This window comes from Irregularibacter muris (assembly GCF_024622505.1).
Taxonomy (GTDB): domain Bacteria; phylum Bacillota; class Clostridia; order Eubacteriales; family Garciellaceae; genus Irregularibacter; species Irregularibacter muris.
On record NZ_JANKAS010000013.1, the window covers coordinates 1 to 57,671 of the forward strand.

The 57,671-nt window shown below is 36.8% G+C and carries 46 protein-coding genes, 6 tRNA genes and 2 riboswitches (1 of these 54 running past the window's edge); of the genes, 13 read left to right on the forward strand and 39 right to left on the reverse strand.

Annotated features, from left to right (window positions below):
- Positions 1 to 156: 156 nt before the first annotated feature.
- Complete coding sequence (locus NSA47_RS12260; RefSeq protein WP_257532416.1) at positions 157 to 3,102, reverse strand: vitamin B12-dependent ribonucleotide reductase; 2,946 nt, start codon at positions 3,100 to 3,102, stop codon at positions 157 to 159.
- A 482-nt stretch (positions 3,103 to 3,584) separates the two neighbouring features.
- On the opposite strand from NSA47_RS12260, the gene NSA47_RS12265 reads away from it, so the two are divergent.
- Positions 3,585 to 4,067, forward strand: coding sequence for a GNAT family N-acetyltransferase (locus NSA47_RS12265; RefSeq protein ID WP_257532417.1), 483 nt, complete (start codon positions 3,585 to 3,587; stop codon positions 4,065 to 4,067).
- A 66-nt stretch (positions 4,068 to 4,133) separates the two neighbouring features.
- On the opposite strand, the gene NSA47_RS12270 is transcribed toward NSA47_RS12265, so the two are convergent.
- The 7 genes from NSA47_RS12270 to trkA all read right to left on the reverse strand — a co-directional run bounded on the left by NSA47_RS12270 (position 4,134) and on the right by trkA (position 23,078).
- A complete protein-coding gene (locus tag NSA47_RS12270) occupies positions 4,134 to 12,779 on the reverse strand; it encodes a glycoside hydrolase family 94 protein (RefSeq protein WP_257532419.1) in 8,646 nt (2,881 codons plus the stop codon).
- Between the two features lie 21 nt (positions 12,780 to 12,800).
- Positions 12,801 to 15,257: a sugar phosphate nucleotidyltransferase gene (locus NSA47_RS12275; protein WP_257532421.1), complete on the reverse strand. Its 2,457-nt coding sequence runs from the start codon at positions 15,255 to 15,257 to the stop codon at positions 12,801 to 12,803.
- 128 nt (positions 15,258 to 15,385) lie between these two features.
- On the reverse strand, positions 15,386 to 15,973 hold the full coding sequence (locus NSA47_RS12280) for a DNA-3-methyladenine glycosylase (RefSeq protein ID WP_257532424.1): 588 nt from the start codon (positions 15,971 to 15,973) through the stop codon (positions 15,386 to 15,388).
- Positions 15,974 to 16,140: 167 nt separating this feature from the next.
- Positions 16,141 to 18,240 (reverse strand): methyl-accepting chemotaxis protein, encoded by a 2,100-nt coding sequence (locus NSA47_RS12285; RefSeq protein ID WP_373370327.1) that lies wholly within the window; start codon positions 18,238 to 18,240, stop codon positions 16,141 to 16,143.
- A 73-nt stretch (positions 18,241 to 18,313) separates the two neighbouring features.
- On the reverse strand, positions 18,314 to 19,708 hold the full coding sequence (locus tag NSA47_RS12290; RefSeq protein WP_257532425.1) for a putative bifunctional diguanylate cyclase/phosphodiesterase: 1,395 nt from the start codon (positions 19,706 to 19,708) through the stop codon (positions 18,314 to 18,316).
- Positions 19,709 to 19,894: 186 nt separating this feature from the next.
- Positions 19,895 to 19,981: riboswitch (cyclic di-GMP riboswitch) on the reverse strand.
- A 279-nt stretch (positions 19,982 to 20,260) separates the two neighbouring features.
- Complete coding sequence (locus NSA47_RS12295; protein ID WP_257532427.1) at positions 20,261 to 21,709, reverse strand: TrkH family potassium uptake protein; 1,449 nt, start codon at positions 21,707 to 21,709, stop codon at positions 20,261 to 20,263.
- On the reverse strand, positions 21,660 to 23,078 hold the full coding sequence (trkA, locus tag NSA47_RS12300; protein ID WP_257532429.1) for a Trk system potassium transporter TrkA: 1,419 nt from the start codon (positions 23,076 to 23,078) through the stop codon (positions 21,660 to 21,662). Before trkA ends, NSA47_RS12295 begins: the two co-directional genes overlap by 50 nt.
- Before the next feature lie 256 nt (positions 23,079 to 23,334).
- Positions 23,335 to 23,497: riboswitch (M-box (ykoK) riboswitch) on the forward strand.
- A 178-nt stretch (positions 23,498 to 23,675) separates the two neighbouring features.
- On the opposite strand from trkA, the gene mgtE reads away from it, so the two are divergent.
- Positions 23,676 to 25,010, forward strand: a complete 1,335-nt coding sequence (mgtE, locus tag NSA47_RS12305) for a magnesium transporter (RefSeq protein ID WP_257532431.1) — start codon at positions 23,676 to 23,678, stop codon at positions 25,008 to 25,010.
- A 33-nt stretch (positions 25,011 to 25,043) separates the two neighbouring features.
- On the opposite strand, the gene NSA47_RS12310 is transcribed toward mgtE, so the two are convergent.
- From NSA47_RS12310 to rluF, 9 genes are all read right to left on the reverse strand, one after another.
- Positions 25,044 to 26,123: a GerAB/ArcD/ProY family transporter gene (locus NSA47_RS12310; RefSeq protein WP_257532433.1), complete on the reverse strand. Its 1,080-nt coding sequence runs from the start codon at positions 26,121 to 26,123 to the stop codon at positions 25,044 to 25,046.
- A gap of 9 nt (positions 26,124 to 26,132) precedes the next feature.
- Positions 26,133 to 26,336, reverse strand: coding sequence for a hypothetical protein (locus NSA47_RS12315; protein WP_257532435.1), 204 nt, complete (start codon positions 26,334 to 26,336; stop codon positions 26,133 to 26,135).
- 11 nt (positions 26,337 to 26,347) lie between these two features.
- Positions 26,348 to 27,526 (reverse strand): Ger(x)C family spore germination protein, encoded by a 1,179-nt coding sequence (locus NSA47_RS12320; RefSeq protein WP_257532437.1) that lies wholly within the window; start codon positions 27,524 to 27,526, stop codon positions 26,348 to 26,350.
- A 25-nt stretch (positions 27,527 to 27,551) separates the two neighbouring features.
- Positions 27,552 to 29,150: a spore germination protein gene (locus NSA47_RS12325; RefSeq protein ID WP_257532439.1), complete on the reverse strand. Its 1,599-nt coding sequence runs from the start codon at positions 29,148 to 29,150 to the stop codon at positions 27,552 to 27,554.
- Positions 29,151 to 29,292: 142 nt separating this feature from the next.
- Positions 29,293 to 29,697: a Ger(x)C family spore germination C-terminal domain-containing protein gene (locus NSA47_RS12330; protein WP_257532441.1), complete on the reverse strand. Its 405-nt coding sequence runs from the start codon at positions 29,695 to 29,697 to the stop codon at positions 29,293 to 29,295.
- Positions 29,698 to 29,699: 2 nt separating this feature from the next.
- Entirely contained in the window at positions 29,700 to 30,404 is a 705-nt protein-coding gene (locus tag NSA47_RS12335) for a Ger(x)C family spore germination protein (protein WP_257532443.1), read from the reverse strand.
- A complete protein-coding gene (locus NSA47_RS12340; RefSeq protein ID WP_257532445.1) occupies positions 30,401 to 31,486 on the reverse strand; it encodes a GerAB/ArcD/ProY family transporter in 1,086 nt (361 codons plus the stop codon). Before NSA47_RS12340 ends, NSA47_RS12335 begins: the two co-directional genes overlap by 4 nt.
- Positions 31,487 to 31,515: 29 nt before the next feature.
- Entirely contained in the window at positions 31,516 to 33,024 is a 1,509-nt protein-coding gene (locus NSA47_RS12345) for a spore germination protein (RefSeq protein WP_257532447.1), read from the reverse strand.
- Between the two features lie 101 nt (positions 33,025 to 33,125).
- Entirely contained in the window at positions 33,126 to 33,857 is a 732-nt protein-coding gene (rluF, locus tag NSA47_RS12350) for a 23S rRNA pseudouridine(2604) synthase RluF (RefSeq protein ID WP_257532449.1), read from the reverse strand.
- 416 nt (positions 33,858 to 34,273) lie between these two features.
- Between rluF and NSA47_RS12355 the strand changes: the two genes are divergently transcribed.
- From NSA47_RS12355 to NSA47_RS12370, 4 genes are all read left to right on the forward strand, one after another.
- Complete coding sequence (locus NSA47_RS12355) at positions 34,274 to 35,560, forward strand: DUF1576 domain-containing protein (RefSeq protein ID WP_257532452.1); 1,287 nt, start codon at positions 34,274 to 34,276, stop codon at positions 35,558 to 35,560.
- Positions 35,557 to 35,898, forward strand: a complete 342-nt coding sequence (locus NSA47_RS12360; protein ID WP_257532454.1) for a hypothetical protein — start codon at positions 35,557 to 35,559, stop codon at positions 35,896 to 35,898. The genes NSA47_RS12355 and NSA47_RS12360 overlap by 4 nt, the downstream gene beginning before the upstream one ends.
- Before the next feature lie 160 nt (positions 35,899 to 36,058).
- The gene (locus NSA47_RS12365) at positions 36,059 to 37,252 is read left to right on the forward strand and encodes an anaerobic nitric oxide reductase flavorubredoxin (RefSeq protein WP_257532456.1); all 1,194 of its coding nucleotides are present in this window, start codon (positions 36,059 to 36,061) and stop codon (positions 37,250 to 37,252) included.
- A 244-nt stretch (positions 37,253 to 37,496) separates the two neighbouring features.
- Positions 37,497 to 38,573, forward strand: a complete 1,077-nt coding sequence (locus NSA47_RS12370) for an NAD(P)H-dependent flavin oxidoreductase (RefSeq protein ID WP_257532457.1) — start codon at positions 37,497 to 37,499, stop codon at positions 38,571 to 38,573.
- 181 nt (positions 38,574 to 38,754) lie between these two features.
- Here NSA47_RS12370 and NSA47_RS12375 read toward each other — a convergent pair whose 3' ends face one another.
- The gene (locus NSA47_RS12375; protein ID WP_257532459.1) at positions 38,755 to 39,144 is read right to left on the reverse strand and encodes a CoA-binding protein; all 390 of its coding nucleotides are present in this window, start codon (positions 39,142 to 39,144) and stop codon (positions 38,755 to 38,757) included.
- Positions 39,145 to 39,339: 195 nt separating this feature from the next.
- On the opposite strand from NSA47_RS12375, the gene NSA47_RS12380 reads away from it, so the two are divergent.
- Positions 39,340 to 40,401: a YkvI family membrane protein gene (locus tag NSA47_RS12380; protein WP_257532461.1), complete on the forward strand. Its 1,062-nt coding sequence runs from the start codon at positions 39,340 to 39,342 to the stop codon at positions 40,399 to 40,401.
- A gap of 217 nt (positions 40,402 to 40,618) precedes the next feature.
- Here the strand turns inward: NSA47_RS12380 and plsY are convergent, their stop codons facing one another.
- Positions 40,619 to 41,215 (reverse strand): glycerol-3-phosphate 1-O-acyltransferase PlsY, encoded by a 597-nt coding sequence (gene plsY / locus NSA47_RS12385; protein WP_257532464.1) that lies wholly within the window; start codon positions 41,213 to 41,215, stop codon positions 40,619 to 40,621.
- 271 nt (positions 41,216 to 41,486) lie between these two features.
- Here plsY and NSA47_RS12390 point away from each other — a divergent pair, with 271 nt between their 5' ends.
- Positions 41,487 to 41,825, forward strand: coding sequence for a cytochrome b5 domain-containing protein (locus NSA47_RS12390; protein ID WP_257532466.1), 339 nt, complete (start codon positions 41,487 to 41,489; stop codon positions 41,823 to 41,825).
- Positions 41,826 to 41,865: 40 nt separating this feature from the next.
- Here NSA47_RS12390 and NSA47_RS12395 read toward each other — a convergent pair.
- The 13 genes from NSA47_RS12395 to NSA47_RS12455 all read right to left on the reverse strand — a co-directional run bounded on the left by NSA47_RS12395 (position 41,866) and on the right by NSA47_RS12455 (position 47,817).
- Positions 41,866 to 41,953, reverse strand: a tRNA-Leu gene (locus NSA47_RS12395).
- 23 nt (positions 41,954 to 41,976) lie between these two features.
- Positions 41,977 to 42,051: transfer RNA gene (locus NSA47_RS12400), tRNA-Cys, on the reverse strand.
- 1 nt (position 42,052) lies between these two features.
- Positions 42,053 to 42,127: transfer RNA gene (locus NSA47_RS12405), tRNA-Gly, on the reverse strand.
- Positions 42,128 to 42,134: 7 nt separating this feature from the next.
- Positions 42,135 to 42,210 (reverse strand) — tRNA-Phe (locus tag NSA47_RS12410).
- 5 nt (positions 42,211 to 42,215) lie between these two features.
- Positions 42,216 to 42,292, reverse strand: a tRNA-Asp gene (locus NSA47_RS12415).
- Positions 42,293 to 42,295: 3 nt separating this feature from the next.
- Positions 42,296 to 42,371: transfer RNA gene (locus NSA47_RS12420), tRNA-Val, on the reverse strand.
- 132 nt (positions 42,372 to 42,503) lie between these two features.
- Complete coding sequence (locus NSA47_RS12425) at positions 42,504 to 42,671, reverse strand: hypothetical protein (protein WP_257532468.1); 168 nt, start codon at positions 42,669 to 42,671, stop codon at positions 42,504 to 42,506.
- The gene (gene hslO / locus NSA47_RS12430) at positions 42,661 to 43,539 is read right to left on the reverse strand and encodes an Hsp33 family molecular chaperone HslO (RefSeq protein WP_257532469.1); all 879 of its coding nucleotides are present in this window, start codon (positions 43,537 to 43,539) and stop codon (positions 42,661 to 42,663) included. The genes NSA47_RS12425 and hslO overlap by 11 nt, the downstream gene beginning before the upstream one ends.
- A gap of 188 nt (positions 43,540 to 43,727) precedes the next feature.
- Entirely contained in the window at positions 43,728 to 43,928 is a 201-nt protein-coding gene (locus NSA47_RS12435; protein WP_257532472.1) for a cold shock domain-containing protein, read from the reverse strand.
- Between the two features lie 232 nt (positions 43,929 to 44,160).
- On the reverse strand, positions 44,161 to 44,895 hold the full coding sequence (locus NSA47_RS12440) for a class I SAM-dependent DNA methyltransferase (protein WP_257532474.1): 735 nt from the start codon (positions 44,893 to 44,895) through the stop codon (positions 44,161 to 44,163).
- Between the two features lie 19 nt (positions 44,896 to 44,914).
- Positions 44,915 to 45,127, reverse strand: coding sequence for an alpha/beta-type small acid-soluble spore protein (locus NSA47_RS12445; protein ID WP_257532476.1), 213 nt, complete (start codon positions 45,125 to 45,127; stop codon positions 44,915 to 44,917).
- A gap of 72 nt (positions 45,128 to 45,199) precedes the next feature.
- Positions 45,200 to 46,489, reverse strand: coding sequence for a tetratricopeptide repeat protein (locus NSA47_RS12450; protein WP_257532477.1), 1,290 nt, complete (start codon positions 46,487 to 46,489; stop codon positions 45,200 to 45,202).
- Between the two features lie 158 nt (positions 46,490 to 46,647).
- Entirely contained in the window at positions 46,648 to 47,817 is a 1,170-nt protein-coding gene (locus NSA47_RS12455) for a M20 metallopeptidase family protein (protein WP_257532479.1), read from the reverse strand.
- A gap of 177 nt (positions 47,818 to 47,994) precedes the next feature.
- Here NSA47_RS12455 and NSA47_RS12460 point away from each other — a divergent pair, with 177 nt between their 5' ends.
- From NSA47_RS12460 to dapD, 5 genes are all read left to right on the forward strand, one after another.
- Positions 47,995 to 48,189: a hypothetical protein gene (locus NSA47_RS12460; RefSeq protein WP_257532481.1), complete on the forward strand. Its 195-nt coding sequence runs from the start codon at positions 47,995 to 47,997 to the stop codon at positions 48,187 to 48,189.
- 108 nt (positions 48,190 to 48,297) lie between these two features.
- Positions 48,298 to 49,305 (forward strand): aspartate-semialdehyde dehydrogenase, encoded by a 1,008-nt coding sequence (locus tag NSA47_RS12465; RefSeq protein WP_257532483.1) that lies wholly within the window; start codon positions 48,298 to 48,300, stop codon positions 49,303 to 49,305.
- Between the two features lie 43 nt (positions 49,306 to 49,348).
- Positions 49,349 to 50,233: a 4-hydroxy-tetrahydrodipicolinate synthase gene (gene dapA, locus NSA47_RS12470; RefSeq protein ID WP_257532485.1), complete on the forward strand. Its 885-nt coding sequence runs from the start codon at positions 49,349 to 49,351 to the stop codon at positions 50,231 to 50,233.
- A 139-nt stretch (positions 50,234 to 50,372) separates the two neighbouring features.
- On the forward strand, positions 50,373 to 51,137 hold the full coding sequence (gene dapB / locus NSA47_RS12475) for a 4-hydroxy-tetrahydrodipicolinate reductase (RefSeq protein ID WP_257532487.1): 765 nt from the start codon (positions 50,373 to 50,375) through the stop codon (positions 51,135 to 51,137).
- A gap of 71 nt (positions 51,138 to 51,208) precedes the next feature.
- Complete coding sequence (gene dapD / locus NSA47_RS12480) at positions 51,209 to 51,940, forward strand: 2,3,4,5-tetrahydropyridine-2,6-dicarboxylate N-acetyltransferase (protein WP_257532489.1); 732 nt, start codon at positions 51,209 to 51,211, stop codon at positions 51,938 to 51,940.
- 196 nt (positions 51,941 to 52,136) lie between these two features.
- Here dapD and NSA47_RS12485 read toward each other — a convergent pair whose 3' ends face one another.
- From NSA47_RS12485 to prdA, 7 genes are all read right to left on the reverse strand, one after another.
- On the reverse strand, positions 52,137 to 53,027 hold the full coding sequence (locus tag NSA47_RS12485; RefSeq protein ID WP_257532491.1) for a TSUP family transporter: 891 nt from the start codon (positions 53,025 to 53,027) through the stop codon (positions 52,137 to 52,139).
- 169 nt (positions 53,028 to 53,196) lie between these two features.
- Positions 53,197 to 54,204, reverse strand: a complete 1,008-nt coding sequence (locus NSA47_RS12490; RefSeq protein WP_257532493.1) for a proline racemase — start codon at positions 54,202 to 54,204, stop codon at positions 53,197 to 53,199.
- Between the two features lies 1 nt (position 54,205).
- A complete protein-coding gene (locus NSA47_RS12495; RefSeq protein WP_257532495.1) occupies positions 54,206 to 54,673 on the reverse strand; it encodes a glycine/sarcosine/betaine reductase component B subunit in 468 nt (155 codons plus the stop codon).
- Positions 54,674 to 54,686: 13 nt separating this feature from the next.
- Entirely contained in the window at positions 54,687 to 55,448 is a 762-nt protein-coding gene (gene prdD / locus NSA47_RS12500; RefSeq protein WP_373370329.1) for a proline reductase cluster protein PrdD, read from the reverse strand.
- 72 nt (positions 55,449 to 55,520) lie between these two features.
- Positions 55,521 to 56,246 carry a D-proline reductase (dithiol) protein PrdB gene (gene prdB, locus NSA47_RS12505; protein WP_257532498.1) on the reverse strand — a complete coding sequence of 242 codons (726 nt, stop codon included), beginning with the start codon at positions 56,244 to 56,246 and terminating at the stop codon, positions 55,521 to 55,523.
- An 11-nt stretch (positions 56,247 to 56,257) separates the two neighbouring features.
- Positions 56,258 to 56,506, reverse strand: coding sequence for a CBO2463/CBO2479 domain-containing protein (locus NSA47_RS12510; protein WP_257532500.1), 249 nt, complete (start codon positions 56,504 to 56,506; stop codon positions 56,258 to 56,260).
- Positions 56,507 to 56,515: 9 nt separating this feature from the next.
- Positions 56,516 to 57,671 carry the 3' portion of a D-proline reductase (dithiol) proprotein PrdA gene (gene prdA / locus NSA47_RS12515; RefSeq protein ID WP_257532502.1) on the reverse strand. Its footprint extends 731 nt past the window's final position, so only the last 1,156 of its 1,887 coding nucleotides appear in the window; its start codon lies beyond the right edge, outside the window; its stop codon occupies positions 56,516 to 56,518.

Consider the following 57,671-nt stretch of genomic DNA (forward strand, 5'->3'; position numbering starts at 1 on the left):
AGAATTAAAGAGAAACTTGGATGGCTAAGTCCAGTGCAATACAGACTTAGTCTTCAGGCTGCATAAAAATAGCGAGGCAGCCGAAACTGTCTCGCTAATAAAGTCTAACTTTAAGGGGTCACCTCAACTTCTCGGAAAAGTGCTTTTTCTCCTATCTTAACTGCATCCCGTAGTGGTGCCACATTCTTTACATACCTTGCAGGTGCCATTTCTTACTAACTGGCTACTTCCACAAGTGCTGCAGGTCTCTCCATATATTCTTTCTCCCTCTATATCTTTAGGGTCAGGTTGAGAATTGTCGGTGGTAGCTACCACTTCGCTGACATTATTTTTGTTAATGTAATGAAAGGTGTCCGGCTTTACTTGGCATCGGGTAAAATCCCCCAATTCTATGTCTATGATGCGACTTACTAAGTCGGAAATTGAAGATGCAAATTTGATATAGGGATGTCTTCCTACAAATCCTGAGGGCTCATATTGTTGTCCTCGGAGTAGTCTTGATATCTCCTTTGGCGGAATGTTATATTGGAGCATATTGGAGATGGATTTAGATAGGGAGGCCAGTAAGCCTTTTACTACTGTTCCCTCTTTATCGGTGGAAACGAAGATCTCTGCAATATCTCCACTCTCATAAAAACCAACGGTGACGTAAAGCTCTATATCTCCAATTTTTGCTGCATGGGTTCTTCCTGCCCTCATGCCTCCTGGCTTTCTTCTATTGGGTACATCCTTATTACAGTTTTTAGCATAATCTAGTAATTCCTTATAGTTCATATCTTCTAAGGTTTCTTCCCGGTCTATTTTCAAACCTGATGATAAGGGTTGACTAGCCTTACAACCATCCCTGTATAGGGCGATTGCCTTAATCCCCTTTTGCCAAGCCAGCAAATGAATTCTTTCAATATCCTTTATGGTAGCATGATGGGGTAGATTTACCGTCTTGGAAATAGAACCACAAATTAAAGGTGTAGTCGCTGCTACCATCATCACGTGACCCTCTGGGGAAATGGTGTTAGCAGTATCAAATATAGGGTAATGCTCTGATTTTAAATAGGGTGCACCCTCTATGCTATGATTCATCAGCATACCCTGTTCGTCTTTTTCCATCATAAAATCCACAATTTCTTTGATTTCCTCTGGGGTATAGCCTAGGTTCTTTAGAGCTACTCCCAATATGGGATTGACAATTTCCATAGAACCTCCCCCTACAAGCTGCTTATACACCACATGGCTATAAAAAGGTTCAATAGAAGTAGCTCCGCAGTCCATAGCAAAGGAAATAGTCCCTGTTGGAGCAATAACACTAACCTGGGCATTTCGATATCCATATTCCTCTCCTGCTTCTAAAGCCTTGCTCCATACCTTTACTAAGGAATTTTTCAGGTTACAAAGATTCTCTTTTTCCAAGACTTCATGATTAACTTCTATAGGTTGATAGGATAATTCTTCATAGGGACTATCTAGAGCTCCTGCCACCCTTGCATGGTTTCTGATTACTCTAAGCATATGTTCTTTATTATACTCATATTTAGAAAACGCCCCTACTTTTTCTGCCATTAAGGAAGAAACATAGTAGGAATATCCTGTTAAAATACCTGCCAATGCAGCGTTTAAGTTTCTACTTTCCTCAGAATCATAGGGATAACCCATAGCAAGGAAAAGAGAGGCGGTATTGGCTAACCCACCACCAGTAGTCCTAAACATATAGCTCTTTCTCGCAATATCCTCTGTAGGAAAATGTCCCCAGTGAATAGAGGCCTCTAGAGCCATTTGCATAAGGCCGATTAAATGAATATAGGAATCTACATCAAAGATATTTTCTTCTTCATTATAAAAGCGATAAACGTTAATGGAGGCTAAGTTACAAGCTGTATCATCCAAAAATGCATATTCTGAACAAGGGTTTGTAGCATTAATGCGATTGTGCTTTGCCCATAATTCCCCGTCTTCTCCGGCTGGACAAGTATGCCATTGATTAAAAATATCATCAAATTGAAGACCTGGATCAGCGCAATCCCAAGAGGACTGGTTAATTAATCTCCATAAATGTTTGACTTGTAAGTTTTTATTAATTTTGTCATCAATTCTACCCTTTAATTCTATTTCAGCTTGGGGGTCTTTTTCTAAATTGGCAACTTTTTGCATAAAGTCCCCATTCACTCTAACGGAATTATTGCTATTTTGACCTCCAACGGTGTAATAGGCCTCTCCATCCATGGAGGTATCATAGCCCATTTTCCCTAAATCCCTGACTTTTTGCTCTTCTTTAGATTTCCAGGTGATAAACTCCTCTATTTCAGGGTGATCGATATCGGCAATAACCATTTTGGCTGCCCTACGGGTAGTTCCCCCTGATTTTATGGCACCAGCATTTTTATCTAGCCCCTGTAAAAAACTCATCATCCCAGAGGAAACTCCACCACTGGATAGTTTTTCATTTTTTCCCCTAAGGTTGGAGAAGTTTGTACCCACCCCTGATCCACCCTTAAAAAGTTTTGTTTCGGTAACATATTGCTCAGATATAGAATGGTCACCCATTAGTTGATCCGCTATAGACACAATAAAACAAGCAGAGGCTTGAGTTCTTGTATATCTATCCTGACTTTCTACTACCTTCCCTTGCTCCTCATCATAGTAAAAATGCCCATCAGAAGTACCAACTATATCGTAGTTTCTTTTTAGTCCTGTATTAAACCATTGGGGAGAGTTTGGGGCCCACATTTGGCTTAAGAATGCATAGGCAAGTTCATCGTAAAAAATTTGCCATTGTTCCTGGCTTTCAATCAATCCCTCGTCCTTTAGAGCATCTGTCCAAAAGCCCACTAATCTATCAGTCACTTCCCTCATACTTCTTTCATAACCAAATTCATTGGGGATGCCGGCCTTTCTAAAATATTTGCTGGCAATAATGTTACAGGCATTTTGACTATAATTTACTGGAAATTCTAGATCCTTCATGTCTACAATTGTTTTACCTGTCTTCCAATTTTTCATAAAAACGTCCACTGTTTTCCACTGAAAAAGGTCATAAACTGTTTTTCCGGTCTGATCACCTAATTCCTTTGTAAAATGTCTCGTGAATAAATCCCTAAGAGTTTTCACCCCTATTCCTCCCTTGTGTATAAATTCCTTTAAAGGTATATGTTTATTTATACTCTATATAATAAAGTACAAACATAATTAATACTAAATATATGTATATTGCTTTAAGATTATACCATATATGGTATGTTTTGAAAACCAAAAAGAAAACCCACAGAAAGAAATGGGTTTTCCACTACATCATTTCTTGTGACTTTTTTCTATAAGCTTACCTCCATATTATATCAAAGAATCTCCATGATGCCATAAAGAAAATCTGTCCTTGAGGATGAATTTTCTACTCTTTTGTAGAATAGTATTCTTTTTCTTTTACATACTTGATTTTTCTACTAATTGTAGTAAAATTATTTCAAAGTTTATTGAGTGTAGAGATAATTGGAAAGTTTAAAGCGTCTACTCCGAAAGCAGTCTCTTGGTATTTTTTATTAAGTTATGACGTTATTTCTCTATATAACATTATTAGAATTGAGAGGAGAATAAAAATGGCAGGACAAGGTTTAGCAATTAAGTGGATATTATTCCCAGAGGATTTATCCCAGGCTTATGAGGTAAGAAGAAAGGTTTTTGTAGAGGAACAAAACTGTCCTCCTGAGGATGAGTTTGATGTAATTGATAAAATTTCAGAACATGCTGTCTTGATGGACTCAGATGATAATGCTCTAGCTACAGCTAGGATATTTGAAAGATCTCCTGAACAAGCTTCCCTAGGTCGACTGGCTGTCTTGAAGGAACATAGGGGAAAGGGCTATGGTTTTACTATAGTGGATCACTGTCTGCAAAGATTGAAGAAGCAAGGCTATCCCGATGTACTTATTCATGCCCAAACCCATGCTATTCCCTTTTATGAAAATTTAGGTTTTGAGGTAATAGGCGATGAGTTTATGGAAGACAATATTCCCCATGTGGAAATGCTTCATAAGTTTGATGATCATTCGGCAATCTTTTTTGAAAATACTCAGATTTAACCCTATAAGTCTAAAACAAAGTGCAAAAAGACCGAGACAGTCTTAACTATCTCGGTCTTTTTCACTTCAACCTAATTTTACTTCTACTTTATAGACTTTTTGATCATTTTTTAATTCAATATATTCTTCTTTTATAATATTTCCATCTATTTTTATTTCCTTGATACCGGTATTTACACCTTGGGGGTTATATACTTTTATCTCATACAAGGTATCTTGATATCTATATTGCATATCATATTCTTTCCAATCCTTTGGTATACAGGGATTGATTAGCAGTTTATCTCCTTGAATATCTAATCCTAGGATGTATTTTAATCCTACGGTATACATCCAGCCTGCAGCTCCTGTATACCAAGTCCATCCTCCTCGACCTACATGGGGAGAAATAGCATAGACGTCTGCTGCCATGACATAAGGTTCTACCTTGTAGGTGGCACACTCTATTGGAGTTCGGCTATGATTTATGGGATTAATCAAGTGAAAATATTCCCAAGCCTTGTCTCCTTCTCCCATCATGGCCATGGCATTGATTACCCAGGTGGCTCCATGGGTATATTGTCCACCATTTTCCCTTACTCCAGGCACATAGCCCTTGATATACCCTGGGTGTAAATCTCCCTCATCAAAAGGTGGAGTAAAAAGTAAGATCAAGCCCTCTTCTCTTTTAACTAAATAGTGTTCTACGGCTTCCATAGCTTGTTTTCTTCTTTCCTCTTGCCCTCCACCAGATATGACTGACCAGGATTGGGCTAGAGAGTCAATCATACATTCTTTATTTTCTATAGATCCTAAAGGTGTTCCGTCATCAAAGTAAGCTCTTCTATACCAATTGCCATCCCAGGCATTTTTCTCCATATTATCGAGCATCCACTCTGCTGTCTTTTGATAGTGCTCTGCTCTCTCTTTATCTTCTTTATATTGGGCAACTTTGATAAATTTGTTGAGAATGAGATATAAAAACCAACCCATCCAGACACTTTCACCCTTGCCCTTATTCCCTACAGTGCTCATTCCATCATTCCAGTCTCCTGAGCCCATAAGGGGTATACCATGGTCTCCAAATTTCATAGCATGGTCAATCGCCCTAATGCAATGCTCATATACAGTGCCCATTTCCTCTGATATCTTAGGAACTCCATAGCGTTCATCTTGCCCTTCTTCCAGGGGGGCATCTTCTAAAAAGGCTACTTTCTCCTCTAAAATGCTTGTATCTTGGGTTTTATCCAGATACTCTGCCACGGCTAAGGGCAACCATAGTAAATCATCGGAGAAACGGGTACGAATTCCTTTATCTCCCGGTCCAGGATGCCACCAATGCTGTACATCGCCCTCTTTGAATTGATGAGCACTATTAATAAGAATTTGTTCCCGAGTAGCCTGGGGGAATACAGGTAATAGGTTCATGGTATCTTGCATTTGATCCCTGTAGCCATAAGCACCTCCCGATTGGTAAAAGGCTGATCGTGCCCACAATCGGCAGGCAATGGACTGATACAATAGCCATCCATTTAAAAGATAGTTCATGGATGCATCAGGCGTATTCACTTGAATTTTACTCAATAGATTTTTCCAATAATTTTTTACTCCTTGCAACTCTTGATTGCTGTGGTGGATGTCCTTGTATTGTCCAATTAATTCCCTTACCTTGTGGGTATCATTGCCATAGGCTAGGAGGAAGGAAATATCTTTTTCCTCTTGGGGCTGTAAGCTTACTTCTATTTGAATGGCTCCACAGGGAATAAATCCAGCACCTACATTATTGGACAATTTTTCCTGGCTCATCGCTATGGGACCACTTAAATCCCCTTGATGGCCTAGAAAATCCTTTCTACTTCCTGTATAGGATGTAATGGTTTCTGATGAGGCTAAGGCTATCCTACCATTGGGAAACTCAGATTGATAGGTATTTCGAATAAAAAGACTACCTGTTTCCTCATCTTTTGAAGTTACAATAAAAGGCTGGGTGTCCTCTGCTGCTACCCCCATAACAGGATGAACATAATAAGTCAGCACAAGAGTTCTTAATTGATCACTATGATTTTTTAGTCTTAACATACTTAGCTTTGTGGCATCTTCCAAGGGTACAAACATAGTTAGTTTATGGTCAATCCCATGATTATCATAATGAAATTCCGTATAACCCCATCCATGGCGTATGGTATATTTCTCCTTCCCCCGAATGGGCAATGGGGTGGGTGTCCAAAAATCCCCATTGTCTTCATCCCGAATGTAAATAACTTCCCCAGGAGGATCTGTGATAGGATCATTTGACCAGGGAGTTAATTTGTTTTCTCTACTGTTTTCAGCCCATATAAAGCCTGAACCATTTTCTGATATTTGAAAACCAAAATCTGGATTAGAGATGACATTAATCCAGGGGGCAGGGGTTTGATTGTCTTTGTCTAACTCTATGACATATTCACTACCATCCCTGATAAACCCACCGTAGCCATTGTAGAAAAACAGTTCTTCTTGGCTTTTTTCCAATCTAGGATATTCCACTTTTGTTCCCCTAAAGATTTTTTTAGGAGACACACGAATATTTGCGTCTTCTTTTAACTGCTTTTCAACGCTCCCTTTCTCCCCCTGTAAGACAAATTTGGCCACACTATATAAAAGTGTCTGATCTTCCTGAGGAAGGACAGCTGCATTTAGTACAAAAATTCCACCCGATTGATTGAATTTATCCTGTCTATATAAGTGACTTATTTTTTCCCTTATGGCTTCTTCCATAGGCTGAAAATAGCTGCTTTCATCTTGATTTAAAATAACCAAATCTACCTTTAGCCCCTTGGATTCCCAATACTGATGGGCCTTTACCATATCTTCTACTAAGTCTATTTCATGAATCTTTTTTATACAGACTAGGACAATAGGTAAATCTCCTGAAATGCCATAGGCCCACAAGCTGGACTGTCCTCTATTGTTATTCTCCATAATCTTACTATATTTTTTTCGTGTGGGACTGATAAATAGAATATGGGCAATCATATCTTGATACATCTCCATATCCTTTTCTCTTATGTTTAGGTTAGTCAGTTCAATCTGGCTCCTTATTCTAGCCATTTCAAATGTATTTTCTAAGGATAATATATCCCCATATTTTTCTCCTAAGGAATAGGCCTGCTCCTTATTCTCAGCAAACCCCTTAACAAAAAACAATTCTACTCCATCTTCAGGGGCTATTTTGATTCTCTTTCTCAGACTAATAATCGGGTCTAGTACGGCGCCAGATGTATTTTCCAGAGGTCTTATCAATGCCTCTGCCTGAGGTATTTTTTTTCCCCTTCCAATAAATTTATATCTAGAGGTTTCATAGCTTATTTTCCCCCTGTCTTTTTCCTCTCCTATGATGGTGTGAAAGGACCATTTGGTATTGTCCTTTTCCTCTCTGGGACGTCTAGAGGCTAGTATTCCATCTAAGTTTTCCATTTTTTCAGTCCGTACAAAGAGATTGCTAAAAGCAGGATGGGCCAAATCTGCAGATTTTGGGGCTAGAACAATTTCTGCATAATTTGTTATTTCTAAATCCACTTCTACGTCTTGGTGATTAGTTATATTTACCTTCCGGATTTCTACAGGATCCTCTGGGGATACGACAATCTCTGTATGGGTTTCAATGCCCCCTTGGGTTTGAATGAACTTTGCCTTATCTTCGGAAAATTCTACTTGATAATGTTGGGGGTTTTTTCCCAGAGGCCTATAGGTTGTACTCCATAACTCATTGTTTTCCACATTGCGAAGAAAGATAAAATCACCATAGTTTCCTCCTAGAGCCTCTTCTCTCCATCTGGTAAGATATATCTCTTCTACTTTACTGTAACCCGTACCTTGATTGGTTAGCATTACTTGATATCTACCATTGGAAAGAAGATGACAGTGGGGCAGCTTTTCCTTGGATATAGTAAAGCTTCTTTTTCCCTCTGATGCTGTGGATGTTTTGATTTCCTGTTCTAGATCTTCTAGAGTATCCTTGTATTCTTTGGCCATAATTACCCTTAAGGGTATTTTTTCCTGTAGTAAGCTTTCCCCAGCTTTGACCATGGGGTTATGATGAAATCTTTTTACCATGATATTGTCATGGAGCACATTATTCAATACTACAAAGCTCATACCTTGATGGTGGGCCATAAAACTTTCAATAACGGCTTTATTTTCTCCCTTGGATAGGCGTTTTGGCGTATAGTCCACAGCTTCATATAAACCATAGGTACCTTCCAGCCCTCCTCCTATTAATTCATAGATATTGTTCATGGCTTTATCAGGGGTATAAGGTAGAGCCAAAAAGCTAGAGTAGGGAGATATGACTAAATCTGATTTCAGCCCCCTTTTCAGACCCAATTCTGGCACGCCAAAGGCTTTATACTGATAATTTTGGGATAAATCAAAGGCATAGTATCCGGATTCTGAAGTCCCCCAGGGTACTCCTCTTTCCTTGCCATATTTTACTTGGGCTTTTATTGCTGTACCATAGGTTTCTGATAATAGGGTATTGTCATAATATTTCATAATCAAGGGTGGCATAAAATATTCAAACATAGTGCCTGTCCAAGATACTAAGGATCTATAACCATTAATCTTAGTTAATGCCCTACCTAGTCTATACCAATGCTTTTTGGGTGCCCTTCCCTGCACAACGGCAAGATAGCTTGTGACCCTAGCTTCAGAGGCCAATAGATCATAATAAGAATCAGTAAGTTTTTGTTCCTCTCCATTGTACCCAATGGAAAATAATTGCCTTTTTTCATCGTATAAATAGCTAAAGTCAGTTTCCTGTATGATAATATCTAATTCTTTTATATTGTCTTTTATCCTTTCTATTCCTTTTACTACATTTTCAAGAGAAGAAGTTACATCCTCTATCACTACTTCTATATTGGCTTTATGTTCTTCTGCCACTTGTGTAGAGATTTTTATTAAATGCTCCAATAAAGTTTTATAGACTTTTTCTAAGTCTACTAAACTATTGTTCTTTTTTATTTCTTCAATTAAGGGGTTCACATTGTGATCTATCCCCTTTAAGGATTGTTCTGTTAAAATTGACCAAGGGAAAATCTCTTGTATTGTCTTCTTATGCATTTCTACACTTTGCTGAAGTTTTTCTTGCCAGTAACTATCTTGCCCTTGTAAGTTCTCTATTTTCTCTAATAGATTTTTCCAATGATCTATATCTATCTTTTCCCCTTGGATAACATGATTTAGTTCTTGTATCATTTTAGTTTCTGAGGGCTTACTTAATAATACTTCCTGTTTCATCCCCTTAACGAAAGACATATCCACAATATTTTTTTCCAAATATTCCTGCAAGCCTATTTTTAATGTCATGAGATAAGAAATAAAGTTTCCACTATCCACCGTAGATACATACCGAGGGGGAAGTACTTTCAAGGTTTTGGTATCATACCAATTGTATAAATGTCCCTTCCAGCACTCTAGTTTTTTTATGGTAGAAAGAGTTTGATGGATCTTCTCTGCCATTTCTGCCGTAGAAATAAATCCAAAATCCCTGGCCGTCATAATAGCCATGAGTAAAAAACCTATGTTGGTAGGAGATGTTCTAGGAGCAACACCTTTGGGAGGATTTATTTGTACATTATCAGGGGGCAAGAAATTATTGTCTATCTGGGCGAAGTCCTGATAATAGGCCCATGTCTTTCTGGCCAATCTCATTAGGGTTTGGTAATCTTCCTGGCGAAGCTCCTCTTTTTCATGTTGTGAGCTCATACTAACCCGATGGGCAATCCAGGGAGATAAAAACCATGGAATACTCAATACAAGAGCAACCAGTAGATGCTCAGAGGTCCACCAAAAGGTGAGTAAGATAAAGGCTATCCCTATAAAATATGCAGCCTTCATTCTTTTCATATAACTGTGAAAGTCATTGGCCAAATTTCTTTCGGCATCTGCTGCAGTTGTCCACTCTAGCATGTTTATCTTCGAGATATTTATCCTATATAGGGTACGAATAATGGCATCCATCATATAAAAGGCATCATAGGGTAAAAAAGTATACCTCAATAGACCTTGGTATAAAGAAGATTTTAAACCATGGATCATATTTCCATTTAGTTTTTCCCGAGGGGCTTTATGATATTTTAATATTAGATAGTCTATTAACCCCATAATCACAGGAAAAAACACCATGAGTATGCCCAGTATCAACCACAGAAGGATATTTCCTGGGAAAACAGCCACTGAAAGCAGGATAAAAAGTAAAGTAGTGGTGGACACTAAACTTCGCCTAAGATTATCTAGTATTTTCCACCTAGAGAGCCTATTGATGGGATTATTTATTTTCTCTTCCTTACCATTATATATCCTATGGGAAAGCCAAGGAATTAATTGCCAATCTCCCCTTACCCAACGATGCAGCCTCATCATATAGGAACTGTATTGGAAAGGATAGCTATCTATTAATTGAATATCTGTCGCTAATCCTGCTCTGATATAACTTCCCTCTAGTAAATCATGGCTCAAAATAGCATTAGAGGGCAACGCATCTCCTAGACATTTTTGAAACGTTTCTAAATGATAAATGCCTTTACCAGTAAAAATCCCCTGACCAAATAAATCCTGATACACATCAGAAACAGCTGTAGTATAAGGATCAATTCCCCCTTGTCCGGCAAATATTCTTGAAAAGGCGGTTTTGTTACTGCTTTCAATATCCACTGCAATTCTAGGTTGAATTAGTCCATAACCTTCTACTACTATCCCCTTTTCCGGATGAATAACAGGATGATTTAAAGGATGGGCCATGGCTCCTACTAACTTTCTGCCTTCTTCTATAGGTAACTTGGTATCCCCATCTAAGGTAATCACGTATTGGATAGTGGGCAATTGTTCTAAGCCTTGAGAGATGAAGGTGTAAGATGTGTCGTGGCTGCCTCTTAATAATTGGTTTAACTCTACTAAAGCCCCTCGCTTTCTTTCCCATCCCATCCAGCGCTTTTCTTTCTCATTATAAGTTCTTTTTCTGTGGAAAAAGAAAAATTTTTCTTCTTTATACTTTTTATTTAAGTGGTCTACTGCCTTCATGGCCTGGTCAATGATATCCTCATCCTGCTCTTGATGCTCTTTCTCAGCATCTTTAAAATCTCCTGCTACCGCAAAATAAAAGTTTTTTTCTCTATTGGCTAAATAATGGACTTCCAATTGTTCCATTACATCCTTTACTCCCTTTGTCCTAGTCAGCAAAGTTGGTATGACAACTAAAGTAGAATGACTCTCGGGCACCCCTTCTTTAAATTCTAGTTTTGGAATAAACCTAGGTTGAATATTTCTTGTAATGATCCAATTTTGTAAATGAATAACTATATCACTAAGAGGAATCAGGCTAAAAAGTCCCATAAAAAAACTAAGACTTAGGGCATTAATACTATTGGGGTATTCACCAAGATAGTGGGAATAAGTGTAAATCGCAATGAATGCCCCCAATAATAGGGTCAGCAAAATAACAGGAAAAGTATAAAAGGAAGAAGGCTTTCTTAGTCTTCCTTGATATTTTTTTCCTAACAGACTGTATAGTTGTTTCTTTCCTCTATCCAACAGATAATACCCTACGTGGGCTTCTTTGGTAAATTCCTCCCCTTTGTCTCCTTTTGCAGCGCATTCTAATACTTTTTTAGCTACTATTTTTTCTGATACTCTACACTCTTTAGCGATATCTTCTATTTGTTGACGATAATAATCCCTGGAATCAAAGTCCATGACAGAATATATATTTGCTGGATCCTGTCTTAAAATATCTTCTACTAAGGATAAGTTTTCAAATATTTCATTCCACTCCAAGGTAGATATTCTATGAAGACTGGTTATAGAATTGCCCATGGATACTTTTCTACTAGCCTGCTGCTGATAGGAACGTTCTGCTAATTCTTCTAAATCTCCATCCCATTGGCTTTGCTTTCTCTCCAATATATTTTGAAGCCCTTCTGTGCTTAGTTGATTTTTTCTAAGGGCTTTTACAAGGTATTCTGCAAAAGTGGGGTGAATTTCCTCCATGGAATTTAGGTGTTCCTCTATGGAGTGTAAGTACGCCTCTTCCCCTTGATGCTTTAGTTTATGAATGGCCCGCAATTGTTCCTGACTTTTTTCCATGTTTTTGCAGATATAATGAATATTTTCTATCATAGCCATGGTGATCATCTGGGGTAGGACCCAAAGCTCTGCAATAGAAAGTGCTTGCCTACTTTGATAGGATTTCAAAAAATGATAAATAAGCTGCTCATCAATTCTTCCATCGGTATGGGACACCAACTCTAGGGCAAGGGCGTATATTCTAGGTACTCCCTTTAAGGAACCGCTATTTAAGATGGCCAATTTGGCGCATTTATCCTTAGTAAGATTTTGTTCAATACTCTTCACCTGATTTTCAACGACATAAAAATTATCCAATAGCCATTCCGAAGCAGGAGATAGGGTTATGCCCTGTCTCCCATCCTGGTTTAGCTCTTTATATATTGCAAAAATCTCCCTATAGTTTTTTCTTAATCTTCCCCTTAGGCAGGTGGCTGATTTTTCCCTTGGAGATAAACTATGATTTTCTGCTACACGGATTCCATGTTGTTCCAATTGTTCCGAATTAAGTAGCACATCATTTATTTCAATAGGGGGATATTTTTCCCTTATACTTTTCTTAAATTTTATACTCATCATCATGAAGATGATGAGTATAAATAGAATCCATAGGAATATCATAAGCTTCATCCTTTCTATTTTTCCATCTACCTATTTTTCTCCATCAATAATCTTTTTCACTTTTTCTATGAAATCATTGGACAGTTCTTGGGCATATTCTTCGGAAAATCCTTGAGTGTAGATATTCACTAAGGGTTTTTCACTATCGGGCAAAACAATTGCCCATCCTTTATCTTCTTTGATTTTTACGCCTTCAAAGAGTTCTAAAACTTCTTCATCATATTGAGAAATGATCTTTCCGATCACTCTGCCCTTATCCTTCCAATTACAAGGAATGTGTTCTTCTTTGTAATAAAACTCTGGGATTTCTGTAATTAGCTCCCTTAGGCTTATATTTTCTTGTACCAGATAATCAATGATTTTTCCCATGGCCCAAAGGGCATCATAACGCAGTATATAGGGTAATAATTGTTCATTGTCTTCTTCTATAGTCAAAATTTCATTAAGAACCTCCGAAGGAGCGGATTTTGTCCTCACTACCTCAGCATGATATTTTTTTGCTATATCTTCTATGGCTTCGGGAAAGGTATGAGATGCCACTACTTTTTTACAGTTTCCTGTTTTTAATGCAATAAGGTCTGCTAATAATTGGTATCTTTCTTTTTGAATTTTTTCTCCTTCTTCGTCAAACAGAACTAGACTTTCCCCTTTTTTATCAATAAATATCCCTAAATCACCCTGGCCTTTTTTTATTTGACTTTCTATATGGGAGAAAATGGTTTGATGATTTTTTTCTTTTTCATCTACCTTTATTCTATATACATGGCAACCTAGGGTTTCTAATAATGTAGAACCTAAGGCTAAAATACTATTTTCAGGAGAAGAAACGATGACATTCATGTTTCTTTCCTTTACTTTATCTATGGAATTTAATAGTGAGATTCCCTGAGTAATGTAAGCAGTAGAAAAGTCTTTTTGATAAAGCACCCTAGACATTTGTTTATTATTCACCCTTTGAAAATCTCCCCTATTAAAGATGTTCTCAATATTTTTTTCAGTGTTTCTGTCCACATTGGCCCCTTTTTCATTCATTATCTCTATATGAAGTTTGCTGGATTGTAGTTCTTCCCCACTGATATATACTCCCCCAGGGCTCTTAAAGTATCGAATAGCATACCTTAACAAGGGTAGGGGACCTTCTCCCACATCGATAACACCTAAGCCCCCAGCTAAAATGCCTGATGTAATAGCTTGCTTGATGAGTTGGCTGCCTTTATTTTGGTCAGAGGCTAGGATGACTTTTCCCTTTTCCTTTAAGGTAGTGGCAAGGGCCGAACCTAACTGGGAGGCAAATTCTGGGGTCATATCCACGTTTAGTTCACCGGAAATACCTCTGTGTCCAAATAAAATCTTAGAAGCTTTAGTGCCCCATATAAGATGTTGATCCACTACAGTGTTTTCCTCTATGATTTTATGGGGCCATATCTTTATATTGGGATTGATGGTCGCACCGGGAAGGACTCTAACCTGGTTACCTACAACAGATTGTTCATATAGGTTACTTCTATCTCCTAGGGATGAACCCTGACAAATTATACTGCCCCTAAGCTCTACTTGGCTACCCATGGAGCAGTTTCCCCAGATAATAGAGTTTTTTATACTGGTGCCCTGCCCTACATGACAATTTTCTCCCATGACTACATTGGGTCCTATAGAACTTTCTTTTTCTATATAGCTGTTTTTCCCCATGCATACCGGAGGAATAAATTTAACGTTTTCTTTATATTCAACTCCCTCTCCTACCCATATCCCTTTTTCAATTTCTTTATATTGTTGATAGATTTTAGGTAGATTTACCAATCCCTGTAGCGTATCAAATTGAGATTGATTGTAGGTAGCTATATCCCCTATATCACACCAATAATCTTTTGCGACATAACCATACATGGGTAATCTATCCTGCAATATCTTTGGAAATAAATCTTTGCTAAAGTCAAACCTTTCCCCTTTTTTATAATAGTCCATAATTTCAGGCTCTAATATATAAATGCCAGTATTGATGGTATCACTAAACACCTCTCCCCAGCTTGGTTTTTCTAGGAATCGAATAATTCTATCTCTTTGATCTGTGATGATTACCCCATATTCCAAAGGAATAAATTCTTTTTTCAACACCAAAGTAGCCATAGATTTCTTTTCCTTGTGAAATTCTATCACCTTAGGGAGATTGATATCTGTCAAGGCATCTCCACTGATGACAATAAAAGTTTCATCTAAAAATTCTTGGGCATTTTTTACGCTCCCTCCGGTACCCAAGGGGGTGTCTTCTATATAGTATGTAAAATTCACTCCCCATTGAGAACCGTCACCAAAATAGTCCCTGATTACTTCCGGGAGATAGGCCATTGTGACAGCGATATCTTCTATTCCATTTTCTTTCAATAAATTTATAATATGTTCCATAATTGGTTTATTTAATATGGGCACCATGGGTTTAGGTAAACCACAGGTCAAAGGACGTAACCTTGTCCCTTCCCCACCAGCCATAATTACCGCTTTGATTGCAATCACTCCTAGCTAAAAGTTTTCTAGTTTATCATTTAAGTGTAGATTTATTATATGGATGTTGGGGTTATCTATACATTTTTCATAAAAATAAGCCTATTTTTATAGGCCTATTTCGATACAAAAATATTATTCTTTATGTAAAATCTCCATAGCTTATCCCTATATTCCTCAGCATAATCTATGTTTATCCTTTTAGAAGCTATGGTTTCAAAGGTTTCTTGATGGTCAAGGATATATAAGTCTTGTCCATAGACCAAATCTGTTCCCCTTAAATTTATATCAATATCTAAAGCTTGACACAGCTTGCCCGGTCCATTGGTTAGGTCTTGAATCTTTCTACTTTTTATGGGTCTATTTATTTTGATGATATCCAAACCTTCTATAGGCTCTATGCCCCTGATCAATACGCCCTGGGGAATCCCCTCCTCGGCTGCCACTACGTTTAAACAATAGTACATTCCATAAATAATATAGATATAAGCATGACCTGCCCTCCAAAACATTACTTCTGTTCTTTCCGTTCTACGATTATTATAAGTATGGGCTCCTTTATCCTCTGGTCCCATGTAGGCTTCTACTTCCACAATTTTTGATATAATTTTTTGTCCATTTATTTCCCGCACTAACAGCTTTCCTAATAAATCTTGGGCCAGGGTAATCGCATCTTTTTGATAGAAGGATAAATCAAGTCTCAAAAAAACCACTCCTTATTGTTTTATTTCCATTATACTTTTCCCTAAAGATCTTAATATAATATCCTTATAGTACATTGTTTCCTATTTTATTATTTTATAATAAAAACACCGGGAATTAAATTTGCTCAATTCCCGGTGTCTTTACCATAACCAGCCTATTCAAAGGCTTATACTTTAAATCTATCAATAATTTTTTGCAACCTTTGGGCTAATTCTGATAAATTCTCACTCGAACTAGCAACTTCCTCTACCGCCGCGGTTTGTTCTTCCATGGAAGCTGTGACTTCTTGGGTAGAGGCAGAATTTTCTTCTGCTATGGCAGATAGGCTTTGTAGGGTATCTAATATGTCATCTTTCATTTTTTCCATTTCTTCTACTAAAACATTTAACTGTACAACAGCTTTTTCAGAGCCCTTCATGGCTTCATCTATCTGCATATATTTACCTTTGCTACTTGTTACACTACTGGCTTGCTCGTGGGCAATTGTAGTCACTCTTTCTATGCTTCTTACTGCATTCTGAGCATTATTTTGTAATTCTTGTACCATTTCATCAATGGCTTTTGTGGAGGATGAAGATTGCTCTGCCAAATTCCTTATTTCTTCTGCTACAACAGCAAAACCCCTTCCTGCCTCTCCTGCTCTTGCAGCTTCAATGGCTGCATTTAAAGCAAGTAGATTGGTTTGAGCCGCAATAGAGGCAATAACCTCACTTGCCTGACCGATTTTATTGGAACTATCACTTGTCTTTAATATCACTTCATAGATTTCCTTTGTTGCTCTACTACTTTCCTCTGTTATTTTAGAAAGATTTTCAATCTCTTCCAATCCACCATTAACAACTTCTATTACATGACTTGAAGCATTATTTAAATCCCCTACATATTCTTGATCTTGATCAATATACTGTCCTAATAGATTCCCCTTTGTGGAACCTTCCTCTGTATTTCGCGCTTGATTTGATGCACTAACGGCTATTTCCTCTGCTGTTCTTGATACTTCCTCGGCAGCAGTGGCTGCTTGTTGGGATGTGGCTGTCAATTCCTCTGAAGTAGCTGCTACCTGTTCTGAAGAATCCTTAATTTCTTCAATAATCTCCCTAAGATTATTGGTCATCCCCTGTAGAGCCCTTGATAAATCACCGATTTCATCCTTCTGCTGCAAAAAAGTTTGGGGAAAATCTTCAGTAATATCCAAGCCAGCTATTTTCTTTGCATGGTGTACGGCTTGAATAATGGGTTTTGTCATTTTCGTTCCTAAAATAAATACAAGGATTATACTGAACACTAAGATAATACCTGCCACCCCAAAAATAGTCCTTTGGATGAGGGGAAGGGCCGATAATACTTCCTTTTTATCGGCATTAATAACAAATGTCCAATTGCTATCTTCTATGGGAGCATAACCCGTATACAAATCCCGCCCTTCAAAGGAGTAACTACTCACCCCTGTTTTTTCTGCTAATATTTTTTCAAATAATTGAGCTATGGATTTTAAGCTAGTATCATTTTTATATTCCTCAATGGGGGTAAACTGCTTCATGACCTTCTGTCTATCAAGATGGGCAACTACTGTTCCACTATTATTAATAACATAGCTATATCCGCTATCCCCATAGCCTATACCCTTCACTATTTCACTTAGGGAATATCCGTTGGCACGACCTACTAAGACTCCCACTACCTCCCCTTGATCTTCTATAGGCGTAGCATACATGATCACCAAATCATTTGTCACACGGCTAACTAATGTATCTGATATGACCGTTTCTCCTTGAAAGGCTTTTTGTACATATTCTCTATCTCCCAACTGAGCTACGGTGCCATTGGAATAATTGGCAGTGCCATCTGGAGTAACTACAGCTAGGGCAAAAAAGTTTGTTCCATCCAATTGCTTATGTAGTATAGACTTTTGTATTTCCCAATCCATTTCCTGGATATCTTTGTTTAGGGCAATCATTTTCAAGGCTTGTTTTTGCACTTCAATTTTGCTTTGGGTTAATTTTGCTGCCTCTGATGCCATTGTCCCAAGGGCTAATTCTGCTTCTTGGGTCAAGGTAGCACTAGAACTTTGTAAGGCAATCAATCCCAAGGCCATGGATGATAATAAAATAATGGCAGAAAAATAGATAATTAACTTTGTTCTAATACTTCCAATTTTTTTATTTTTTATTTTACTCTTTTTTAAATTTATTTTTTTAAAGTCTATTCTTTTTAAATTTATTTTTTTAAGTTTTATTTTTTTGAAATTTATTTTAATTTTCTTCATCTGTTTCCTCCATACAAGTTATGATTCTAAGATATTTTATGTATTTTTCTGAGATTGCCCTGTCCCATAAATATTAAGATTGTTTAACTAACCACCTTTCCTTAAATAATTTGCCAGATAAGGGTTTACTAAATAGATAACCTTGCACCTGATCACAATTTACTTTTTTCAAAAATTCTAGTTGACTTTTTTCCTCTACTCCTTCTGCTATTACATTAACCCCCAAAGTGTTTGCCATAGATATCATTGTCGCAACAATTGCTTTATTAGCAGTGTCCTTATGCAAGTCCATAATAAAATCTTTATCTATTTTTACTGTATCTAAATGGATTTTTTTAATATTGGAAATAGATGCATAACCCGTACCAAAATCATCCATGGATATTTTTACGCCTAATTTTTGCAATTCCCTTATCATCCGACTGGCATAGTCAATATTATGTATAATTGTACTTTCAGTAATTTCAAGCTCTAAGTAGCCTGGTGCTAATCCTGTTTCCTCTAAAACCCCCTCTACTTTTTCCACCAATTGAGCATGATTTAAATTTATAGCTGATATATTAATAGATATCGCCATAGGAGTATAGTTCTCCTTTTGCCATTGTTTATTTTGCATACAGGCATTTTTCAGTACCCATTGATCTATTTTTACGATTTGTCCTGTTTTTTCAGCTAAAGGTATAAATTGATTTGGATGAATTGTGCCTAGTTTGGGATGATTCCATCGAATTAATGCCTCCATCCCTACTAAACTCATGGTTTTTACATCAATTTTAGGTTGGTAATATAGTTCAAACTCTTCATTATGGATAGCCTTTGCTAAATCATTAATAAGGTCTAATTTATTTTTTATGAAGTTTTCCCCAGTGCTTTCAAAAAAACAATAATTGTTTTTCCCCAATTTCTTTGCTTGATACATTGCTAAATCTGCCTTTTTGATTAATGTCTCTGCCTCCTTACCATCTAAAGGATATCGACTAATCCCTATACTAGCGGTTGTATATATCCCAATGCCTTCTTCAAATACAAAGGGATCATCAAAGATTCTAAGTATTTTTTCAGCTAAGCACTCTATTACATTTCCACTTTTCTTTTCCTGAATCAGCAAAATGAATTCGTCTCCACCCATTCGAGCAATCATATCAATCCCTTCTAAGTGGGATTTTAATCGGTAGGCAACTTCCCTTATTAATTGATCCCCATGACTATGCCCTAGAGCATCATTAATATATCGAAATCCATCAAGGTCAAATAAAATTACTCCAAACACTTCATCCCTTTTGATCTGTTGCATGGTACGAGAAAGATACTTCATAAAAAAAGTACGATTTGGTAAATCCGTTAGGGCATCGTAATTAGCTAATTTTTTAATATAATTATGTACTGATGATGGTTCTCCATTGAATGGCTGAATATTTTTATTCCTTTCCTCTTCTCCATTGTTTTTACTATATAATTCTTTCTTCATTTAATCCCCCCCTTTTGGCGATGGAAAAAAGGCGCTATTCTAGAGCACCCTCCTGGCTATGGCAGGGGATATCCCCCTACAATTCCTTCTTATGAAATAAAAAACTTGAACTCTTACCAACAAGGCCAACTTTTCTATTTCATAAATAAGGCACTGGTTATACACCAGTGCCCGATTAACATTAAAAAAGGCAACCTGGCAATCATAGGATAGTCATCCTTTAGACCCATAGCTTTGCGACCTTACCTTTCGATAAGTGTGCCATTTACTTATTTTGATATTTTGTTTTGTCCCATAACCTATTAATAATTCTGCTTATTTCTACTTATTTCTACATTATTATTTAAAGTCCTTCTTTATTCTACATTTTTTGCTTATTCCCGCAGGAACAGCATTGGTTTTGACATAAACTCACCAATCCTACAAGAAAACAGCTATGACCATACTGATGCGATAGGAAAGTTAGATCTCTCAGTAGCAAGAGGAACTTCTCCATAACATAATGAAAGGGATGCCTAAGCATCCCTTAGTAATCAAATTAATGATTTTCTTTTAAATTTCATCTGTCCAAAACTTAGGATTAAAGAGCATAAGCATGGTAAAGAGTTCTAACCTTCCAAAAAGCATGAGGAAGGAAAAAAGCATTTTACTGGCATTGCCATATTCCCCAAAGTTACGGGTAGGGCCTACAAAATCAAAACCTGGTCCCACATTATTAAGTGTAGCAGCCACCGAACTTGAGGCACTGACTAGGCCAACTCCTTCTAAGGATACAACTATAGTTGCTAATACAAAAATAATGATATATAGAGCAAAAAAGCTTGTAATGCTAGCAAGAACATCTCCAGATAATACTCGATCGTTGACTTTCACATGAATAATTGCCCGGGGATGAAAGATTTTTGCCATTTCTCTTCTGATGAGTTTTAACAATACTAGAATCCTTATGTTCTTTATTCCCCCTGCGGTGGAACCGGCACACCCACCTACAAACATCAATAAAAATAATATGGCTTTACTAAAGGTGGGCCATTGATCAAAGTCAGCTGTACTATAACCGGTGGTAGTAATAATGGAGCCTACCTGAAATAGAGCATGTTCAAAGGCCTTTCCTAAGCTCCCGTAATTGCTTTTAGCAATGTTCAGGGTAATAAGAAGTACACTGGCTGAAACAATCACCAAGTATAGTTTTAGCTCTTCATTTTTAATGCCCTCCCTTAATCGTCCTTTGTACATCTGGTAATAAAGGGAAAAACTTATACCGGATAAAATCATAAATATGGAAATAATATAATTCACATAGGAACTATGATAGGCCCCTACACTAGCATTCTTGGTAGCAAATCCACCCGTCCCCACCGTACCGAAGGTATACACTAAGGAATCATAAAAACTCATACCCCCTATTTTTAAAAACACAATCTGTATGATGGTAACTATAAAATAAACGGTATAAAGTATTTTGGCTGTATCTTTTATACGAGGTACAATTCTATCGGCAGTAGGTCCCGGGCTTTCTGCCTTAAATATCTGAAAGCTTCCTACCCCAAAGGCAGGCAGTATGGCAACGGTAAAAACAAGTATGCCCATCCCCCCTATCCAATGGCTAAAGGACCTCCAAAATAATATCCCTTGGGGAAGGGCTTCTACATCACCGATCACAGTGGCTCCTGTAGTAGTAAAACCTGAAACCATTTCAAAAAAAGCATCAAACCAAGAAGGGACACTGCCTGAAAGTACAAGGGGAAGGGCACCGAAAAAAGAAACCAGAACCCATCCCACAGATACTATACTTAATGCCTCCCTGGATTTTATACGTTTAATCCTCGTAGGAGTTTTATACATGATCAAGCCTAGAATCCCTGTAATTAAAATAGATAGGATAAAGGCCTTGCTATCATTTTGTCCATAATACAGACTCACTAGTAAGGAGGGAATCATCCCTAAGGACTCAAAAATTAATAAACTTCCTAATACCCTTATTACGATTGGATAGTTCATCTATAAGTCCCCCCTTTTTTTCCTTAAAAAAGGGTTCTATGGCATGGGTTTCAGCAGTCAAATAGAAAATAACCAGCCTATCTTGAGGATGTATAACCGTTTTCCCATTGGGGATGGTCACCTTCCCACTGTGTTCAATGGCTCCGATAATTACACCCTTGGGAAGATCCAATTCTTCTATGGGTTTTCCAATAATGGAAAGCTTCTCTGAGGCAATAATTTCTGTCACTTCAGCCTGCTCTCCCAGTAATAGGGATACCGATATCACCCTTCCCCCTCGGATATATTTTAAAATATTACTTATAGAGATATTAATAGGATTTAGGGCTACATCTACCCCTAAGGTTTCTATAATACGGGAATAATTAGGCCTGCTTACCTTAGTAATTACTTGTTCTACACCCAATTGCTTCGCCATAATAGACATCAGAATGTTTTCCTCATCATATCCTGTAACAGCGATAAAAGCATCCATAGTTTTTAAGTCCTCTTCTTCTAAAAGGTTCATATCTGTGCCATCTCCATAGATCACTAGGGCCTTATCAAGTTTTTCAGATAGATATCGGCATCTTTCTTTATTTTGTTCTATAATTTTTACAATGATCCCAGATTTAGTTAGTTGACGGGCTAAATAAAAGCCTATCTTTCCTCCTCCTAAAATCATGGCTTTTTTTACATGCTTTTTATCCACTTTTTTATTTATATTGATATTGCATTTTTCTATAAATTGATTTATTTTACTTCTTGTACCTATGATGTACAACAAGTCATATTCTTCTATGGTGGTGCCTCCATGGGGGATGATCATCTCCCCATCCCGAGATATGGCAGTTATCAATAAACCCTCCATATCTTCTAAATCGGATAGTTTTTTTCCTATAAAACTGGGCACATGATTTACATAAAAATCAATCATATTTACTTTTCCTTTAGCAAAGGTATTGGAATAAAAGGTATACCTTTTTAGCAGATACCAAGTGATCTCATTGGCTATAGAGTATTCTGGATTGACAATATGGTCAATGCCCATTTCCTGCTTAATAAAGCTGATTTCATGAGCATACTCAGGGTTTCTAATTCTTGCAATGGTGTTTTTACATCCCATTTTTTTAGCTAGGGAACAAACGATAATGTTGGTTTCGTCGCTATTGGTCACTGCAGCAATTAAATCATATTGATGGACGTTTAATTCCTTCAAAACTTCTATTTGTACTCCACTGGCATTGATGGTTAAAACATCCAACTGATTATCGATACGTTCTATAACCCTTGGATCAGTATCCATTATGGTTACTTCGATATCATTAGTAAGCATAGTTTCAGCAAGTCTATATCCTAATTTACCTGCTCCCACTATAATTGCTCTCATAGGTAGTCCCTTCTTTCTCTATCATTGATCAATGTTAAACATAAGATATATTTTAACATAATATTTGTCTTTGGCCATAATTATTTTTAGAATATTAACCTATTTTATTATCCTCGTCACCCTATACCTTGATTATACATGATATAATCCGTTTGTCTATGGATGTTCTCCCCAATATTTTACCAGGTCAAATCCTTTATTTCTGTCTATCCTTGACACTTCTGGGAGGATAAGAATATAATGGTATTAGAAAACAAATACTATTAGTTAGGTGAGGCTCCTGTAAAGATATATGCTGCTACCCAGAAAAATCGAGAGATTCCAATGGGTTAACAGGAACAATCGATAAGGTTGTTTTTAATGCAGCTGACCTAAGGTCAAAGCTTTTCAGTGCTAAAGCTCAACGTAATTAGAAATATCTTTATTTCTCTGCTGTTGAGTAGAGATTTTTTTATTTGTTTTATCTTTTATTGGCGAAAGGATGTGATAATTATGGAGGCTGGTCCTGTCCCCCGGGAAAACCATGAACATTATCTATATTTTTCAAGGGTCATAATTATCGCTTGTCATAAATGGCCCTTATAAGGAGGTCCGAATATGCAAACAAAAATTTTACAACTCATTCATGAAAAGAAATGGCAAGAAGTGCAGGAAGAAATTAAAGACTTAAATGCCGTAAATATCGCTGAGTCTTTTGAAGACCTAGATAATAATGATGTACTCATTCTTTTTAGAATATTACCTAAGGATTTAGCTGCGGATGTTTTTTCCCATCTTTCTAGGGAAGACCAAATGGTTATTGTGCAGTCCTTTGCAAATAAGGAAATAGAACATATATTAGAGGAATTACGTTTTGATGATATGATCGATTTTCTAGAGGAAGTGCCTGCAAATCTAGTAAAGAGAATTCTTAAAAATACTACTGAAGAAAAAAGAGAATTAATTAATCAGTTTTTAAAGTATCCTGAAAACTCTGCTGGTAGTCTTATGACTATTGAATATGTAGAATTTAAGAAGAACTTAACAGTAAGAGCAGCCTTAAATAATATTAAAAAAACAGGGATGAATAAAGAAACGGTATATACTTGCTACGTTACCAATCCTAAAAGAAAGTTAGAAGGAATTGTGCCCTTACGTAAATTAGTAACCAGTGAATTAGATACCACCATTGAAGAGATCATGTATACCGATGTCATTCACGTCCATACCCATGATGATCAAGAAGAAGTAGCCCATGTTTTTAAAAAATATGATTTCATTGCTCTACCCGTAGTGGACAAAGAAAATCGTTTGGTCGGGATTATTACCATCGATGATATTATCGATGTTATTGAGCAAGAAAGTACAGAAGACTTTCAAATTATGGCCGGTATGCAGCCCTCTGAAGATGAATATTTGAAAACCAGTGTTTTCACCCTGTCTAGACATAGAATTACTTGGCTGTTAATCTTGATGATCTCCGCTACCTTTACAGGAAGAATTATTCAGCACTATGAAGATGTGTTGCAGTCTGTGGTTATTTTGACATCCTTTATTCCTATGCTTATGGATACAGGAGGAAATGCTGGCTCCCAATCCTCTACTTTGGTCATCCGTGGGATGGCTCTAGGGGAAATTGATAGCAATGATTATTGGAAAGTATTTTCAAAGGAATTACAAGTAAGTATCTTGGTAGGATTGATGCTAGCTGGTATTAACTTTCTGCGAATATTTTATTTGCAAAAAGTAGGATTGAATATCTCCTTAGTGGTCTCTGGAGCATTATTCCTGACTGTAGTGTTAGCTAAGATTGTAGGGGGGATTTTGCCCCTAGGAGCAAAAAAGCTAAAACTTGACCCTGCTATTATGGCAAGTCCATTGATTACTACCATTGTAGATGCTTCTTCTCTTATGGTATATTTCCTATTGGCTACGAAATTTTTAGGGATATAATTGGCTACCTAGAAGGTAGAAATGACAATGAAATTATTGTGATTTCTGCCTTCTATTTTTGATGAAGGAAATAATCCATACTATTAGAGGAATAATCACTTGGAAGGGGAATGAATAATAGGGATAAACTTCTCTTGCCACTCTAAACATTTCAGACAAGCTTTCATATAACCATGCAGATACCCCTACAACCACTGCGCAAATGGGTAGGATAAAGGCCTTATGATTCTCCAGATGAAATATTTGTGCAATGCCCAAACTTATGGAATGAATATAGACATCCAAAAAGAAACTTCCTCCGATAATCATATTGGCAGCTGCTAAGGGTTCTAATATAAGAGCGGGTATCAAAGAAGAGGAAAAATTAGGGGGAAAGGCCACAAGGTTTAATAGGCTAGGTCCTATGACCAGCAAATCCCTAACCGTTATAATGAATAATATTAATCCACTAATTAGAACGGATATATAAGTGGCTTTGGCTAAATGGTTTTTTTCATTAAGATATGGGAAAATCATCAGTAGGATAACTAATTCTCCAAAGGGGAAGGTGGCTATCCCCCATCCCACCTTGAACACTGGTTTTATCCCATTTTTTAATAGAGGAAAAAAAAATCTTACATCTACTTCTTTAAGTATAACTAAAGTCAATAAAAATACAGATATGATCAGCACTGGTATAAATATTTCTGCCATTCTTCCCATCACTTCAAAGCCCTTGCGAGTGATATAAGCAACAGATAGTATAAGGGCTATGGCAAGAATAGGCTGGGGGGTTTTCACATAAGTAATATTGCCCATATACTCAGTAAAGCTCCTCAAGACTAAGGATGCAATATGAATAAAATACCACATATAGAGTAGGGAAAGGAATGTTCCAATCCAATTTCCAAAACTCTCCCTTAATATTTCCACTAAGGTTTTTCCTGGATGGAGTTTTGCGATAAGGATATAAAGAGTAATTATGCACAAACCTAATAGCAATCCTATAATAAAAGCTAACCATGCATCCTGCATAGCTGCTCTAGCGGGATTCATAATAGCGTAGTCACTAAATAAAAGTCCTATAATTAGCAAGACAAATTGTAAGGTTGATATTCTTACTTTTTGAGACATTTTCCCACCTCATACAAAAAAGTTTACGATTTTTTCAATAATAATAACTGGACTTAGAGGAGCCTTATTTAGCAATAATAATAAATTAAGGACAAATCCAAGAATAAGGAGGGAAAAATAGATGATAAAGGTCTTTTTTCTCTCCTGCTTTAAGATCATATTATAGTCAAATATGCCTATAATTATAAAGGCACCGATTAAAAGCACAACCATTTTTTCACCTTCTATTTCACATCAATGGGTTTTGTAATAATGCCGGTATTGATGATTTCAACATCTGCCTCTATATGCACCGGTATGTCTATAAATTCTTCATTCCAATTTTCTTTAATACTTTCCCAGTATTGGGGATACTTTGCTGCTATCGCATTTCCAAAACCAATAAAATCACATTTACATTGTTCCTGTGCCACCTTTAGCGTATCCTGAATATTCTTTATGATTTCCTTTTCTACCTCTTCTTCAATCCTCTCCAACATCTTTTGTGTTGCCAAATTTACACTTCCTTGTTCTTCCCATAAATCCCCTTTCATTTTAATATGGGCAGATAATTCTAAGATATTATTATCTTTATTCACTTTGATTTTACCCTGGGCATTTTTGATGTTTATAGAAATTTTCTTATTTTCATCTCCAGGGTTATTCACAATAATCCCTCCCCCTTTTACTTCATTTTTGAGAAAAAGGTATCCTCTAGTTTGATTAGCATCTAAAAACTCCATAACTTTGTCTCCATGAATCACAGCTGCCCCTTCTATTTCCAAATCCTTAATCTTTGTTATGTTTCCCTTTTTCTTAGGGACGATATTGCCAATCACTGTGCTGCCATGGGGGGCAGTAAGTTCCTGTAATACATCAATCAGTCGGATATCCCTTGTTTTTGCTTCTGCAATATTATTTTCGAGTATACCTTCTAGGTGTAAAGCAGGAATATTTTCTATTTCACTTTGGGCATCCATGATATCTTTGGCCCTCATGTTTTTAGCCACAAGGATTTTAGGGGTAATTCTTACTTCATTATGTCTAATGAATAAATCCAATACATCCCTTAACCCTTCCCTAGCTAGCTCTTCCCCTATGATAATGAGCCTTAAATGACTATAGAAAGGTTTTCTATTCAAGGTTCTCAACTGATTACGCAGGGCTTCAAAAACCGTATCTCCCGTAGTCGTCAACACCCAAATAGCACTTTCGTCACTACCTCCCTGTTGTTTTGCTTTAATGACATTGGGTTTAAGTAGTTGTAAGGTGACTTCTATTTCTCCATTCTCTGCCCTATCTAAGGCAACACATGAAGCAAAGGACCGATTTACAATATCTTTATTGTCCCAGCAGCCTGAGAATATCATCCCTATGAAAATAATATACAGACCAATCATAATTTTAGATCCTATTTTTTTCACCATCTATCCTCTTCCCTTATAGCTCTTATTTTGATTTATTCTGCAAAGTTGTATTGGTGCTTTGTACTCGGTTTTCTAATTCCTCTCTATTTCCCCATAATATCACCTTAGGTCTTTTCAACATGGCCCACCAGGGGGCCCTGATATAGGTATCGGTCAATCCCATGGTATCTAAGGGAGCGAAGGGGGATAAATAGGGTACTCCAAAGGATTTTAAATCACACATATGGGCCACAAAAACAAAAGTAGACAGTATGATCCCCATAAAGCCTAAAATATTGGCCGCAACTAATAGACTCAATCGAATAAACATAATGCCATCGGGCTGAGGGGTAACAATAAAAGAGGTAATGGCCATAAGGGATACCACAATAACCAAAAGATTGCTGGCAAGGCCAGCATCCACTGCTGCTTCTCCTAATATTAAGGCTCCCACTATACTCACGGCCTGACCTACCACCTTGGGCATTCTTACTCCTGCCTCCCGTAGTAACTCAAAGAAAATAATCATGATCAATGCCTCTACAAAGGCGGGAAAGGGTACTCCTTCTCTATCTGCCGCTATAGATAATAATAGACTAAAGGGTATGGATCCTAGATGAAAGCCTAATAGGGCTACATATAAGGTAGGCGCAAATATGGTAATTAATAGGGATAAAAATCTTAACAGCCTAGTAAAGGAAGAAATATAGGACCTGCTATAATAATCACTTGGTGACTGTAAACTTTCTATGAATAAGTAAGGAACCGTAAGAACAAAAGGTGTCCCATCACATAATATGGCTATCCTTCCTTCTAAAAGCTTTCCTGCCACTACATCAGGTTTTTCGCTATTTCCCACCGTAGAAAATACCGAATAAGGTGCATCCTCTATAAACTCTTCGATGTATCCCGATTCTAAAATGGCATCAATTTTAATTTGCTGTAGCCTATTCCTTACTGTTTGTATGATCACGTCACTGGCAATACCCTGAATATAACAAATGCATACATCGGTACGGGTTTGCTCCCCCAACATCATTTGTTCAAATTTTAGGTTGGGATTTTTAATGATTCTACGAATCATAGAGGTATTGATTCTCAAAGTTTCAGTAAACCCTTCCCGGGGACCTCGGATCACCATTTCAGTTTCTGGTTGTTCTATTCCTCTTTGTTCCCAACCCTTGGTACATAGTTTTAGGGCAATTTGTTGCCCTTCTATATATAATAAAGTATCGCCCGAAAGAATATATTCCACAGAAGATTGAAAGTCTTTGGTATCTTCCATTTCACAGGAATATAAAAGATCATATTTGACATATCGAAAAATCTCCTGATTGCCCTTAGAAAAAGCCTGTATGATCTGCTGTCTATTATTCATTATGGGTTGTAAGATATTTTGGGTAAGCATATTTTTATCGCTTAACCCATCGATATAAGCAATCATGATCTTTTGTTGATTTTGCTCGGTGATCAGTTCCCTTAAGACAAAATCACTAGAATTTAAAAAGATTTTCCTTAATTTTTCCTTTATTCCTTCTATAGAATAGGGTATTTCCTCTAGGACTTTTTCTTGAGTCTTATCTATTTCTTGATTTTGCTTCTTTAGCTCATTATATTTTTTTACTCTAAATAATTTTCTCATCAGATTCTCACCATTACTCTGTTTATTTATTCATAAATAGCAAGCTTCCTCGCTTACTCTAAGCCGCCTCGGGCTTTTTTCTAACATTTTTTTATTATGTCCCAATACTCTAATCTTTATGAAATTCACAGGATAGATATTTTTATCCCAAATAATCTGCCTTTGTAATTTCAACTTTTACTTCTACATCAAATTCTGTCTCCGATAAGGTATCATTCCATAGTTCCTTGGACCATTGATGGGGATAACATATTCTAAAGGCTTCCCCCAATTGAGCTGGATCCACTTGCATCTCCTTGAGCTTTTCTAATAAATCCTTTATTTGCTTTCCTATAGTTTTTTCAGCTTCTTTTTCTAGCTCCTGTACTGTATCTGCATTATCCAAATGAGCATTCTCTACATATCCATATACCTGGCTGATGAGGTTTAATTCGACCTTTAGCTTGGGAGACTGAAGATCTTTATTGCTCTTTATCTTTACCCTCGATCGAACAAACTCCAGTATAATATAATTTTTACTCTCCCCTCCTCCCACCTTGGTCTGCATCTTTATTCCTGCAATTTTTTTTGATCGGCTAGGGCATTAATTAGGTTGGCCTCCCAGGGGGCGACGATATCTATCATCCGATCTTTTTTAAAAACTGCTGCCCCTGTTATTTCAATTTCCTTATTCCTTTTTTCTACATAAGGCAGTAGAGGATCTGAAATCTCATTGGTAAGATGATAGACAATATCGTGGAGAGTAGAGTTTACATTGAAAATCTTTGTTCTTTGGGCCATCAATAAATCGGATAAAAAAGTAGTGATAAGGGGTCTTTCGGGAGATTCATCTGTTAAATAATCCCCTGCTTGCCCTTTTACAATAGCTATCGAAACATTGTTAGAAATGACAGGGTCTTGATAGATATCTTTGATAATTTTTTCAAATCCCCCTTGTCGTGCGAAGTCTTCACTAAAAAGAATTACCCTTAATTGTCCAAAATGCATGGATTTATCGGATTTCCTAGAAATTTTCTTTAATGCTTCGTGGGTTAAATCTATCTCTGTGGAATAGATTTTTGTTTTAATTTCATTGGTGGGTAAGGATTCTGGATAGGCCACCGTTACTTTCGCTCTTTCCTGCTTTGATATATCATAGGCCATAACTTCTATTAAACCAAAGTTTTCTAGTTCCTCTTTATTTGCCTGGTGTAAGCATCCACCCAAAGGGAGCATGGCTAATACCAATATGATGATGACAATATATTTTTTCATGGTGTTTTTCCTCCTAGGGATTTCCCTTTATGTACTAAAAGTAAAAATACAGGCCATAGGATAATCCCATATCCCATAGATAAAGTAAGGTCCTGAAAAAGAAATTGTTCCACAGGCCTAGATATAGGGATAAAAATGAAGGTAATAATTAACAAAACACTAATCCAAAGATGCCAGGCCCTTATCTTTCCCAATACCCCATCGATTCCCTTTTTGGTCATCCATAAATAGGCTGCGGTGGTAGATAAAATGAGAAATACCCAGTGGGCGGTCAATATATTTTCTATTCTATAAATAAAGCAAAATTCTACTGCCTTTATTGCACTTAAGGTGGGATAACGAAGACTTTCTATTTGCCACAGAGAAAAGTATATGGTACAAGCTATAACATTAATTAGGTATATGGGTATAATAACCCATATACCTAGGACGGCATCTTTAAAGGCTTTTTTTTGATTAATGATATAAGGAAAATAAAACATAATCAGCTCATAGCCCATCATAGATTTATATCCCCCATTAAAGGAGATAACGATATCCTCAAGGGTAAAATTAAACAGGGGGAAAAGATGGGTTATAGTGCCTTTGGTAATAGGCCACATAGCCATGATGACTATCCAAAAGGTAATAAAAAAAGATATAATGGAGAATCGCGCCACCAGCTTGATCCCTCCACTGACAATATAAACCGTGATCAACAAAAGTAATAACAAGGGGAGGGTAAAATCCCTATTGGTTAAAATAGTGAGCTGTAAGAGAGTAAGATAATCATGACTGATACCGCTAATCATTAGCACACCATAAAGTATAATGAAAATATTAATGATCTTTCCTAGCCCCTTACCCAATAACTTTTCATTGATGGTAAAAAGATTATCTCCGGGATACTTCAAACCTAGACTAACCATAGGAAATAAAGTAAGGGTAGCTATAAGACCATAGATTAACACCATTACCCATTGATGATAGCCCATGGGACATAGATCATTTACTAGAGTTAATGATGAAAACCCTACCATTACCCCACTAACAAGAAATATAACATGGTAACGATTTAGTTTTTTATATTTCCCTTTGTCCATAAAATCTCTTCTCCTTGTTTCCTGTACCTTTATTCTTCATCTAGAGGACGGATTAATTGTTTTTTTGCCCTGGACATCCCCTTTCTTTTATAAATAAATTTCATCGGGGCTCTAAAAATGGTATCTAATAAATCAGACCATAACCTAGGGATAAAGGGAGCCAAATAGGGTGTCCCTAAGGAAGTCAGATTAGCAAGATGAGCCAAAAGCCAGGCAAAGGTCAACATTTGACCATATAAACCAAAGGTGCCAGCGGCAATAATAAAAATATAGCGTACCATACGGGCGGAACTACTCATTAAAAAAGCAGGAGACAAAAAAGAAAGTAAAGCCGACAGAGCTACAAGGACAATTAAAATATTGCTAGCAAGTCCTGCATCTACGGCAGCCGTCCCAATGACAATACCCCCGACAATACCAATAGTTTGCCCAATTTTGGAAGGCATTCTTGCCCCTGCCTCCCTTAATACCTCAATGACAATTTCTATAATGATAACTTCAACCAGTGGAGGAAAGGGAACCCTCATTCTAGATTCAAATAAAAGGGCTAATACAGGAGGAGGAAGCATCTCTGGATGATAAGTTAATATAGAAATATAGAAAGGTGTTAACATAATGGTGATGAAAAATCCCCCAAAACGAGGTAATCGTAAAAAGGATGCTGAGATCCAACGATTGTAATAATCCTCGGGAGTGATAAACATTTCATAAAATGACATAGGAGCAATAATGGCTTCAGTACTGCTATCCATCAACACAATAATTCTTCCATCCAATAGGGCTGATACAGTAGTATCTGGTCTTACGGTAATCCCCAGTTGGGGAAAGGGAGAAAAGGGACTATCCTCTATCATTTGTTTTAAAGTAGATGTTCCCCAAAATCCCTGAAATTCAATATTATTTAGTCTATACAGCACTCTATCTATATTTTCTTGGTTGGCAATATTGTTCATATACAGAACAGATATCTTATTTCTCATCTCTGTCCCCAGTATTAATCCCTTCACCTTTAACTCAGGATTAGCAATACGCTTTTTAATGAGCCCTATATTCATATCTAAATCTTCTGTAAAGGAATCACTGGGGCCCATTACCGTGGTCTCATTTAAAGGGGAGGATATACTCCTGTTGGGGGGACTGGTGGTATCTAACTTTAAAATAAGGTTCTTTCTATGGGCAATGAGGATGGTTGAACCACTAGCAATATCATAGAGCAATTCTGGCAATTGGTTATCTTCTACCTTTACAGCCATTTTAAAGGTATCTTCTTGAATCTCGCCCTTTATATTTTCCAAGGGAGTTAGTATCATATCTTGCAATACTAATCTCTCTATTAGCGATTTCATGAAGAGTAGACTAACCTTTTCCCCTCCTACGATAATGTCTTTTATAATTAAGTCCTCAATATCAGCTAATTTTTCCTTTAAGATATTGATTGTGATTTTTCCCTTGCTTTCTGGAAAAATAATGTCCTTTTCCCTTTTATCAGACATATTGCTTTCTATAAATTTATTTTTTAATTTTTTCCAGAACTCCATGGGCATTCATCCTTGTAAAATTTGATTAGTATGTTCATTATTTCCAAGTAAAGTGAAATTTAGACATCCAGACAAAGAAAAAGAGCAGCCAAGCTGCTCCTTTATTGGGGATTTTTTGCCGAATAAGATATTAATTTATTTATGGTCTTGAGTTCTTCTTTGGTAAAATAACGCCATTTTCCAAGGGGTAAATTCTTTAGGGTGATATTCATAATACGTACTCTCTCTAGTTTTATAACATTATACCCTAAATATTCGCACATTCTTCTAATCTGGCGGTTTAGTCCCTGGGTAAGAATAATTTTAAATACATATTTGCTTTGTTTTTTAACTAGACATTTTTTAGTGATTTCACCTAAAATGGGAATTCCATTGCCCATTTTGTAAATAAATTCAGGGGTTATGGGTTTGTCCACTGTGACAATATATTCTTTTTCATGATTGTTGCTAGCCCTGAGTATTTTGTTTACAATATCTCCATCATTGGTCAAAAATATTAATCCTTGGGAAGGTTTGTCTAGACGCCCAATATGGAATATTCTTTTAGGATGGTTGATAAAGTCTATGATATTGTCCTTGACCTTAGGGTCGGTAGTACAGGTAATACCCACTGGCTTATTAAAAGCGATATAGATAGCTTCTTCCCGCTTGGTCAATAATTTTCCATTTACTTTAATACTGTCTTTGGTAGTGACTTTTGTACCTATCTCTGCTTTTTTTCCGTTGACCACTACTTTCCCCTGTTCAATAAGTTTATCGGCTTCTCTTCTAGAACAAATTCCTGTAGAGCTAATAAATTTGTTTAATCTTATTTCTTCATTGTTTTTTTCCATAGCATTCTACCCTTCTTTAAAACTTTTTTTCTTTTCTTTAAAGATCTTTTCTTGATCTATTCCTCTATTGCTTTTATTGTGCATCATGTGTTTATTTTATAAATTCCTATCTATTATATACTATTGACATGATTTTTTAATAGACTTTCCTCAATTGATTTTCTAGGGTATTCATAGCTCCTTAAAGGCATTGCTATTGTTTGATTTATTTTCTTAATATTTTTTATTTTGGGCCTATTTGCTGTATATATATTCTTTGTCGTTTATATACACATTTGATATATTTTGGTTGTATATTTTTTATAAATATTAAAGGATTTTTTATAAAAATGTAGAATAGTTTTGTGTATACAATTTCATGACCTACTATACTTAGTATTTTAACCAAATACTCTATACTCTAAAGGGGGTACATAATGCCGAAAATGATTAATATTAACAAGACGTTTTTTACACATAAGAAAATTTTAAAAAATACTAAATATAAAATTTTTACTTTTTATGCATTAACTTTAGTAATTTTTGGTCTTATCATGGATTCACCTGAAAATATCTTTCAAGGAGTCCTTCAGATTATTATTCAACCAGATACTCTTATTACCGACTACATTGGTGTTGGAGGTATAGGTGCTGCCTTTGTTAATGCTGGTTTGCTCACCCTATCCTTCATTCTCTTATTGTATTATTTGAAAATTGAATTAAATGGTACAGCTGTAGCTGCCCTATTTGTATCTGCAGGTTTTGCTTTTTTTGGTAAAAACATTTTTAATGTATGGTTGATCATCCTAGGGGTATATATCTATTCTAAGGTGCAAAAAGAGGATTTTTCTAAGTTTATTTACATTGCCCTCTTTGGTACCACATTAGCCCCTATTGTCACAGAATTATTATTTACCTTAGAAGCACCTATCTATATGAAAATCCCACTCACTCTATTTGTGGGTCTTGCTGCCGGCTTTATACTCCCTCCCCTATCTACCCATTTAATACGGGTACATGCGGGGTTTGACTTGTATAATGTGGGTTTTACAGCTGGCATGATTGGTGTTGTCTTTGTTTCTGTCATTCGATCCTATGGAATTCTGCCCGCTCCTAGAATGATTTGGACCTCAGGGAATAATTTACTTTTAGCTGTCTTTCTTTTTTCTCTTTTTATTTCTATGATTGTATTGGGCTTTTTACTCAATGAGAAATCCTTTAAGGGACTAAAGGAAATTTTAGAATATCCTGGTCGTCTTGTCACTGACTTCATTCTATTGGAAGGTTTTCCTGCCACCTTAATGAATATGGGGATATGTGGTATAATAGCTACATCATATATATTACTCATCAATGGGGATATCAATGGACCAACTATATCGGGAATATTTACTGTGGCAGGATTTGCAGCCTTTGGTAAGCATCCTAAAAATATCTTGCCAATTTTTATCGGTGTTTTTTTAGGTTCTCTAACAAAAATATGGCATGTTAATGACCCCTCCATTCAATTAGCCGCCTTATTTGGCACGTCACTAGCACCTATCGCTGGAGAATATGGTTGGAAATATGGCATATTGGCAGCCTTTCTTCATTCCTCGGTAGTACTAAATGTTGGCACAATCCATGGTGGGCTGAATCTTTATAATAATGGATTTTCAGCAGGCATTGTAGCTGCCCTATTGGTTCCTATCATTGAGGCCTTCAGAAAGGAAGATAATCTATGAAACATTTTAGAAAAAGAGTGACAAAGATCGTGGATGATTTAATGACTTATTTGTTTTCTATGGGTGCTAATGACATTTCTATTAACTTTAAAGAAGAGGAAAAGCAGTTTAAAATCTATGTAAAAAGTAATTATAATCCAAAGGAACAGAAAAAAATAAAAGACTTAATAAAATATTTAAATATGGAAAAACAGGAGGAAATGGAAGAGTATTATTGGGAACTTACAGGGGATAGTATTTTTGACCCTGAACTTTCTCTCATAGGTATGATGACCGATAGAAAGGAAATTAATATAGAAGATGATTTTTTAGAAATCATTTTATATCGTTATAAATAATTTTGTTGAAAAGATCCTTCAATATTGTTAAGAGGGATTTTTTGTATTTTCATGGAAAAACATCCTCTATTTTTCGGTTATTATACATATTTTGGGGTAAAAAGGTAAATAGATAAAGTGATGGACATGTTGTTACAATTCATTAAGGAGGAGAAAATCCATGGGTTTTTTTAAAGTAACAGAAAATGTAACATGGGTAGGAAAAACAGACTGGGAACTAAAAAAATTTCACGGGGAGGAATATTCCACGCACAGAGGATCTACCTATAATTCCTATCTAGTAAGAGATGAAAAAACGGTATTAATTGACACAGTATGGCAACCCTACGCTAAGGAATATGTGGAAAATCTAAAAAAAGAGATTGACTTAAATGAGATTGATTACATAATTGCCAATCATGCTGAAATTGACCATAGTGGAGCCTTACCTGAGTTAATGAGGGAAATCCCTAATACCCCTATTTATTGTACACAAAATGGTATTAAATCTCTTAAAGGGCACTACCACCAAGATTGGAACTTTGTACCTGTAAAAACTGGAGATACTCTGAATATCGGAAAGAAAGATCTTATTTTTATTGAAGCAAGAATGCTCCACTGGCCAGATAGTATGTTCTGTTATTTAACTGGAGACAACATTCTATTTAGTAACGATGCTTTTGGACAACACTATTGTTCAGAGTTCTTCTACAATGATCTGGTTGACCAAGCTGAGCTATATCAAGAAGCGATCAAATACTATGCCAACATATTGACTCCTTTTAGTAAGTTGGTAGAAAATAAGATTAATGAAGTGGTGGCTTTGGATGTTCCTGTTGATTTTATTTGTACAAGTCATGGAGTAATATGGAGGGAAGATCCTCTACAAATTGTAAACCAATATATGGAATGGGCTAAGGATTATCAGGAAAATCAAGTTACCCTAATCTATGATACCATGTGGAATGGTACCCGACGAATGGCGGAAACCATTGCTCAAGGCATTAAGGAAGTAAATCCAGAGGTAGAAATTGTTCTTCACAATTGTGGTAGAAAAGATAAAAATGACATTATTACCGATGTATTTAAGTCTAAGGCTGTATTGGTCGGGTCCTCTACTATCAATGGAGGTATTCTATCCTCTGTTGCCGCTATATTAGAACAAATGAGAGGACTTCGATTTAAAAAGAAAAAAGCCGCTGCCTTTGGAAGTTATGGGTGGAGCGGTGAGTCTATAAAAATGATCACTGAAGAACTGCAAAAGGGTGGCTTCGAAATTATAAATGATGGTCATAAGACCTTATGGTTCCCTGATGCGGCTTCTTTAGAGGAATGTATTGCCTATGGAAAAGAAATAGGAAATTCTATTAAGTAAATTTCAAAGATATCTAAGCTTTATGAATCAAGCCCCAAAAAGATGCCTATATTCTAGGCATCTTTTTAATTTGTCTACCAAGACATATTTTGATTAGGCTATTTCTATCCTTTAAGATATTTGTACTATTAGTAAATTTTTCTTTTTCATGGGTTTATCCTTTTCTTTTCTCTGAAAAAGAAGTATACTTATTATTAGATATTTATACTAGGTACTAATATCTAATAATACATGGAGGTATGCTATGAAATTACCTGAATTGAGAATTGGAAATCTTATTGCAAGGGTGCCTATTGTGCAAGGTGGGATGGGGGTTGGTATCTCTCTTTCTTCTCTCGCTGGTGCCGTTGCTGCCCAAGGGGGCATTGGTGTTATTTCAGGTGTGGAGATAGGTTTTAATGAGCCAGATTATAGTAAAGATAAAAGGCAGGCAAATATTCGAGCCCTTAAATATCATATCCAAAGGGCCAAGGAAATTTGTAGGGAGGGCATTATTGGCCTTAATCTTATGACTGCTTTAAATAATTTTGATGAAATGGTAGTAGAGGCGGTAAAAAGCAAGGTGGACATTATCTTTGCTGGAGCCGGATTACCTTTAAATCTCCCCAAACTCACTAAGGACAGTGACACTAAAATCGCTCCTATTGTGTCCTCCGGGCGAACTGCTGCTGTGATTTGTAAAACTTGGGATAAGCGTCATCAAGTCATTCCCGATGCTATTGTGGTGGAAGGACCAGATGCCGGAGGACATTTAGGATTTTCCAGAGAAGACTTAGACAATCCATCTACTCATTTGTCTTCTATCCTATTGGAAGTTTTTGAGGCCATTAAACCTTTTGAGCAAAAATACCATAAGAAAATTCCCGTCATTGCAGCAGGAGGGATTTTTGACGGTAAGGATATTGCCCATTTGATTAAGTGTGGTGCCGCTGGTGTCCAAATAGGCACCCGTTTTGCAGCTACCTTTGAGTGCGATGCCTCACAAGAGTTTAAAAATACCTATGTAAGGGCTCAAAAAGATGATTTAACCCTTATTCAAAGTCCTGTAGGAATGATTGGCAGAGCTATTAATAATGGTTTTTTAAAGAAAGTGAAAGCCGGTGATCAAAAACCTGTTAAATGTATGAGTAACTGCTTAAAACCCTGCAACCCTACTCAAGCTCCCTACTGTATTGCTCAAGCTTTAATCAATGCCCAAAGGGGCAATATGGAAGGTGGTTTTGCCTTTGCCGGTGTGAATGCCTATCGAATTGATAGGATTCAAAGTGTAAAGGATGTCATGGATGAACTGGTAGAAAAGGCAAATTTGTATTTGGACTAACTAAAAGGGGATCAGATTCACGAATCTGATCCCTTGTTCTTTGGCTGGAAAATATCTCAAATAAGATCTACATTCCTCATTTGCAGCTATGGAGTACACCTACGATTGGTTCCACACTAGATTCTCAGGTAGTTTGCTATCTCGGTGAAAATTTCCCTATGTTTCTTAATACTTTACTCTTTTAGTGTTCTCCCCTTAGGGTAACTAATACACAATCCTCTATGTGATAAAATCCTAGGGCATCTGCCTTTTTCAATACATTGTCATCCCATGTTCCTGGCTGAAACCATAGGTATTTCACGCCTAATTCTTTGGCTTCTTCTAAGCTTTTCATAGTTATAGCAGGAGGCACAACGAAATCTATGACTTCTGGTGTCTTGGGCAGGTCACTAAGAGAGGCATAGCATTTTTCCCCATAAATTTCTTCATATTTTGGGTTTACCCCATAGACTTCATAATCATTGTCCTTTAGGATTTTCCATATTTTATATCCGAACTTTTCTTTATCTGATGTTACACCCATTACTGCCCATATCTTTTTCTTTAGCATAGTTTCTTTAGGATTGTTCATCTACTATTCCTTCTCCTTTCAAAAATTTCTCTTTTTTGTAAATCCACTTTTAAAGCATGCTTTTATCATTTTTCTTTATATTACCCTTCAGCTTTTGTTGGAAACAATATTTCCCTCCAACTATAAGTAATATATCTATTATCCCCTATATATTTATATACTATGACCATTTGTATTTTTGAAAGGGGCTATATCATGAAGAATAGAAGTATTTCTCCCTATAAAATTGCCTTTACTTATATTGGGGCAGTTATTGGAGCAGGATTTGCGTCGGGACAGGAGATCTTTCAGTTTTTTGCTGTATTCGGTAGTAATGGCATACTGGGTTTACTTCTCACCACTATCTTATACATACTTTTTGGGTATATCATTATGGATCTGGGCTTTAAATTACAATGTACATCTCATATAGAAATCATTAATTTTTCTACTGGTAAAATTTTTGGAAGACTTGTTGATGCCATCATTACCTTTTTTTTATTTGGTACCATTGTATCTATGTTGGCGGGTTCAGGCGCATTAGTGAAACAACAATTTGGCATTTCCAGTCAATGGGGCAGTATAGCTATGGCCCTTTTGACTTTGATTACTCTTCTAGCTGGCATGGAGGGCCTAATTAACTCCATGAGTCTATTGGTGCCCTTTTTATTGGTTTCTATTTTTGGGATCAGTATCCTCTCTATTGTAAACAATACTTTTCCCTTAAGTGCAATAGATTTTTATTCTCCTCCCAATAGTCTTATTGGTCATTGGGCCCTTGCCGCTATCCTCTACATCTCCTTTAACACGATTATTTCCATTGCTGTCTTGGGTCCTCTAGGAGCCCAAGCAGAAGATAAAGACTCTATTAAAAAAGGGGCCATCTTTGGGGGATTGGGTTTAGGTCTATGTGCTTTGGCGATTACTCTAGCCCTCTGGGGTGTCATTGCTGAGGGAATAAATATGGAAATCCCTATGCTTTACGTAGCAGAAAAAATCTCTCCTAAAATTCAGGGATTGTACAGCATAATGCTATTTATCGGAATATACACTACTGCTGTAAGCAGTGCCTTTGGCTTTATTGGTCGTATTGTAGATATTCATAATAAAAAGGCTAAATTTCTTAGCTTTGCCGTGATGTTTTTCACTTTTTTATTGAGCAATATAGGTTTTTCTAATCTAGTAAAGTATCTATATCCCATTGAAGGCTATGCGGGGTTAGTTTTGCTCATTAGTTTATTATGGGGTAAACTGAAAATGATGTTAATGAACAATTAAAAATTTTTATAACAAATTGTCCATTTACTGAGCACAACTAATTCATTTATTTTTAAGTCACATGAAAAGGGACTGTAGGGTAACGGAGGAAAGATGGTCTGGATTAGCCATTTTTTCTTTTTTACAAAAAATCAGTACTCTCACTAAGAGAGTACTGATTTTTATGTATGGCTTTCGCGATAACCCCTTTTTCTTTCTATCTGATCATTGTTATTTATTATTTTTTTCTTTTACTTCCTATTTTATTTTCTGTCCCCTTAAGTAGCCTATTAATATTGGTTCTATGTTGATATACCGCCAAAAGTCCCACCAACAAACCAAAAATAACGATTTCCAAAGGTCTTCTCAAAATAAGCAGCACAAAGGGTAGAGAAGCCATTCCTGTGATGGATCCTAGAGAAACATATTTGCTTTTTACAATAAGAATCATGCCCAGACCAACGGATATGGCAGCTGCTAGAGGGTCAACGACTAAAAATACTCCTATAGATGTTGCAATGCCCTTTCCCCCTTTGAACTTTAATAATAGAGGAAAATTATGGCCAATGATTACTGCTAAACCGCAGGCTAGGGTTAGTTGGGCATGACCAAGAGGTCTTACCATCAAAACTACAATAGCTCCTTTAAGAGCATCTCCAATAAAGGTGATTAGGGCCGCCTTTACCCCTAATACTCTAAGAACATTTGTAGCTCCTGCATTTCCACTGCCATGCTCTCTAATATCAATTTTCCCCATCATTTTACTAGTTAAATAGGATGTTGCAAAGTTACCTATAAAATAGGCTATAATTATCCAAATAAAATAATTTTGCATGTTATCCTCCTCAATTAACTCTACTTCAACGATAAACCATTCTTATAATAATAATTTATGCATATCAAGTTTACCATAGAATGATTATTCCCTGCAATATAATATAAACATGTGAAATAGAAAAATTTCTCTTCTTACCCCCAGGGTCAACTTTACTATATATATTTCAAAATAATATTGAAAGAAACAAGTTTTTTACAAATATAGTCCTATTTTCATAAAAACTATGATAAAATTTAACCAAATATTTTTTCTGAGAGGAGTGAAAAAGTTGCATCGTAAGATATCCTATTTTCTTTTTTCTCTTGCCATTTTATTTCTATTTACAATGAATCCTTCTAGCTACGGGACTGAAGAAGCTATGGTTGACATTCAAAATGAACCTGTATCTTATACCCTAGAAGAACTTTCTCAATATAATGGTAAAAATGAGCAACCAGAATATATTGCTATTGACGGAGTGGTGTACGATGTGACCCATATAGCTGAGTGGCAAGATCTCTTAGACACTGATGTCTTCAGCGGACAGGATATCAGTGAAATGGTTGAGGACGAGTCCATTCGGGATAGTATTATTGAAAAGGCCCATGAAGTTGGTATTCTAAAATAAAAAAAACTAGCTTCGCTAGTTTGTACACATTCCCTATGTATGGTGCCGAGGACCGGAATCGAACCGGTACGATCTTTGGGATCGCAGGATTTTAAGTCCTGTGCGTCTGCCAGTTCCGCCACCCCGGCGAATATTTATTTAAAAACAAAAATGGAGGCGGCACCCAGATTTGAACTGGGGAATAAAGGTTTTGCAGACCTCTGCCTTACCACTTGGCTATGCCGCCTTGGAGCGGAAGACGGGATTTGAACCCGCGACCCTCGCCTTGGCAAGGCGATGCTCTACCACTGAGCCACTTCCGCATAAATATGGTGCCCAAAGGCGGAATCGAACCACCGACACGAGGATTTTCAGTCCTCTGCTCTACCGACTGAGCTATTTGGGCAAATATGGCGACCCGGAACGGACTCGAACCGTCGACCTCCAGCGTGACAGGCTGGCATTCTAACCAACTGAACTACCGGGCCATATGGTGGTCGCAATAGGGCTCGAACCTATGACCCCCTGCTTGTAAGGCAGGTGCTCTCCCAGCTGAGCTATGCGACCCTGTGTCGTTGTCTTTCAGCGACAAGTATTAGTATAACCTAGAATGATTTATTCGTCAAGGGAAAAAATGATTATTTTTTAAAATAATATTTCTCTTTATTGAACCCCTTTAATTTCCACGGATACAGATCATTATCCTCTAATGCAAATCATAGGCGCCTTGGTCATGATAGCTCTCAAGATGATCTGAAAGAGGATGATCATTCTATGCCTTTGAGGAAAAATCCTATCTTTTTGGGGAACAGCCCAGAGGCTGTCCCCTATGCCCTGCATTTCTTCCTCTTCGTCTTTATTTGGCACTATCTAATAAGTCTTCTAGCTCGCCCTTAGAAAAATGATATTTATTTTTACAGAAATGACATTGTAGCTCTGCTTGTCCATCTTCTTCAATCATATCCCTAAGTTCTTTTTCTCCTAAACTAATTAAAACTTTTTCCAATCTTTCACGATTACAATCACAAATGTACTCTAGGGGTCTTTGGGCAGAAAATGCCACTGTAAATCCCTGCAAAGCCATTTGTAGAATATCCTCAGGGCTCTTCCCCTGGGAAAGTAATTCCGTAATTGATGGCAATTGAGCAAGATTGGATTCTAAGGTTTCTATGACCTCATCTGGACAATTGGGGAGTACTTGTATGATGAAACCCCCTGCTGCTTTTATGCTTCTATCCCTATCTACCAATACTCCTAAAGACACGGCTGAAGGTGTTTGTTCAGAAGTAGCAAAATAGTGTGTTAAATCCTCTGCTATTTCACCATTGATCAAGGCCACTTTTCCCACATAGGGTTCTTTCAGCCCTAAATCCATGATTACAGTGAGGGTGCCTTGTCCTACTGCTCCACCTACATCAAGTTTTCCTTCCCTATTTAAGGGCAATTCCACTGCAGGGTTATCCACATATCCCTTTACTTTTCCCCTTCCATTTCCTGTAGCTAATATACTTCCCATAGGGCCATCACCTTTTACCTGCAGGGTTAATTTGCTTTCTTCATTTTTAAGCATTTCACCCATCATAGTGGCAGCCGTTAGGACCCGTCCTAAAGCTGCAGAGGTAAGGGGACTTAATTGATGAGTATTTTGGGCTTCCTCTACCATATATTTTGTTGTTGCTGCAAAGGCACGAAGGGGTGCATCTGTAGTAATGGCTCTGACTAAGTAATCTTTCATATTTCTATTCTCCTCTGCCTATTAATTTTATCCATAGAAAATTTTAAATTTGGCTAAATAAATATCGTCTTTTCGTATTAGAGTAAAAAACTATATTGTGTATCTATAGTATGTATATACAATAAAAACCCTATGCAGATAACATAGGGTTTTGGCTACTTCAATGTATGATTAATTAGTCCGACTAATTATGCTCTTTGTACATTTGTAGCTTGTGGACCTTTTTCTCCTTCAACAACTTCGAATTCAACTTCTTGTCCCTCTTCTAAAGTTTTGAATCCATCCATGCTTATAGCAGAAAAGTGAACGAATACGTCGCTTCCATCTTCTCTAGAAATAAATCCAAAACCTTTTTCTGCATTAAACCATTTTACTGTACCTTTTTCCATCTTAAACATTCCTCCTAAAACTTAACACATAATTTGATAGCATATCCGCTACCCAAGCCTTTAATAAATTCCCAAAGTCTAAGCAGCTTCCCTACTTCTTCTATAGTTTACCATTAAAGGTTACCTGTGTCAAACTATATTATTCTTTTATTTTCGACACTTTTTAACCTTTCTCAGATATTATTATGATCTAAAATTTCTATAACTATTCAGCAATATCTTATGAATGAATTTATTTTTCGGCAATATATTGAATTCTTTCACTTATAGATAATGGCCTGTTAAAAGTAAAGGCATCAAAGTTTTCTACTTTTTTAAAACCCACTTTCATTAATAGATTCACTATTTTTTGCGTGGAGTAAGCCCGCTGTTGATGAAATTCATTAAATCTTTTATAAACATCTCCTTCTTTAAGGAAAAAACTCAGTTCAAAGTCAACAATTTCATTATCTTCATCATAATAATTATCCCATATAAAAGAAATATCTTCACCGGCATCGGCAAAGGTATTTTGGCCTAAAACCTCCGCAATTTTAAATTGTGAATTCATATCAAAGGTAAAAATGCCCTTGGGATTAAGAAGTTGGTAAGCGTCTAAAAATACATCTTCTAATTCTTCTTCCCTTAAAACATAGTTCAATCCATCACAAGCACAAATGATAGCATCTATATTTTTAAACCCCTGTAGCTCTCTTATATCCTGACACATCCATTGTATATTTACCGACTGGCTATTGGATTTTTGATCTGCTATGGATAGCATATCTTCCGATAGATCTACGCCTATAATTTCATATCCTTTTTTGGCTAAAGGAATAGTGATATTGCCTGTTCCACAGGCTAAATCAAGAATTCTTTGGGGACTTTTATGATACTGTTGGAAAAGCTTGACTAAATAATCTGCCCATTCTCCATAGTCCACATCCCCCATTAACCTATCATATACTTGTGCAAATTGATGGTACATATTTTTCTACAACTCCGTTCTATTTTTCTTCTTCAGTGGTGGCTTCTTCTCTTTTTTGTTTTTGCTTTTTTCTACTGGTCATTATGCCACCAATCATTCCTGTTTCTCTAGCCGTTAACCCACTCCACCCTACTTCTTTTACTTTTTCCATCAAGCCCAGTTCTTCTGCTATTTCCAACTTTAATATATCATTGGGGGTTAACTCTTTCTTTTTTTTCTTAGATTTTGCCATACAATAACCTCCTTAATCTGTCAGATATTATATGGAAAAACACTTTTTTTATTCTTTTCTCGTGAAGATCTCTTATTTTTTAAATAAAGATTTTTTATCGTTTTTCTTCTTTCTAATCATATTTATAGCTCCGCCAATCCCAATTAGCCCTCCAAGTCCAATTAGAATATAATTATTATAAACTCCATTGGTAAAATCCCGTATGATTTTTTCTATGCCATGATATTCTCTTTCCTCTTCTATTATCTTGTTGAGTTCCTCCGTAGGAATAGTTTTCATTTGTTTTTCTGCCCAGTCCTTGTAAATAAAACTATATTGGGGGTCCTCCTTCACCTGTGACAATAGGCGATACATCTGCTTATAATCCTCAATTTGATAATAATCCAAAACTCTATTATAGGTGATAAGCTGTTGCATTTTTTCCTGAATCCCTTCATGAAAACCTGGATTTCCTTCAATGAGTTGATACACAATGAGGCTTTCTTCAGGTTGTCCTGTTCTTTCATAGGCATCTGCCATCAGAAAATATATTTCCCTCTGTAGTTGTCCACCTTCAGAGCTTTGTAAATATTCCTTTCCCAATTGGATTACTTGGGGATAATCTTTGCTCACATAGGCATTGGTGATATTTTTGATTTTACTAGAGGAATGCTTTTCCAAATATTTTATAATTTCATCATTCACAAAATAATAATCAAAATCAATACTTTCATTGCCTGCGAAATCTTTAAAACTCCACTCTAAAGTAAAGTCTTCTTTCACTTTGGGCTGCACACTAAATTCACTACCAAAATTGTATATTTTCACTTCTTTATCCTCAAAATGAATTTTCACATGGACATTTTGGGGCTTGCCTTTCCATGACTTGATATGATCCATTTGATAGGAGATGAGATATCTCCCCTCGCTTATATATTTATTATCTACTTTATAGGTGAATTCTACTGTTCTTTTCTCTTTTGCCTGAAAGGGAGCATACCATGTTCTCCAATTGTTGTAATTTACTTTTAAGTCCTTGATTTGGCTATTTATGGCACTGCCACTTACCTTTTTGTTTCCATAGCGATAGGGTAAAACTTTGCTGGTAAAGTTCTGTAATTCAACTTCATGCTCAGGTACTCCCATATATACACTTATGGTATTATCTTCTTTATTTTCAAGTTCATATTTGGCTTCTACTGTAGTAGTTTGATCATTGTTGATAATAATGTCTATCTCTGCAGAGTTTACATATATATTATCATCTTTTAATAGGTACAATCCATGGCCTGTCCATCCTGTAGAGGGAATATCTGCAAAGGCCGGTGATGGAAAAATCAATGTCAGTAATATCAATAATAGGGTGATCTTTGTTTTTTTCACGTCTATCTCCTCTTGTTTATATTCTCTTTAGATTTTATCATATTGATATAACTCTCACAAGAATTGTTAGAGTGAATTTTAAAGTAAAGAAAAGGTTTAATCTATTCTATTGGTTGCTTGGGATTTACCTATATTCTAAAACAAAATTTACCCTTCCCTTATTCTATCCCTCCCATAATTTTTAAAATACGATAAAAAGCTTCCACACCTATTAATAATATTTTTTCATCAAAATTAAATTGATTAGAATGTAGCCCATGAATATATCCTTTTCCATGATTTTGTGAACCTAGTAGAAAGAATAGACCGGGGATTTCTTTTTGATAGTAGGAAAAGTCTTCAGAAATCATTAGAGGATCTATAATCTGCAAATTTTCTTCGGGTATTGCTCTTTTAAAATACTTAAATAACTTTTCATGATTATTCACTGGAGGGTACATATCCCTTATGCACACATCTATTATACTTTCATGGGCCATTGCCACCCCTTGAGCATTTTTATTTAATCTTTCTTTAATATCCTCATATATTTCCTCTATAAAGGCTCTGAGGGTGCCTTCCAGCAATACTTCCTTTGCAATAATATTTCTAGCCTCTCCTCCTTTTATAGTGCCTACGGTTACGACTCCTCCCTCAATGGGATTAATGTTTCTGCTAATAATACTTTGAAGGGCGGCAATGAGTTGGGACGCCATCACTATACTGTCAATACCCTCCTGAGGGCGGGCACCATGACCACTCTTTCCTTTGATGATAATATCAAATTCGCCGTTTTGTGCCATCATAGGGCCAGGGCAACATCCTATTTTCCCTTGTTCAATTTCTGGGTAAATATGCAGACCAAAAATAGAGTCTACATGATATTGATCCAATATCCCTTCTTGAATCATGGGAAGCGCTCCCCCTGGACCTTCCTCTCCGGGCTGAAAGATAAAAAGAAGGTTATCCTGTAGGGTTTTCTTATTTTTACAAAGAACTTTTGCCAACAGGAGAAGTATCGTCATATGTCCATCATGACCACAGGCATGCATTTTTCCATGATGAATAGATGCAAAATCCACTCGAGTCCTTTCAGTCACAGGTAAAGCATCCATATCCGCACGGAAAGCATAGGTTTTTTTACCTTTAATTCCTGGAAGATAGGCAATAACCCCTGTACCTGCTATATTTTCCTGCACCTCTAATCCTAGATTTTTAAGGTAGTTGCTAATAAATTTACTGGTTTTAAACTCCTGAAAGGCCATCTCCGGTATTTTGTGTAATTTTCTCCTTAGATAAATAGCCTCCTGATAAAGTTCTTGAATATCTTGCAATGGAGTAATTTTCATCTATTTTCCCTCCTTCTATTTAGATTTAAGATTTTATCTTCTTCATATCCCCTTGTACTATCTCCATCATAGGCCCACCATCTCCCCCTCTAATTTTTCTCCTTTTTATTCCATATCTTGGCTTTATTCGACAACCTTGTTATAATAATGATAAGACTATAATTTGGAGGTTACGCCATGGAAGACTTTAACAAAATTACTATCCAAGAATTACCTAAAGAAGATATGCTTACAATAATTTCTGCCTTAGATTATGCTGCCAAGCATACCAAGGACTTTGAATATGGAGATTTAAAAGAACAAATTCTTGTTCAGTTATGTTCCCTAGCTGGTTGCAGTGAAAAGGAATTTTTAGAATTTCTTGGGGCATAGAGTGTAAATTCTTTCTGTCTATTTGATAATTGTGTAATACTCCCCCTCTTATATTCTATACATATAATATAGAGATATTATGAATATAGTCATGTGGGAGGTATTTGTATGCATAGAAAATTAAACGTCGCTCTGGTAGGAGCAACGGGTATGGTAGGAAGAAAGATATTAGAAATTTTAGAAGAACGAAACTTTCCCATAAATAACTTGCATGTCTTAGCTTCTTCTCGATCAGTTGGTTTAGAACTTGACTTCAGAGGAAAAAAATATATAGTGAATGAATTAAATGCCGAATCCTTCAATCATGTTGATTTGGCTTTTTTTGCTGCCGGTGGAGCAATTAGTGAAGTCTATGTCCCGACAGCTGTATCTAAAGGAGTTATAATCATAGACAATAGTAGTGTTTTTCGAATGGATCCTTCCGTTCCCCTAATTGTACCTGAAGTAAATCCTGAGGCTGTAATGAAAAATAAGGGCATCCTAGCAAATCCCAATTGTTCTACTATTCAGGCCGTACTCCCCCTAAAGGCATTACATCATTCCTATAAAATAAAAAGAGTAGTCTTTTCCACCTATCAAGCAGTATCTGGCTCGGGGACTAAAGGCTATAAGGACTTACAAGAAGGAATTAAAGGAAATAATCCAGAATTTTATCCTCACCCAATTGCCTTTAACTGTATTCCTCATATAGACTACTTCTTGAAAAACGGTTATACCAAGGAAGAGATGAAAATGATGGAAGAAACAAAAAAAATACTTAATGACCATTCCATAGGCATTACTGCCACTACCGTAAGAGTGCCTGTATTTTATGGTCATAGTGAGAGTATCAATATAGAATTTGAAAAGGCCTTTAAGATGGAAGAAGTAAGGGAGATTTTAAGGGATATGCCTGGCATTATCCTCTTGGATGAGCCTTCTGATAATATTTATCCTCTAGCCTCCTTTGCTCAGGGTAAGGATGAAGTTTTTGTAGGCAGACTCAGAAAAGATGAGAGTGTGGAATATGGGCTTAATCTATGGGTGGTGGCTGATAATATTCGTAAAGGAGCAGCGACAAATGCTGTACAAATAGCTGAATTACTTTTAGAAAAGGACTTAATAGGATGCTCATAGAAGAAAGATAGAAAATAAATAAAAGAGGAAAGGGTGAATGATTATGGAAATTTTCAGAGGATCTGGAGTAGCTATTGTGACTCCTTTTGATGAAAAGGAAATCAATTTTAAGCAACTTGGTAAAAATTTAGACTGGCATGTCCAGCAAGGTACCGATGCAATTATTGTCTGTGGCACCACAGGCGAGGCCTCTACCATGAGTGAGCAAGAACAGAAGGAAACCATTAAATTCACGGTAGAAAGAATTCATGGACGTATTCCCGTGATTGCAGGCACAGGTAGCAATAATACTGCCCATACTATAGAAATGTCCAAATATGCTGAGGGTTTAGGGGTAGATGGTCTTCTAATTATTAATCCCTATTATAATAAGTCCACGCAGCAGGGAATTATTGCCCATTTTACGGCTATAGCTGACGCAGTATCTACTCCGATTATTGTTTACAATGTTCCCGGAAGAACGGGAATGAATATAACTGCTGCTACTCTACAGACTCTATCAAAACATAAAAATATTGTAGGCGTAAAGGAAGCCAGTGGTAACATTAGTCAAATCGCTGATATCGCTGCGCTATGTGGACCTGATTTTGCTATTTATTCTGGAAATGATGATCAAGTAGTACCCATATTGTCTCTTGGGGGAATTGGAGTAATCTCTGTTTCTGCCAATATTGTACCCAAGGATATGCATGATCTGGTCATGAAATATCTTCAGGGAGATGTGAAAAAAAGTCTGGAAATACAGCTTAAAATGAATTCCCTAAATCATGCTCTTTTTATAGAAACCAACCCTATTCCCATTAAAACTGCTATGAATCTTTTGGGCTTTGAAGCGGGTCATCTTCGTCTTCCCTTGGTAAATATGGAGCCAAAAAACCTAGAAAACTTAAAGAGAGCTTTAACAGATTATGGTTTTGCTTTAGATTAAATTCTCAAATAACTCATTATACCTGTGGAGAATCCCTCTATGTTTTTGCTTGCCTTTCCTTATCCTAGTATATAGGCAAACCTTAGAGGCATCCCCACCTAAGATATTGAATTGGAAAGTTTAAAAAGGGGGTATGAGAATGTTAAAAGTGATTTTAAGCGGATGTAATGGAGCTATGGGCCAGGTAATCACTAAGTTTATTGAATCTAATCCTGATATTCACATTACAGCTGGTTTTGATAGAAACCCTGATAAATTTCATAACTCTTATCCGGTATATAATGATCTATCCTTATGCCATGAAGAGGCTAATGTGATTATCGATTTTTCCCATCATCACGCCTTTGAGCATATTGTGGATTTTGCTTTACAAAGAAAATTTCCTCTAGTCATGGCAACCACTGGTTTGACCGCAGAAAATAAAGAAAGGTTGCTGGAACTTTCCACTACTCTTCCCATTTTTCATAGTGCCAATATGTCCTTGGGAGTAAATGTGGTTCTAGAAATAGTACAAAAAATTTCAAAAGTCCTAGAGGACTCCTTTGATATAGAAATCATTGAAAAACATCATAATAAAAAAGCGGATGCCCCCAGCGGTACAGCCTTAATGCTAGCAGAAGGTATTGACCAATCCCTAAAGGAAGATAGAATTTTTGTCTATGGACGCCATACCAAAGAGGATCATCGGGGGAAAAAGGATATCGGCATTCATGCCATAAGGGGAGGCACTATAGTAGGAGAACACACCGTACTCTATGCAGGAAATGATGAAATCATTGAAATTAAACATCGTGCCCTATCTAAAAATATCTTTGCTGCTGGGGCAATAAAAGCTGCCCAATATATCCTTGGGAAGGAAAAGGGTTATTACAATATGGGAACACTTTTGGAGGAAAATAAATAAGAGAGGATCTGATGGACAGGGTGGTCCATCCCTACAGAACAGTGTGAAATATGAATAAAGGAGCATAAAAAATGGGAAATAAAAATTTAAGTAAGCACTTTGATTTAACCGATCCCTATGAAATTGCCAAATATATAAAAGCTGCTCAAAAATCTACACCTGTGAAGGTTTATATTCAGGGAGACCTATCATCCTCATATTTTGGTGACATAAAATATTTTGGTCAGGATAAATTCTGGATTTTATTTGGGGAAAAGGAAGAAGTTCATTCTTTTCTAGAAAAATACAAAAAACAAATTAAGCAAGTGCATATGGAAAACGATAGGCGTCATTCCGCCATCCCCCAATTAGATTTGCTAAATATTGATGCCAGGATAGAACCAGGAGCTGTCATTAGAGAAGGTGCCCACATCGGGAAAAATGCCGTCATTATGATGGGAGCAGTGATTAATATTGGAGCAAGTGTTGGAGAAGGCAGCATGGTAGATATGAATGCTGTTATTGGTGCGCGGGGGAACTTAGGTAAAAATGTTCATCTAGGAGCAGGTGCTGTGGTGGCCGGGGTTTTAGAGCCTCCTAGTAGTACTCCAGTCATAATAGAAGATGATGTTGTCGTCGGGGCCAATGCGGTTATTTTAGAAGGCGTTAGAATTGGAAGAGGTGCTGTGGTAGCAGCGGGTTCTATCGTCACCAAAGATGTGGAACCAGGTATGGTAGTGGCCGGCTCCCCTGCAAAAATTATTAAACATAAAGACGAAAAAACAGCGGATAAAACTAAGCTTTTAGAGGATTTAAGGGGCTAGGGATGTTCTCTCATTATAGGTATTGTGAGAAAGCTGCTTAGGCCGCTCTAGGGCTATAAGAAAGTTTGGTCCCAGAGGAGTATAACCAGCTTTTCTATATCCTAAAAAATCGAGGTAGTGATCTAGATCACTACCTCGATATATTTTGAGCCAAAGGGGGGGACCCTTTGTCAAAACCCAATGTGAAGAATACTTTTTATTCAGATACAATCGTATCTACTGATTTAGGTTTAAAAGCTGATTTTAACAATGTAATCGCTGTGTAACTTACAACTACGATTACCAACCAAGTCAATAAATCCAACGATAAAGAACTAAAGAAACGAACGGCTATGATTACCCCAATAATACCACCTATGGTAATGCCTAGAGAAGCTTTTCTATTATAGGCTCCTTCTCTTACAAACTTCATGGAAGCTGCTGGCATTAGGAATGCACAAGATCCCATCATTATAGGGAAAGCTACTGCTGGAGACATTCCTAGCACATATACCAAGGCCATACAGGGAGCATAAAGTCCAATACCTGCTGTCATTAGGGCTCCTAGGATGAAGTTTCCTACGATTGCAAGGATTAATTTTGTTCCACTTAGGCCAAGGGCAGTCCCTGTTCCTAGTCCTTCAATCCAATTCAGTTGACCAGCTAGCATTAAAAATGCAGTAGCTACAAGAGCAATACCCATAACCATTTGTATGGTTTTCTCTGGCAGTTTAGAAACAATTCCTGCTCCGATTACTGCACCTACTACAGCTGCACCTAACATACAAATCAAAGTAATAATTTCTACTTCTACAGCAGAGATAAACAAGAAAGCTTCCAATACTACAGGAATGGTACAGGAGACATTGAGTGTCCCTGGCAATACCTTGTCTTCTACTTGTTTAAAGCCCCTGAGTGTAGCTGTTAGTGGAGCAAAACTTCCGATACCTAAAGTGTCCATAAAGTTAATGATAAGTCCAGCGATGCCGGTAGTTGCCCAGCTTGTTTCTTGCTCTAAATTGCCTTTGTGTTTATTTAGGTCTAATCCAAAAACTACCGCAAATGATGCTACAAAGATCCCTAGAGCACCTAAAACTACATTAATCATAATATTATTCCTCCCCTTCTCATTTTATTGTCAACCCTCTTTGGTAATAATATTCTGTTAAGAGGATGACAATTTTTTCAATTTTCATTACCTATTGATGCTTTATATCCAGGGAAATTGTATAAAGTCTTCCTCGAATTTATATACAATTTCCCCAAGATTTAATTTATTATTTCAATATAAATCCATGTTTTACAGGATCATCTTCATCAATCACAAAATGATTAAATCCAGTAATATATGCAGAACCTGTAATTTCAGGAATGACTGCATCAAAATCTGCTACTTTAGTAGTTCCAAGGATCTTCCCTTTAAATAAAGTACCTAAAATACTTTCATATACAAACAATTGGCCCTCTTTTAATTCTCCTTTGGCGTGTAGGGTAGCCATTTTGGCTGAAGTTCCAGTGCCGCAAGGTGAACGATCTACTTGCCCTTCTCCAAAGATAACTACATTTTTATAAGTTGCCTCAGGATGGGTAGGTTCATCATAGATTTCTACAAGATCAACGGTCTTGATATGGCTTAATGTTGGATGTTGAATTTCCACTTGCTCATTAACAATATCGCGAATTAGAAGTCCGATTTCCTTTAATTTAGTTGCATTATCGGGGACTACCTTTAATCCCAATTGATGAGCACTGACTATAGCAAAAAAGCTACCTCCAAAAGAAATATCTAAAGTTATTTTCCCCACCTCAGGTACTTCTACTTCTACATCTTCTTTATAAAGGAAAGCTGGTACATTAACGATAGATACTTCCTTTACTTTTTCATTTTCTACGAAAACTTTAGATTTGATTAATCCGGCTGGGGCTTCTAAGGTTAATTCTGTAACAGGTTCTACCATAGGTACCATTCCTGTTTCTACCGCTACAGTAGAAGCCCCTATAGAACCATGACCACACATATTTAAATATCCGCCACCATCCATGAAGATAATTCCCAAATCAGCCTCTTCAGAAGTAGGCTGAGTAATAATAGAACCAAACATATCGTTATGTCCTCTAGGTTCATGCATGATAGCTGTTCTAACATAATCTAGATTTTCTTCTAAATAGGCTTTTTTCTCAGGCATAGTTTTTCCTGGTATTGCTGGTATTCCTCCTATAACCACTCGTGTTGGTTCCCCCTCGGTATGGGAGTCTATGGCATGAATACTTTTTGAAAATTTCACATTAATCTCTCCTTCGCATTTTTAATTTTAGTAATGCAACGGCCTTCTTAGCATCTATATGATTTACGGTATTTTCACCCACTACCTCTGTTTCAATACCTTCTTTTGATTTGTTGAAATCCACGATGGTATCCATGTATTTATTGGTCACTACAAATTGGGCTTGTGTGCCTACAAAGGTCATACCCACCAATGGTATATTTCTCTTTCCGATTTCCTCTATAGTATTGGCATAATCCACATGGCTGTTGCCCCAGCCATCACAGGACAATATAGCTCCGTCTACTCTCATGGCTTCTAACCATGCCCCTACTCTTTGCCCCACAAAGTTTTTATCTGCATTGTCTTGGGGTGTACCCACTAACATTACTCCTACCACGTCGAGATCATCATCAGAAGTCGCTACATCCAATAGGGGATCTCTAAAATGGTGAAGAGTTGTTTCCTTGGTTGAAGGTCCTACTCCCATTTGCCCACCTCCTTTAGGTCATAGAGCGTAATGCCCCATCCCTATATTCATTGGGACTCATAATTATTGGAACATTTCCTATATCAATGATAGATTTTCCCCCTTCAAAACCAGAAGGTTCTTTGGTAAACAATTGGTTGTCATACATGGCTCCTTGGCCTGCTATTTGTTTAACAATTGCTACCCTTTTTTTACCAGGCCTAATTTTATCGTAAAACTCATGTTTTTCGGTATAATCACGACCTGGTAACTTCTTCATAACCTTCCTAATTTCCTGAACAAATTGATCACAATATTTATGCCCCTCTAGAGGATATTTCCTACTGGACATTAGTCCCTCTTTGAAGGTAATATCTATATGAATAATGATATCCTTCTTCCCTGGTGTTCCTGCTCTTTCCAGAAATAACTGCTTATTTAATATGCCTTCAGAGGAACCAAACTCTGCCATTTGATTTCCTTGGGCATCAGCCCCTGTCATCATGACATAGACTCCTGTAAGAGTATGGGTAATCCCTTCTCCTAATCTTCCCAATACTTTTGTGGAAATTGGCAGAATATCCATAATGCTATTTACCTCAATATCATGCTCTTGGGGTTTGATGATATGAAGATCTATATTTTCTATATATTTATTCTCTACAATTTTATCTTTAAAGAAATCTAAGGGTATAGTGAGCTTGTTCTTTCCGATGGAAAAGCCCTCTCCTATAACAACTTCTTCCATGTGATAGGCCTTTATCACCAATCTTCTCATTTCTAACTCATTGTCGATTTTCAATGGCTTTCACCCTTTTTAGGATTTTGTATCTATCTTCCCGAAGGAAGATAGATACAAGATATTCAATTAAACTTTAGCAACATATTCATATGGTAATGGTACAATTTTTCCAGGTGTTTGAATCTCAATGAGTTGTTTTAAGGAATCTCTACAAATATCTCTTTGCATTTCTGGATCATTAGGTGCTCCAGCATTAGCTCCCATAGGTACAAGGGGAGCAACTGCTCTTGGCGTACCGTTTTGTCGTACTACTGGAGGAAGAGCGGCAATAATAATAGTAGGGATGCCTGCTTCCTCAATCGCTCTCTGCACAATCACGGCAGAGCGGTGGCAGGTACCTCAGCCTGCTGTCATAAGAACTGCATCTACACCTTCATCTTTTAGAAGCTGTGCAATTTGTGGCCCTGTTTCCTCGGTGAATTTCTGTTGATTTCCACCGCCACCCATGAATCCTATATGGGTTTCGGCGATATCACCGATTAAGCCCTCTTCTTTTAATTCCTTTAAACGGTCAATGGGGAACATACAGTTAACGTCTTTATTGACATCTCCATTATCATATCCACCGTGGGATACCATTAAATCGCTAGCAGAAGCTGTTCCAGGAATTTCTCTAAAGCTAAAATCCCCTGCTAAGTTAAATCTTTTATCACTCTTTAAGTGCACACCAGCAGCTGTAGCCAATGCTACCTTCATATCCTTTAATTCCATAGTCACAGGAGTAAATACTGAAGGTGGTGTAATGGGAGCAAAAATTTCAGATTGTAATCCCTTTACAATTGTTAAACTCATTTTTCTACCTCCTATCTATTTTTCTGTCTGTCTAAATTACTACGATATTTTTCATTGATTTCAGGACTTAACACCTCTAAATAACTCATGTTCAGTCCTATTTCTTGTCCTACCTCTAAGGGGTAGTCAGTAATAAGCATTCTCATAGGGACTTTGATATGACCTAATCTACCTTTGAAATCTATTTCTACAGCACCATCTTTTACCTCTGTGATGATTCCTTCCATATATATAATCTTGTCACCATATTTCATATGCATTACCTACTTTTATGAATATTTTTCTTTCCTTTTTTCGCTTATGGGTAGTGATTGCTCATTTTCTACTCGATCAATTTCTATTTCATAAGTTTTCTCTATTAATTCTAAGTTGTTTTCCTTAACGTTTCCATTCCACTTTCTTTCTGGTGCTTTGATATCTTCTCCTGCTATAGCAGCTTTTAACATAACCATAGCACGCAATGCATCCTCTGGACATAGGGTATTACAGCATAATACTTCATTTTCAATTCCAGCTTCAGATTTATTGTGATCTACCATGTATTTTACGTGTTCGTTTCCTACCACAAGTGCTCCTTGTACTGCACAGAAGGACATTCCCACAACAGGTATTCCTCTCATACCGATTTGTTCAATATGGCTTACAAAGTCAATGTGATTGTTTCCAAAACCTTCAGTCGTTACAAAAGCTCCCTCTACATCTAAAGCTTCCACAATCATACCTAGTCTTTCAGATACATAGAATTTCTCTGCATTAATTTGTGGGCTTCCTACAAAGATCACTGCACAAAGATCAACTTCTGGATCATTCATAGCTTCTAATACTAAAGGCTCTCTCCAATAATGTCTGGAGTTTTCTTTAGAAGCAGGACCTATACAAGTCAGTGCATGAATTCCTCCATCTAGGACTTCTAATGGGTTTAAGACTACAGGTATGTTCCCTAAGTCAACATTAGGTTTTCCACCTAGTACACCTACTGGCTCTACAGGTAAAATCAAATTATCATGCATAGCTCCTTGACCCATAATTTCTTTAACAATTACAACTTTTTTCTTGCCGGGTCTTCTATATTGCTCGATTGTCTCTGTTTCTACTACTAAGCTTTCATCATCCAATTTCTTTAGAGCTTCTCTAATTTCTTGGGTGATGAAATCAGTAACCTTATGGGCAGCTAAGGGACCTGGTCTTTCCATGTTGGTGTGTTCTTTGATGACCACTTCTGTTTTAATGAAGATGTCTCCCTTATCAGGTGCTCCTGGTCTATTCCACATGATATTTTCTTCTAAAATGCCTTCGGAAGAACCAAACTCACCAATCTGTACTCCACCCTCATCTGTTCCAGTAACCATCATGATGACGCCATCTAATACTCTTGTTACGCCAGTACCTAATTTGCTGTCTCCTTCTTTTGTTGCAATAGGCTGA

Bases quoted from the DNA above. Each gene is read 5' to 3' on its own strand.
- NSA47_RS12265 (WP_257532417.1), top strand. From the start codon at position 3,585: ATGGCAGGACAAGGTTTAGCAATTAAGTGGATATTATTCCCAGAGGAT.
- NSA47_RS12270 (WP_257532419.1), bottom strand. From the start codon at position 12,779: ATGAAGCTTATGATATTCCTATGGATTCTATTTATACTCATCATCTTC.
- NSA47_RS12275 (WP_257532421.1), bottom strand. From the start codon at position 15,257: ATGGCTGGTGGGGAAGGGACAAGGTTACGTCCTTTGACCTGTGGTTTA.
- NSA47_RS12285 (WP_373370327.1), bottom strand. From the start codon at position 18,240: ATGAAGAAAATTAAAATAAATTTCAAAAAAATAAAACTTAAAAAAATA.
- NSA47_RS12290 (WP_257532425.1), bottom strand. From the start codon at position 19,708: ATGAAGAAAGAATTATATAGTAAAAACAATGGAGAAGAGGAAAGGAAT.
- NSA47_RS12295 (WP_257532427.1), bottom strand. From the start codon at position 21,709: ATGAACTATCCAATCGTAATAAGGGTATTAGGAAGTTTATTAATTTTT.
- trkA (WP_257532429.1), bottom strand. From the start codon at position 23,078: ATGAGAGCAATTATAGTGGGAGCAGGTAAATTAGGATATAGACTTGCT.
- mgtE (WP_257532431.1), top strand. From the start codon at position 23,676: ATGCAAACAAAAATTTTACAACTCATTCATGAAAAGAAATGGCAAGAA.
- NSA47_RS12310 (WP_257532433.1), bottom strand. From the start codon at position 26,123: ATGTCTCAAAAAGTAAGAATATCAACCTTACAATTTGTCTTGCTAATT.
- NSA47_RS12315 (WP_257532435.1), bottom strand. From the start codon at position 26,336: ATGGTTGTGCTTTTAATCGGTGCCTTTATAATTATAGGCATATTTGAC.
- NSA47_RS12325 (WP_257532439.1), bottom strand. From the start codon at position 29,150: ATGAGAAAATTATTTAGAGTAAAAAAATATAATGAGCTAAAGAAGCAA.
- NSA47_RS12330 (WP_257532441.1), bottom strand. From the start codon at position 29,697: ATGCAGACCAAGGTGGGAGGAGGGGAGAGTAAAAATTATATTATACTG.
- NSA47_RS12335 (WP_257532443.1), bottom strand. From the start codon at position 30,404: ATGAAAAAATATATTGTCATCATCATATTGGTATTAGCCATGCTCCCT.
- NSA47_RS12340 (WP_257532445.1), bottom strand. From the start codon at position 31,486: ATGGACAAAGGGAAATATAAAAAACTAAATCGTTACCATGTTATATTT.
- NSA47_RS12345 (WP_257532447.1), bottom strand. From the start codon at position 33,024: ATGGAGTTCTGGAAAAAATTAAAAAATAAATTTATAGAAAGCAATATG.
- rluF (WP_257532449.1), bottom strand. From the start codon at position 33,857: ATGGAAAAAAACAATGAAGAAATAAGATTAAACAAATTTATTAGCTCT.
- NSA47_RS12355 (WP_257532452.1), top strand. From the start codon at position 34,274: ATGCCGAAAATGATTAATATTAACAAGACGTTTTTTACACATAAGAAA.
- NSA47_RS12360 (WP_257532454.1), top strand. From the start codon at position 35,557: ATGAAACATTTTAGAAAAAGAGTGACAAAGATCGTGGATGATTTAATG.
- NSA47_RS12365 (WP_257532456.1), top strand. From the start codon at position 36,059: ATGGGTTTTTTTAAAGTAACAGAAAATGTAACATGGGTAGGAAAAACA.
- NSA47_RS12370 (WP_257532457.1), top strand. From the start codon at position 37,497: ATGAAATTACCTGAATTGAGAATTGGAAATCTTATTGCAAGGGTGCCT.
- NSA47_RS12375 (WP_257532459.1), bottom strand. From the start codon at position 39,144: ATGAACAATCCTAAAGAAACTATGCTAAAGAAAAAGATATGGGCAGTA.
- NSA47_RS12380 (WP_257532461.1), top strand. From the start codon at position 39,340: ATGAAGAATAGAAGTATTTCTCCCTATAAAATTGCCTTTACTTATATT.
- plsY (WP_257532464.1), bottom strand. From the start codon at position 41,215: ATGCAAAATTATTTTATTTGGATAATTATAGCCTATTTTATAGGTAAC.
- hslO (WP_257532469.1), bottom strand. From the start codon at position 43,539: ATGAAAGATTACTTAGTCAGAGCCATTACTACAGATGCACCCCTTCGT.
- NSA47_RS12435 (WP_257532472.1), bottom strand. From the start codon at position 43,928: ATGGAAAAAGGTACAGTAAAATGGTTTAATGCAGAAAAAGGTTTTGGA.
- NSA47_RS12440 (WP_257532474.1), bottom strand. From the start codon at position 44,895: ATGTACCATCAATTTGCACAAGTATATGATAGGTTAATGGGGGATGTG.
- NSA47_RS12445 (WP_257532476.1), bottom strand. From the start codon at position 45,127: ATGGCAAAATCTAAGAAAAAAAAGAAAGAGTTAACCCCCAATGATATA.
- NSA47_RS12455 (WP_257532479.1), bottom strand. From the start codon at position 47,817: ATGAAAATTACTCCATTGCAAGATATTCAAGAACTTTATCAGGAGGCT.
- NSA47_RS12460 (WP_257532481.1), top strand. From the start codon at position 47,995: ATGGAAGACTTTAACAAAATTACTATCCAAGAATTACCTAAAGAAGAT.
- NSA47_RS12465 (WP_257532483.1), top strand. From the start codon at position 48,298: ATGCATAGAAAATTAAACGTCGCTCTGGTAGGAGCAACGGGTATGGTA.
- dapA (WP_257532485.1), top strand. From the start codon at position 49,349: ATGGAAATTTTCAGAGGATCTGGAGTAGCTATTGTGACTCCTTTTGAT.
- dapB (WP_257532487.1), top strand. From the start codon at position 50,373: ATGTTAAAAGTGATTTTAAGCGGATGTAATGGAGCTATGGGCCAGGTA.
- dapD (WP_257532489.1), top strand. From the start codon at position 51,209: ATGGGAAATAAAAATTTAAGTAAGCACTTTGATTTAACCGATCCCTAT.
- NSA47_RS12485 (WP_257532491.1), bottom strand. From the start codon at position 53,027: ATGATTAATGTAGTTTTAGGTGCTCTAGGGATCTTTGTAGCATCATTT.
- NSA47_RS12495 (WP_257532495.1), bottom strand. From the start codon at position 54,673: ATGGGAGTAGGACCTTCAACCAAGGAAACAACTCTTCACCATTTTAGA.
- NSA47_RS12510 (WP_257532500.1), bottom strand. From the start codon at position 56,506: ATGCATATGAAATATGGTGACAAGATTATATATATGGAAGGAATCATC.